Source organism: Streptomyces sp. bgisy100, from assembly GCF_057709105.1.
Genome location: NZ_JBYITE010000026.1, coordinates 1 through 56,870 on the forward strand (window position 1 = coordinate 1; position 56,870 = coordinate 56,870).

The 56,870-nt window shown below is 73.4% G+C and carries 45 protein-coding genes, 1 tRNA gene and 4 pseudogenes (1 of these 50 running past the window's edge); 25 read left to right on the plus strand and 25 right to left on the minus strand.

Features of this window, described 5'->3' with window-relative positions:
* Positions 1–5: 5 nt before the first annotated feature.
* The 4 genes from AC3EQ1_RS18375 to AC3EQ1_RS18390 form a co-directional block, all read right to left on the minus strand.
* Positions 6–1,412 carry a Cys-Gln thioester bond-forming surface protein gene (locus AC3EQ1_RS18375; protein ID WP_432095399.1) on the minus strand — a complete coding sequence of 469 codons (1,407 nt, stop codon included), beginning with the start codon at positions 1,410–1,412 and terminating at the stop codon, positions 6–8.
* 388 nt (positions 1,413–1,800) lie between these two features.
* A complete protein-coding gene (locus tag AC3EQ1_RS18380; protein ID WP_432095400.1) occupies positions 1,801–2,211 on the minus strand; it encodes a single-stranded DNA-binding protein in 411 nt (136 codons plus the stop codon).
* A 533-nt stretch (positions 2,212–2,744) separates the two neighbouring features.
* Entirely contained in the window at positions 2,745–5,252 is a 2,508-nt protein-coding gene (locus AC3EQ1_RS18385) for a GTPase (RefSeq protein ID WP_432095401.1), read from the minus strand.
* A gap of 465 nt (positions 5,253–5,717) precedes the next feature.
* On the minus strand, positions 5,718–7,376 hold the full coding sequence (locus AC3EQ1_RS18390; protein WP_432095402.1) for a dynamin family protein: 1,659 nt from the start codon (positions 7,374–7,376) through the stop codon (positions 5,718–5,720).
* Between the two features lie 276 nt (positions 7,377–7,652).
* Here AC3EQ1_RS18390 and AC3EQ1_RS18395 point away from each other — a divergent pair.
* The 5 genes from AC3EQ1_RS18395 (at position 7,653) to AC3EQ1_RS18415 (ending at position 9,148) form a co-directional block, all read left to right on the plus strand.
* Positions 7,653–7,725, plus strand: a tRNA-Arg gene (locus AC3EQ1_RS18395).
* 403 nt (positions 7,726–8,128) lie between these two features.
* Entirely contained in the window at positions 8,129–8,452 is a 324-nt protein-coding gene (locus AC3EQ1_RS18400; protein ID WP_432095403.1) for a hypothetical protein, read from the plus strand.
* A 29-nt stretch (positions 8,453–8,481) separates the two neighbouring features.
* On the plus strand, positions 8,482–8,829 hold the full coding sequence (locus tag AC3EQ1_RS18405; protein WP_432095404.1) for a DUF6247 family protein: 348 nt from the start codon (positions 8,482–8,484) through the stop codon (positions 8,827–8,829).
* Complete coding sequence (locus AC3EQ1_RS18410; protein ID WP_432095405.1) at positions 8,826–8,948, plus strand: hypothetical protein; 123 nt, start codon at positions 8,826–8,828, stop codon at positions 8,946–8,948. Before AC3EQ1_RS18405 ends, AC3EQ1_RS18410 begins: the two co-directional genes overlap by 4 nt.
* A 56-nt stretch (positions 8,949–9,004) precedes the next feature.
* Positions 9,005–9,148, plus strand: a complete 144-nt coding sequence (locus AC3EQ1_RS18415) for a hypothetical protein (protein ID WP_432095406.1) — start codon at positions 9,005–9,007, stop codon at positions 9,146–9,148.
* A gap of 309 nt (positions 9,149–9,457) precedes the next feature.
* Here AC3EQ1_RS18415 and AC3EQ1_RS18420 read toward each other — a convergent pair whose 3' ends face one another.
* A complete protein-coding gene (locus AC3EQ1_RS18420) occupies positions 9,458–9,886 on the minus strand; it encodes an ATP-binding protein (RefSeq protein WP_432095407.1) in 429 nt (142 codons plus the stop codon).
* A 293-nt stretch (positions 9,887–10,179) separates the two neighbouring features.
* Here AC3EQ1_RS18420 and AC3EQ1_RS18425 point away from each other — a divergent pair, with 293 nt between their 5' ends.
* Positions 10,180–10,452 (plus strand): GlsB/YeaQ/YmgE family stress response membrane protein, encoded by a 273-nt coding sequence (locus AC3EQ1_RS18425; RefSeq protein ID WP_432095408.1) that lies wholly within the window; start codon positions 10,180–10,182, stop codon positions 10,450–10,452.
* A 322-nt stretch (positions 10,453–10,774) separates the two neighbouring features.
* Here the strand turns inward: AC3EQ1_RS18425 and AC3EQ1_RS18430 are convergent, their stop codons facing one another.
* The 8 genes from AC3EQ1_RS18430 to iolC all read right to left on the minus strand — a co-directional run bounded on the left by AC3EQ1_RS18430 (position 10,775) and on the right by iolC (position 22,152).
* Positions 10,775–11,650 (minus strand): ABC transporter permease, encoded by an 876-nt coding sequence (locus tag AC3EQ1_RS18430; protein WP_432095409.1) that lies wholly within the window; start codon positions 11,648–11,650, stop codon positions 10,775–10,777.
* A complete protein-coding gene (locus tag AC3EQ1_RS18435; RefSeq protein WP_432095410.1) occupies positions 11,647–14,484 on the minus strand; it encodes an alpha/beta fold hydrolase in 2,838 nt (945 codons plus the stop codon). The genes AC3EQ1_RS18430 and AC3EQ1_RS18435 overlap by 4 nt, the downstream gene beginning before the upstream one ends.
* A gap of 466 nt (positions 14,485–14,950) precedes the next feature.
* Positions 14,951–15,691 carry a flavodoxin family protein gene (locus AC3EQ1_RS18440; protein WP_432095411.1) on the minus strand — a complete coding sequence of 247 codons (741 nt, stop codon included), beginning with the start codon at positions 15,689–15,691 and terminating at the stop codon, positions 14,951–14,953.
* Positions 15,692–15,875: 184 nt separating this feature from the next.
* Complete coding sequence (gene mmsA / locus AC3EQ1_RS18445) at positions 15,876–17,369, minus strand: CoA-acylating methylmalonate-semialdehyde dehydrogenase (RefSeq protein WP_432095412.1); 1,494 nt, start codon at positions 17,367–17,369, stop codon at positions 15,876–15,878.
* 25 nt (positions 17,370–17,394) lie between these two features.
* Complete coding sequence (gene iolD, locus AC3EQ1_RS18450) at positions 17,395–19,281, minus strand: 3D-(3,5/4)-trihydroxycyclohexane-1,2-dione acylhydrolase (decyclizing) (RefSeq protein WP_432095413.1); 1,887 nt, start codon at positions 19,279–19,281, stop codon at positions 17,395–17,397.
* A 79-nt stretch (positions 19,282–19,360) separates the two neighbouring features.
* Entirely contained in the window at positions 19,361–20,269 is a 909-nt protein-coding gene (iolB, locus tag AC3EQ1_RS18455) for a 5-deoxy-glucuronate isomerase (RefSeq protein WP_432095414.1), read from the minus strand.
* A 28-nt stretch (positions 20,270–20,297) separates the two neighbouring features.
* A complete protein-coding gene (locus AC3EQ1_RS18460) occupies positions 20,298–21,185 on the minus strand; it encodes a Cgl0159 family (beta/alpha)8-fold protein (RefSeq protein WP_432095415.1) in 888 nt (295 codons plus the stop codon).
* Positions 21,186–21,222: 37 nt separating this feature from the next.
* Positions 21,223–22,152, minus strand: a complete 930-nt coding sequence (iolC, locus tag AC3EQ1_RS18465) for a 5-dehydro-2-deoxygluconokinase (protein ID WP_432095468.1) — start codon at positions 22,150–22,152, stop codon at positions 21,223–21,225.
* 297 nt (positions 22,153–22,449) lie between these two features.
* Here iolC and AC3EQ1_RS18470 point away from each other — a divergent pair, with 297 nt between their 5' ends.
* From AC3EQ1_RS18470 to AC3EQ1_RS18485, 4 genes are all read left to right on the plus strand, one after another.
* Positions 22,450–23,376: a sugar phosphate isomerase/epimerase family protein gene (locus AC3EQ1_RS18470; protein WP_432095416.1), complete on the plus strand. Its 927-nt coding sequence runs from the start codon at positions 22,450–22,452 to the stop codon at positions 23,374–23,376.
* A gap of 207 nt (positions 23,377–23,583) precedes the next feature.
* A complete protein-coding gene (locus AC3EQ1_RS18475) occupies positions 23,584–24,603 on the plus strand; it encodes a Gfo/Idh/MocA family protein (protein ID WP_432095417.1) in 1,020 nt (339 codons plus the stop codon).
* Between the two features lie 210 nt (positions 24,604–24,813).
* Entirely contained in the window at positions 24,814–25,833 is a 1,020-nt protein-coding gene (locus AC3EQ1_RS18480) for a Gfo/Idh/MocA family protein (protein ID WP_432095418.1), read from the plus strand.
* 365 nt (positions 25,834–26,198) lie between these two features.
* Positions 26,199–26,396, plus strand: coding sequence for a helix-turn-helix transcriptional regulator (locus tag AC3EQ1_RS18485; RefSeq protein ID WP_432095419.1), 198 nt, complete (start codon positions 26,199–26,201; stop codon positions 26,394–26,396).
* Positions 26,397–26,589: 193 nt separating this feature from the next.
* Here the strand turns inward: AC3EQ1_RS18485 and AC3EQ1_RS18490 are convergent, their stop codons facing one another.
* Entirely contained in the window at positions 26,590–27,846 is a 1,257-nt protein-coding gene (locus AC3EQ1_RS18490) for a DedA family protein (protein ID WP_432095420.1), read from the minus strand.
* Positions 27,847–28,367: 521 nt separating this feature from the next.
* Here AC3EQ1_RS18490 and AC3EQ1_RS18495 point away from each other — a divergent pair.
* Entirely contained in the window at positions 28,368–28,604 is a 237-nt protein-coding gene (locus tag AC3EQ1_RS18495; RefSeq protein WP_432095421.1) for a heavy-metal-associated domain-containing protein, read from the plus strand.
* Between the two features lie 303 nt (positions 28,605–28,907).
* A complete protein-coding gene (locus AC3EQ1_RS18500; RefSeq protein WP_432095422.1) occupies positions 28,908–31,256 on the plus strand; it encodes a heavy metal translocating P-type ATPase in 2,349 nt (782 codons plus the stop codon).
* An 808-nt stretch (positions 31,257–32,064) separates the two neighbouring features.
* Here AC3EQ1_RS18500 and AC3EQ1_RS18505 read toward each other — a convergent pair.
* On the minus strand, positions 32,065–33,354 hold the full coding sequence (locus tag AC3EQ1_RS18505; RefSeq protein WP_432095423.1) for a citrate synthase: 1,290 nt from the start codon (positions 33,352–33,354) through the stop codon (positions 32,065–32,067).
* 159 nt (positions 33,355–33,513) lie between these two features.
* Entirely contained in the window at positions 33,514–35,754 is a 2,241-nt protein-coding gene (gene recD2, locus AC3EQ1_RS18510) for an SF1B family DNA helicase RecD2 (RefSeq protein ID WP_432095424.1), read from the minus strand.
* 196 nt (positions 35,755–35,950) lie between these two features.
* Between recD2 and AC3EQ1_RS18515 the strand changes: the two genes are divergently transcribed.
* From AC3EQ1_RS18515 to AC3EQ1_RS18540, 6 genes and pseudogenes are all read left to right on the plus strand, one after another.
* Entirely contained in the window at positions 35,951–36,964 is a 1,014-nt protein-coding gene (locus AC3EQ1_RS18515) for a LacI family DNA-binding transcriptional regulator (RefSeq protein ID WP_432095425.1), read from the plus strand.
* A 41-nt stretch (positions 36,965–37,005) separates the two neighbouring features.
* Positions 37,006–38,483: pseudogene (locus AC3EQ1_RS18520) on the plus strand (sugar ABC transporter ATP-binding protein); the annotation flags it as partial.
* A gap of 285 nt (positions 38,484–38,768) precedes the next feature.
* A pseudogene (locus AC3EQ1_RS18525) lies at positions 38,769–40,753 on the plus strand (ABC transporter permease/substrate-binding protein).
* Positions 40,754–40,829: 76 nt separating this feature from the next.
* A complete protein-coding gene (locus AC3EQ1_RS18530) occupies positions 40,830–41,861 on the plus strand; it encodes a ribokinase (RefSeq protein WP_432095426.1) in 1,032 nt (343 codons plus the stop codon).
* Entirely contained in the window at positions 41,858–42,253 is a 396-nt protein-coding gene (rbsD, locus tag AC3EQ1_RS18535) for a D-ribose pyranase (protein WP_432095427.1), read from the plus strand. The genes AC3EQ1_RS18530 and rbsD overlap by 4 nt, the downstream gene beginning before the upstream one ends.
* A gap of 509 nt (positions 42,254–42,762) precedes the next feature.
* Positions 42,763–43,089 (plus strand): DUF937 domain-containing protein, encoded by a 327-nt coding sequence (locus tag AC3EQ1_RS18540; protein ID WP_432095428.1) that lies wholly within the window; start codon positions 42,763–42,765, stop codon positions 43,087–43,089.
* 37 nt (positions 43,090–43,126) lie between these two features.
* Here the strand turns inward: AC3EQ1_RS18540 and AC3EQ1_RS18545 are convergent, their stop codons facing one another.
* The 5 genes from AC3EQ1_RS18545 to AC3EQ1_RS18565 all read right to left on the minus strand — a co-directional run bounded on the left by AC3EQ1_RS18545 (position 43,127) and on the right by AC3EQ1_RS18565 (position 47,435).
* The gene (locus tag AC3EQ1_RS18545) at positions 43,127–43,711 is read right to left on the minus strand and encodes a TetR/AcrR family transcriptional regulator (protein WP_432095429.1); all 585 of its coding nucleotides are present in this window, start codon (positions 43,709–43,711) and stop codon (positions 43,127–43,129) included.
* Complete coding sequence (locus AC3EQ1_RS18550) at positions 43,711–44,031, minus strand: DMT family transporter (protein WP_432095430.1); 321 nt, start codon at positions 44,029–44,031, stop codon at positions 43,711–43,713. The genes AC3EQ1_RS18545 and AC3EQ1_RS18550 overlap by 1 nt, the downstream gene beginning before the upstream one ends.
* A gap of 218 nt (positions 44,032–44,249) precedes the next feature.
* Positions 44,250–45,080: a sugar phosphate isomerase/epimerase family protein gene (locus AC3EQ1_RS18555; protein WP_432095431.1), complete on the minus strand. Its 831-nt coding sequence runs from the start codon at positions 45,078–45,080 to the stop codon at positions 44,250–44,252.
* 22 nt (positions 45,081–45,102) lie between these two features.
* The gene (locus tag AC3EQ1_RS18560; protein ID WP_432095432.1) at positions 45,103–46,314 is read right to left on the minus strand and encodes a dihydrodipicolinate synthase family protein; all 1,212 of its coding nucleotides are present in this window, start codon (positions 46,312–46,314) and stop codon (positions 45,103–45,105) included.
* Positions 46,311–47,435, minus strand: a complete 1,125-nt coding sequence (locus tag AC3EQ1_RS18565) for a Gfo/Idh/MocA family protein (RefSeq protein ID WP_432095433.1) — start codon at positions 47,433–47,435, stop codon at positions 46,311–46,313. Before AC3EQ1_RS18565 ends, AC3EQ1_RS18560 begins: the two co-directional genes overlap by 4 nt.
* A gap of 211 nt (positions 47,436–47,646) precedes the next feature.
* Here AC3EQ1_RS18565 and AC3EQ1_RS18570 point away from each other — a divergent pair, with 211 nt between their 5' ends.
* Positions 47,647–48,741: a LacI family DNA-binding transcriptional regulator gene (locus tag AC3EQ1_RS18570; protein ID WP_432095434.1), complete on the plus strand. Its 1,095-nt coding sequence runs from the start codon at positions 47,647–47,649 to the stop codon at positions 48,739–48,741.
* A gap of 110 nt (positions 48,742–48,851) precedes the next feature.
* On the opposite strand, the gene AC3EQ1_RS18575 is transcribed toward AC3EQ1_RS18570, so the two are convergent.
* The gene (locus AC3EQ1_RS18575) at positions 48,852–49,262 is read right to left on the minus strand and encodes a DUF6463 family protein (RefSeq protein ID WP_432095435.1); all 411 of its coding nucleotides are present in this window, start codon (positions 49,260–49,262) and stop codon (positions 48,852–48,854) included.
* Between the two features lie 177 nt (positions 49,263–49,439).
* On the opposite strand from AC3EQ1_RS18575, the gene AC3EQ1_RS18580 reads away from it, so the two are divergent.
* The 3 genes and pseudogenes from AC3EQ1_RS18580 to AC3EQ1_RS18590 all read left to right on the plus strand — a co-directional run.
* Entirely contained in the window at positions 49,440–50,027 is a 588-nt protein-coding gene (locus tag AC3EQ1_RS18580) for a TetR/AcrR family transcriptional regulator (RefSeq protein WP_432095436.1), read from the plus strand.
* A gap of 165 nt (positions 50,028–50,192) precedes the next feature.
* Positions 50,193–50,666: pseudogene (locus AC3EQ1_RS18585) on the plus strand (GNAT family N-acetyltransferase); the annotation flags it as partial.
* A 415-nt stretch (positions 50,667–51,081) separates the two neighbouring features.
* Positions 51,082–51,762 (plus strand): annotated as a pseudogene (locus AC3EQ1_RS18590) (sugar phosphate isomerase/epimerase family protein); the annotation flags it as partial.
* Here AC3EQ1_RS18590 and AC3EQ1_RS18595 read toward each other — a convergent pair.
* A complete protein-coding gene (locus AC3EQ1_RS18595) occupies positions 51,710–52,714 on the minus strand; it encodes an EamA family transporter (protein WP_432095437.1) in 1,005 nt (334 codons plus the stop codon). The pseudogene AC3EQ1_RS18590 and the gene AC3EQ1_RS18595 sit on opposite strands and share 53 nt — an antisense overlap.
* 128 nt (positions 52,715–52,842) lie before the next feature.
* Here AC3EQ1_RS18595 and AC3EQ1_RS18600 point away from each other — a divergent pair, with 128 nt between their 5' ends.
* The 3 genes from AC3EQ1_RS18600 to AC3EQ1_RS18610 all read left to right on the plus strand — a co-directional run bounded on the left by AC3EQ1_RS18600 (position 52,843) and on the right by AC3EQ1_RS18610 (position 55,009).
* On the plus strand, positions 52,843–53,748 hold the full coding sequence (locus AC3EQ1_RS18600) for a LysR family transcriptional regulator (protein WP_432095438.1): 906 nt from the start codon (positions 52,843–52,845) through the stop codon (positions 53,746–53,748).
* 221 nt (positions 53,749–53,969) lie between these two features.
* Positions 53,970–54,818, plus strand: coding sequence for a helix-turn-helix domain-containing protein (locus tag AC3EQ1_RS18605; protein WP_432095439.1), 849 nt, complete (start codon positions 53,970–53,972; stop codon positions 54,816–54,818).
* The gene (locus tag AC3EQ1_RS18610; RefSeq protein ID WP_432095440.1) at positions 54,797–55,009 is read left to right on the plus strand and encodes a DUF397 domain-containing protein; all 213 of its coding nucleotides are present in this window, start codon (positions 54,797–54,799) and stop codon (positions 55,007–55,009) included. The genes AC3EQ1_RS18605 and AC3EQ1_RS18610 overlap by 22 nt, the downstream gene beginning before the upstream one ends.
* 69 nt (positions 55,010–55,078) lie before the next feature.
* On the opposite strand, the gene AC3EQ1_RS18615 is transcribed toward AC3EQ1_RS18610, so the two are convergent.
* Both AC3EQ1_RS18615 and AC3EQ1_RS18620 read right to left on the minus strand, forming a co-directional pair.
* Positions 55,079–55,606 carry a DUF6879 family protein gene (locus AC3EQ1_RS18615; protein ID WP_432095441.1) on the minus strand — a complete coding sequence of 176 codons (528 nt, stop codon included), beginning with the start codon at positions 55,604–55,606 and terminating at the stop codon, positions 55,079–55,081.
* 105 nt (positions 55,607–55,711) lie between these two features.
* A protein-coding gene (locus AC3EQ1_RS18620) for a methyltransferase family protein (protein ID WP_432095442.1) crosses the window boundary here: on the minus strand, positions 55,712–56,870 show its 3' portion. It continues 134 nt past the right edge of the window; the window shows 1,159 of its 1,293 coding nt (coding positions 135–1,293); its start codon lies off the right edge, out of view; it ends in the stop codon at positions 55,712–55,714.

The following is a 56,870-nucleotide window of genomic DNA, read 5'->3' on the forward strand; positions in this document are numbered from 1 at the left end:
GCGGGCTACTCCGCGGCGCCGCCGGCCTTCTTCTTGCGGAGGAAGAAGACGGTGCCGCCGCCGACGGCGACGAGCGCGATCGCGATGCCCGCGATCATCGGGGTGGCGTCGCTGCTGCCGGTCTCGGCGAGGTCGCCGCCACCGGTGGAGCCACCCGTGGTGCCGCCGGCCGTGGCCGGGCTGGGCTCCGAGGAGGGCTTGTCGGTGTCGTCACCGGGGGTGGGTCCGGCGGTCTTGCAGTCGAGGACCCCGGAGAAGGTCTTCTCGAAGCCGTTCGGCCCCTTGACGGTGAAGTCGTACGCCTGGTCCTCCTTCACCGGGATCGTGACGGTCTCGGACTTGCCCGCCTCGACGGTGTGCTTCGCGCCCGCCAGTTCGAAGGTGAACGGCTCGTCGCCCTGGTTGGCGGCGGTGATGTCCACGCCGCCCTTGGCACAGTTCTTCTCCGCGGACAGGGCCGGGATCGCGCCCTTCTTCGCCCAGTTGGCGGTGGCGGTCGCGGAGACGGTGCTCTCGCTGGAGCCGGCCAGGATCTGGGTCTGGCTCTTGGTCTGGCTGGAGAACGCGCGGCCGACCGGCACCGTGGTGGTGGCCTGGACGGTCAGCGAGGTCGAGCCGTCGGGGGTACCGCTGGGCACGTCGAAGAACAGCTCGCTGCCGTTCGTCGCGCTCGTGACCGGCCGGCCGTCCTTGCCGACGACCTTGACGCCGCTGGCCGCGGCCGCGGGGGACGGGGTCACGGTGACCGTCTCGGCGTCGGTGTTGACCCCGATCGGGCCCAGCCGGTCACCGGACTTGCCGGAGACGGCGGGCGGGTCGAGCGTCAGGGAGGCCCGGGGCTCCTCGAGGTCCTTCGCGTTCTTCTCGAGGTAGTCGGCGAGCTTCTCCGCCTCCGGGTCCACCGCGTCGACCTCGGCGTGGTCGGAGTAACGCCAGATCGCGACCTGGGTGCCCGCGGCAGCGGTCTTCTCGGTCAGGGTGCCGGTGTTGGCAGCCTGAGCCAACTTGCTCAGGTCGTTCACCTGCGGGTAGGAGTTCTGCAGGATCCAGCGGATCTTGCCCGCGTCGGCGTTGTCGTGCAGCGACGAGGCGCTCCACGGCACTTCCTGGTACTGCGCCTGACGCTGCGTCGGGTTGTGAATGTCGATGCAGTACGTCTGGAGCGTGCCACCGCCGTCGACGGTCATCTCGAACAGGCCGGCGCCGACCTGCTGGTCCTCGCCGTCCTCCTGGTGGATGACCGCCTGGTCGGCGGTCTTCAGGCCGCCGAGCGTGGCAGTCGCTCCGCCCTGGTTCGGAACGGCGTCATCGGCAACGGCCGGTCCCGCACCGGCTATCGCACCCGTCGCGACGAGGCCGGAGGCCAGCACCGCGACGGCCAAGCGGGCAGCCCGCCTGCGTACAGAAATCATGGACTTCCCTCCGGGCGAGGCAGTCGTGGTGAGACGCCCCGCATGAAATCTCAAGAGCCCCCGTGAGTACGCACGGATCTTAGGAAGAAAGCTCAACAGGGTCCCCACGATTCACAGCCGACAACCGATCCGAATCGGAATCGTTATCGGTGAGTTGACCTCTGACCTGGAGTGACTGCCAAACGCCCAGTTCAAACTACCTCGTTTGGGCGAGGAAACAGCAACGCACTCATTGAGGTCGGAGCGCACCAGAAGCGACGAACCGGGCGGCGAGGTGCGACGCGGCGGAACCGGAGCCCGGTCACGGCACCGGGGCACCGGGCCCCGCCCCCGCACCGCATCAGGAACAGGCGTCACCCCGAGGGGGAGGTACCTGGATCGACCCCGCTCAGGGAGGCATCCCGTCGGAACTCGGCGCCGTCAGCGCCGGGTTGGCCCGCGCCACGCGCCGGAACGCCGCGGTGCCACGTGCCAGATCATGCCCCACGGCCATCGCGTCGATATCCGCCGAGAAGCGCGGTGGCTCGCCGTCCCGCACCTCTTCCCGCACCCGCAACCGGCCATGGACGACGAGCGGCTCGCCCACGGACACCGACGCCGCGATATTCGTGGCCAAGGACCGGCGGGCCCATACCGTGTAGAAGCTGGTGGGCCCGTCGGTCCAGCCGTCTCCGTGCCGGTCCCGGCGCCGCGCGGTGACCGCCAGCCGGAACCGCGCCACCGGTACGCCCTCCCCCGTCTCCCGGTACTGCACCTGAGTCGCGGTGTTGCCCACCACCGTCACCGTGGTCTCACTCATCTGCGCTGCCTCCCCCGAACTTCCTTTGCGGGAGCCTGACTTCCCGGACTCCCCGGCCGCCCCTGACTTCCCCGGACTCCCCAGACTCCCCAGCTCCTCCGACTCCTCCGACTCCTCCGACTCCTCCGACTGTCCCGAACGTGCGCGGCTGTCCCGGCGCACCCCGAACCGTCCCGCGGCTTCGAGCACATGGCCCGGACGGCCCCCCGGCACGGCCCCCGGGACGGTGCGCGCGCCGTGCTGTGATCTCATGCTGCCTCGGGACGCCGACGGCCGCTGAGCCCTGTGGACAACCCACCGGTTGTGGAGAACTCGGCCACCCTTGTGAGCCACCGCGCCGCGCCCGGCCGCCGCTCACCACCCCGGCGCCCCCTCACCACCCCGGCGACCGGGCCCCGCCGACGTCCCACCCAGCAGGTCCCACGTCGACAGGTCCCGCGTCGACAGGTCCCACGTCGACAGGTCCCACGTCGGCAGGTCCGTGTCGGCAGGCCCCGCGTGGGCAGACCCGCGAAGCCGCCCCGGTCAGGGCCCTACAGGAGCGTGGTGTGGCTGGGGCCGCCGGCCGCGACCAGGTACTGGTCCCGCACCTCCCGGTAGCGCAGCAGCTCCGCGGCGACCGGTTCCAGCACCCGCGCCCGGCCGCAGGCCGCCGCGGCGCTCCGCAGCCGCCACTCCGTTTCCTGCCCGTAGCGCCGCGCCGGGCCGCTCGCCGCCGCCCGGCAGCCCCACGCCAGGACGGGGCAGCCCGCGACACCGAACGCCATCAGCAGCGCCGGCAGCAGCCATGCGTCACCGGGCCCGCGGACCACCGTCCAGGCCAGCCAGAGCGCCCCGATGACCTGCACCACGAACAGCAGGCCCTGCAGGGCGGACGCCACGGACCACCATCCCGGCCCCGTCGGCCGTGCGGTGTCGGCCGCCTGCGGAGCGACGGTCCCGTCCAGCGCCTCGGGCAGTTCCTCCGCACCGCGCGCCGCGACGTCCCGCACGGCCTGGGCCCAGGCGTTCGGCAGGCCCGCCGACGCGTCGTCGACCACCGCCCGTACGGCCTGCTCGACGATCGCCCGGGCGGTGCCGGGCAGGTGCTCCCCCGGCGTTCCCGGCCCCGCCGGGCCACCCGGCTCCGCTGTCGCACCCGTTCGCCCGTCGAGGGGCACCGCGGCGGGCGAAAGTGCGGCGGCTGAGGCCACGGCCGGGACCGTTCCGGTTCCGCGGGGCTCCCGTGCCGCCCGGGCGCTCACCGTCACGCCCGCCATGCCCGGGCCGCCCGTCGCGTCCGTCAGACCCGTGCCGCCCGTCAGACCCGTGCCGCCCGTCATGCCCGTGCCGCCCGTCATGCCCTTGCCGCCCGTCGCTTCCGTCACGCCCGCACCGCCGTCGTCCCGGGACCCCCGAGAGCCCCGGGCCGCCCGGGCGGGCGAGGTGCGCCCCGTCACGGCCGGACGGGCCGACGGGCCCCTGCCCCCGGGCCGCCGGCGCAGTCGGACCCACGGCGCGCCGCAGGCCAGTTCCGCGTACCGGAGCCACTCCCGCTCGGCCGCCTGCCCCGCGGCCACCGCGCCCACGGCGTCCGCCAGCCGGTCCTCGAAGGAGGCGCGGGCGTGTTCGGTCAGCCCGGTCCGGCCCTCCGCCAGGCAGGCGGAACGCAGCCGTTCCGTCGCGCCGTCCATGTCGGCCGCCAGCCGCCGCTCCGCGGCCCGGCCCTCCTGGCAGAACCGGCCCAGCCGGCGCCGGAGTTCGGGCACCCCCTCCCCGGTGAGGGCCGACAGGGAGAGCACCGTGGCACCCGGCTCGCCGTGCTCGCCCAGCGCGAGCCCGTCCTCGTCCAGCAGCCGCCGCAGGTCGTCCAGCACCTGGTCGGTGGCGTCGCCCGGCAGCCGGTCGGTCTGGTTGAGCACGACGTAGGTGACCTCGGCGTAGTCGGCCAGCGGGCGCAGGTAGCGCTCGTGCAGCACGGCGTCCGCGTACTTCTCCGGATCCACCACCCACACCACCGCGTCCACGAGTCCGAGCAGCCGGTCGACCTGCTCCCGCCGCCCCGCGACGGCCGAGTCGTGGTCGGGCAGGTCGAGGAGGACGAGGCCGCGCAGTGCCACGTCGTGCAGCCGGTGCGGCCGGCGGCGGTGCCGGGGCTGGACGCCGATCCGGTCCAGCAGGCCGTCCGCGCCTTCGGACCAGGTGCAGGCGACCGGGGCCGAGGTGGTCGGACGGCGTACTCCGGCCTCCGAGAGCTGGGCTCCCGCGAGGGCGTTGAACAGGCTGGACTTCCCGCTTCCGGATGCCCCTGCCAGGGCGATGACGGTGTGGTCGAGGGAGAGCCGGTGCCGGGCGGCCGCCTCGTCCAGGACCCGTCCGGCGCCGGCGAGCGTCTCGGTGTCCAGGCGGGTGCGGGACAGCCCGACGAGCTCGCGCATGGCCTCCAGCCGGACGCGCAGCCCGCGGCTGTAGCTCCGGCGGCGCGGCGCGGCGGAGCCGGTCCGGGCGGAGGGCTCGGCGCTGTACCCGGGGGTGCCGGGCCGGTCCGCGGCGTGCGTCGATGCGGCCTCGGGCCGGTCGCCCGCGGTACGGCGGTGCGCCGCGGCCCGTCCGGTGTCGGGCGCGCCGCCGGTCCCGGTGGCGCGACGGGCGATCAGACCGTCGTCCCAGACCTGGCGGGTGCCCGTGTCGTGGGGAGCGTCTGCCTCCCGGGGGGTGCCTGCGTCGTGGGGAGCGCCTGCGTCGTGGGGAGCGCCTGCCTCCCGGGGAACGCCTGCCTCCCGGGGAACGCCTGCGTGCCGGGGACTGCCCGCGTCGCGAGGACTGGCCTCGTCCCTGGGAGTGCCCGCGTGGTGTGGACTGCCCTCGTCCCGGGGGCTGACCGCGTCGTAGAGACCCTCCTCCCGGGGCCTGGCCGCGTCGTAGACCGGTGGGGGCGCGGAGCCGTCGGTGTGCGGCGCGGGAGCGCGCCGCACCGCCGCGGATGCCTCGGCTCCCGAGTTCCCGACCTCCGCACCGGTCCGCACAGCGCCGGCCCGCACCGCACCGGACGCCCCCGCCACGGACGAGCCTGCCCCGGACGGTCCCGCCCCGGACCGGCCTGCCCCGGACGCCTCCCCGTGGGTCCGCGCCGCGGCGCCCCCCGGGAGGGCGTCCCCTCGCTGCGGGTCCCGCCGTACCGCGTCCGCCCGAACCACGTCCTCCCGTACCGCGTCCGCCCGCGCCGCACCGCCCGGCCGCCCGGCCGCGTCCGCCCGCGCCGGATCCGGACCGCCCGGCGGCCGTCCCGGGCCTGTCCTGCCCGGACCGTCCGGGCCGCGGGACACCTCCCCCGTCCGCGCGAACTCGTCCAGCCAGTGCTCCGGCCACCCGGAACCGGCGGCTCCATCAGTGAATCCGCCGCCGTCCCCGTCACCGGTTCGGGCAGTGACTCCGTCACCGGGCCGGCCGGCGAGCCGGTCCCCGGGCACGTCCTCGGCATGTCCGGACTCGCCGGGCCGGTGCGTGTCGGCCGATGTCACCGCCGGTCACCTCTCCTTCTGCAGTACGGACAGCGCGGAAATGAGCTCGGCCTGAAGCTCCGGGGTGACGCCGAGGCCGTCCAGCGGAGCGAGGCGCCGGTCGCGTTCGCCTCTCAGCACCCGCTCCAGGCACTCGGTGAGCAGCTGCGCCCCGCGGTCCCGGAGGCGTACGGCCGCCTGGGCACCCAGCGTCTCGGCGAGCGCCTCGCCCGCCGTCCGCCCCTTGGGCCCGCCGAGCAGGACCGCGGCCAGCTGGGCGGCAAGGCGGTCGGCGTCCGCGCCGGACGACCGGTCGCGGCCGATCACCGCGTCGTCGGCCAGCTCCTCGACGCAGCGGCGCCACCGGCGTACGGCGATCCCGACCCGGTCCACGGCGCAGGCCGCCCCCGGCACGCTGCCGGGCACGTACGCGGCCGATGCGGCGCGGTCCAGGCGCCAGTCGGCCTCGGTGCGCTCGTCGGCGTCCGCGACCGCGCAGCACAGCAGCGCGGTCAGGCTGTCGACCAGCGCGTCGAGGAATTCCCCGGCCCCGCTGTCGTGCGGATAGCCGCGCCACCGGGTCAGGGCGTTGCCCGCGAGCACCCCGCCGGAGGCGATCTCCTCGCGCACCCGGTGGGCGGCGGTGGTGTAGGCGTGCTCCACGCAGTTCGCCAGCCGGAGCGTGGCGGCGTGCTGGGCCGCGGCGGCGGCGGCCAGTGCGGGCATCCGGGAGTTGAGCGAGGCGAGGGCCCCGCTCGCCGTCCGGGCGACGGCGTCGGCGCGGGCCGCGGGGTCCTGGGCGTGGTGGACGAGCCAGTCGCGCAGTCCGGCGACCGCGCTGGCGGGCAGCAGACCGCTGCCCGCGCCGGTGGACTCGGGGAGCTCGGGGATGGTGAACCGGGGCACATGCCGGAACCCGGCCTTGTCCAGCAGCGCCCCGTACTGCCGGGAGACGTCGAGCACGACCTGGTGCGGTACCCGGTCGAGGACGGTGACCAGGGTGGCGTTGTACTCCTTGGCCGTGCGCAGCAGATGCCAGGGGACGGCGTCGGCGTAGCGGGTCGCGGTGGTGACCAGGACCCAGATGTCGGCGGCGCAGATCAGCTGGGCGGCGAGGTCGCGGTTGCGGGCGACCAGGGAGTCGATGTCGGGGGCGTCGAGGAGGGCGAGGCCGGGCGTGAGGCTGTCGACGGTCTCGACGCGCAGCGTGGGCGGCTCGTCCTCCGGCGCGTCGTCCTCGTAGTCGAACGGGTCGTACGCGGCACCGGTGAACCGCCGGCCGATCCGGTAGTGCGCGTCGTGCTGCCACGGCATCCAGACCCGGGTGAGGTCCGGCAGCACCCGGTGGCCGGAGAACCAGTGGCGGTCGTCGGGGTGGCAGACGAGGACCGGCGTACGCGTCGTGGGGCGCAGCACGCCAGCGGCGCTGACCTGGCGGCCGGCGAGCGAATTGACCAGCGTGGACTTCCCGGAACCGGTGGAGCCGCCGATCACGGCGAGCAGCGGGGCGTCCGGGGAACGGAGCCGGGGGACGAGATAGTCGTCGAGCTGCGCGAGGAGTTCGGAACGGTTGCGGCGCGCGCGGTCCGCCCCCGGCAGCGCCAGCGGAAACCGCGCGGAGGCGACGCGGTCGCGCAGTGCGGACAGTGCATCGAGCAGTTGGGGCCGTACGTCCAAGGTCGCCACATGCGAAGAATGCCCAATTTTAGAGCTCTTTTGAAGCGTATGGCGGTCTCTGCGCGCCGACCGGCGCAACCCGGCACCCTTGCGACAACTGGGGCTCAGGCATAACGAGTGCACAACAGCCGACGCCCGAGGCGCAAAAATCGGTGCATGATCCGTGCCTGCCTGCGATTATCAGGATCGCTTCACGGAACCTCCACAAGGTGTCACGGAGGTGAAGCCATCGGGGCCGGGCTTGCTGAGCCCTATCCTTGTCCCGGTCGCCGCGGCCACCACCCGGCCCCCGTAGCTCAGTGGATAGAGCAGGTGCCTTCTAAGCACTTGGCCGCAGGTTCGAGTCCTGCCGGGGGCGCAGATCCTTCCTCACCTGCACAAACGCCGGTGAGGCTCTCTTACGTCCGGAAGCACATCGGTCATGGACCAAGCGCTTTGACTGCCCACGGCCTCGGGCTCGGAGCCGACACTGTGGGCCCGGGCCGGCGACGTGGATCGCCAGCAGGTCAGTACGCGCAGTCGCCGTTCCCTCCCGCCAGTCCTTCGCCGCGGCGGGGGACGGCAGTCGCGTCGTGAGATCGCACCGAGCCTCGGTCATCCGGGCCGCCGGGCGGGCCGCCCGGCGGGCAACGGCCGGAGGAGTTCCCTCAGCCGGAGGCCGGAATGCCGACGATACCTGCCGCGCGTGGGCAGCGTTCCGAAGAATGCATTCTCGAGGGATTGATTGTTGGGCGTGAGGCCCATGTGCCATCCTCGGGCACGTGAGTGCCGAGGATCTGCGATACGAACGAGATCTGAAGACGTCGGCGCTGACGGCCGTCGCCCGTCAGCAACAGCTGGTCCGACGGCGGGAGGAGGACGTGCGCCGCGAGCGGAGAAAGCTCGCCGAACTCGTGTGCGCGGCCACCACCGGGACACCCGGCAGCCCCACCCCCTACGGCCGCGTCGAACATGTCGCACGGCTTCTCGGCGTCAAGCGCGACCGCATCGCCAAGATCCGCGCCGCGGTCCGCAGGAGCCGGACGGGGCCACAGAGACCCGAGCGGGCAACCACCGTGCCGTCCTCACTCCACACCGCTGCCTGACCGGCGAGCCGAAGGGAATTTCACCGCTCATGTCCACCGCACCCCTCGAAGGCGGGATGCCGGTCCCGCCCATGCCCGAGCGGACTCCGAAGTCGCTGCGCACCGCCATCGCCGAGCACGCACCGCAGCTCCTCGTGGACTTCGACCGGCACTGGCGCCGTGACATCGCCGACGCCTACGACCTTGCCCCCGTCCCCGCCTTCATGGCCCGCTGGTGGGGCGAGTACGCCCTCGCCCGTAACCCCGAACTTGCAGCCCGGGTCCACCGCATGGAGGACGAGGCCGCGCAGGAGAGCGACTACGCACGCGCCAAGGCGATGATCGAGGAAGCCGGGCGCATCCGCCGGGCAGCTGCGAAGGCGGAGCCCGGCCAGTGACGGACGGCTTCATGGGGCCGCCCTGGCAGGCCGACTGGACCAACGGAGCCGAGGAGAACAGGAACGCCCTTCCCGACCGGGCCGCGCCCTGGTGGATGCCGCCCGCGCAGAACTCGTGACCGCTCCGGACCCGTATTTCCGGGGCATCGACACCGACCGGGACCTGCCTCCTGGGATGAGTGTCGAACCCGTTCAGTCGACCCGGCCCAGCGGCGAACACGTCCTGTACTTCCATCACGGCCGCGGCTGGCTGCGGTACCACTTCACACCGCGCACCACCGATCCGCAGATTGTGATCGACGAATGTTTCTGGCAGTGATGCTGCCGCACCGGGGTCTTCGGGTCGGAGTAGGAGACGGACAGTCGGTCGAAGTTTCAGCATGAGCATGGCCCGTGCCTTCGGGCAGTTCGGTGACGCGAGAGCCTCGTAGCGATGCCGTGAGCCCCGGCCCGCCCCCAGGGGGCCGTGCGGAGGGCGCGGCGGCGTCCGGCTGTGTCACGGGGGTCGAGCGGGCTCCTGCGGTGCCTGCGCGGGGGACGTTCTCCGGCGGTCGGCGATGCCGCCCGAGGCTTCCGCGGACGGCTCCCCGGGGGTGCCCGGCATGCCGGGCGACGGGCCGCCCCCGCGTCAACTCAGGGCGATCACCAGGGTCACGACGGCGCCCACCGCGCCCGCGGCGATCTCCAGGCGGTCCGTCAGCTGGCGGGTGAGCCACAGGCCTCGGCCGCCCTCGCCGCTGAGGAGGCCCGGCGGGTCGGGCGGGATGACCTCCTCGGTGAAGCCCGGCCCGTCGTCCGTCACCCGGCAGCGCAGGGCGCCGTCCTGATGGTGCAGCAGCAGGCGGCCCCGGCCGCCGCCGTGCTCGACGGCGTTGCAGGCGACCTCGTGGACGGCGAGGACGAAGTCGCCCAGGCGCGGCTCGTCCAGGCCCGCGAGGGCCGCGCACTGCGTCACACGGAGCCGGAGGCCGGGCAGGTCCTCGCCTCCGAACAGCAGCTCCAGCAAACGCTCCTGCGGCAACCGCTTCCGCGGCAGATCCGCCACGTTCGCGTCCATGGCTTCGTCACCTCGACCTCCGTCAGGCCGGCCGCCGGGCGGACCCGGCTCCGCCTGCGCGGCCCCGAGTGGCGTCCGGTAGCCGTGCAGCGCAGCACAGGAACCCGATCCGGGCGACGAAGCTACTCCCCGTCATGACCGAACACCACGCGTCACCAGAATTGCGGCCCCCGCGTTGAGAAGTTGATCGAAAGAACCAAAAAGGCGATCACAAGCGTCTGAGTAGTGACCGGACCTGATATCCGGGCCACCGGCACGAGCGTGGCCCGCGCGATCCTGGGGAGGACCCCGACATGAGCATCGTGAGCTGGATCATCCTCGGCCTCGTCGCCGGAGCACTCGCCAAGTTCCTGCTGCCGGGCCGCGACCCCGGCGGGCTGATCGTCACCACCCTCATCGGGGTCGCCGGGGCGTTCGTCGGCGGCTGGCTCTCGGCGGAGTACCTCGACCGGCCGGTCGTCCAGGACTTCTACGACCCGGCGACGTGGGTCGCCGCCGTCGGGGGGTCGCTGGTGCTGCTCATCGCCTACCGGCTGCTGTTCGGGCACTCGCGCGAGCGCCGTTAGGGGAGGCTCCCCGGTCCGGGGCGCGGGCCCGAGGGCACCGGCCGGCCCGGCTCCGGGTCACCGGGACGCCGCCCCGGTCCGGCCCCGGGCGCCTCCCCGGTCCCTGCCCGAGGGCACCGGCCGGCCCCGCCCCGGCGGGCCCGAGAGCCCCGGCCCCGCCCCGGTGGGCCCGAGAGCCCCGGCCCGGCCCACCGGTCGGCCCCGCCCCGGCCTCGGGCCCGGCCGTTCGCGCCGGGCCGTTCGCGCCGGGCCGTTCGCGCCGGGCCCGTGGGCCGTCCCTGGAAAAAGGAGAGGACCGCCCGGGAGGGGTCCCGCAGGGCGCTCAGGACACGATGTCCTTGGTGCGGAAGCCGCGGAACGCCAGGGCGAACAGCACCAGGGCGTAGGCCACCGACACCGCCGCGCCCTTGGTCATGCCGCCCGTCTCCAGATGGGGCTGGAGCGCGTCGATCCAGGCGAACTGCCAGTGCGCGGGCAGGAAGTCGCGCCAGGAGCCGAGGGCCGTGACCGCGTCCAGCACATTGCCGACGATGGTCAGGCCGATCGCGCCGCCCACCGCGCCCAGCGGGGCGTCGGTCACCGTGGAGAGCCAGAAGGCCAGGGCCGCGGTGACCAGTTGACTCACGAAGATGTACGCCACGACGAGGCCGAGCCGCGGCAGCGCGGTGCTCGTGGGCAGCGCGCCACCGGTGGGGAGTTGCAGGTCGCCCCAGCCGTAGGCGGCCGTGCCCGCGGCCAGCGCGACCACCGGAAGCAGCAGCATCGCGGCGGCGCTGAAGGCCAGGCCCACCGTCAGTTTGCTGAGCAGCAGCCGGGTGCGGGGCACCGGGGCGGCCAGCAGATAGCGCAGCGAGGACCAGCCGGCCTCGGAGGCGACGGTGTCGCCGCAGAACAGCGCCACCGGCACCACCAGCAGGAAGCCCGCGGAGACGAAGAGGCAGGTGGCGGCGAAGTTGGCGCCGGAGGTGGTGGCCGTGTCGATGAGCGACACCCGGCCGTTGTCCCGGCCCGGTTCGCCGCCGATGGCGAACGCGGCGATCAGGACGAAGGGCAGCGCGGCCAGGACACCGCCCATCACCAGGGTCCGGCGGCGGCGCAGTTGCCGCATGGCCTCCACGCGCAGCGGCAGGGTGCGGCGGGCCCGGAAGCCCGGCGCCGATGCGGCGTCGGTCAGGGGAGCGGTCACGGGCGCGGTCACGACGTGCCTCCGATCAGGGTGAGGAAGGCGTCCTCCAGGCGGCGGTGCGGGCCCATGCGCTCGACCGGGATCTCCAGCCGGACCAGTTCCGCCAGGAGTTCGGCGGGGGTGGCGCCGTCCAGCCGCACCAGCAGGCCCTCGGGGGTGCCGACCGCCGAGCCGACGCCCGGCAGCGCGGCGACCTTGTCGGCCACGACGTCGGAGGGCGCGCCGCCCTCCACGCCGACCAGCAGGGTGTCGCCGCTGCCGGTGATCTCGGCCACGGGGCCGGCGCTGACCAGCAGGCCGTGGTCCATCACGACCAGATGCGTGCAGCTCTGCTCGACCTCGGCCAGCAGGTGGCTGGAGACGATGACGGTGCGTCCGCCGGCCGCGTAGCGGACCAGCACCTCGCGCATCTCGCGGATCTGTGGCGGGTCGAGGCCGTTGGTCGGCTCGTCCAGGATGAGCAGGTCCGGCAGGCCGAGCATGGCCTGGGCGATGGCGAGCCGCTGGCGCATGCCCTGGGAGTACGTCCGGACGGCGCGGTCCAGGGCGTCGCCGAGGCCGGCGATCTCCAGGGCCTCCGCGACGTGGGCGTCCTCGGCGGGCCGGCCGGTGGCCTGCCAGTACAGATCGAGGTTGGCCCGGCCGGTGAGGTGCGGCAGGAAGCCCGCGCCCTCGACGAACGCGCCCACCCGGGACAGCACCGGGGCGCCGGGCCGGACGGCGTGGCCGAAGATGCGGATCTCGCCGCCGTCGGGGCGGATGAGGCCCATGAGCATGCGGAGGGTGGTGGTCTTGCCGGCGCCGTTGGGGCCGAGCAGCCCCAGCACCTGGCCGCGTTCGACGCGGAAGGAGAGGTCGCGGACGGCGTACCGCTCCGCGGACCTGGCGTACCGCTTGCTGAGCTCCGTGATCTGCAGGGGGACATCCGCCAGCTCCGGATCCGGTGCCGGTGCGGTGGTGCGGCGGCGGCCGGTCAGCAGCAGCGCGGCGGCCACGGCGGCGCCGCCGGCGGGCAGGCCCCAGACCCACCAGGGAAGGGAGGCCGAGGCAGTGTGCACGGCCGGGGTGGTGGGGACGGTCAGCCCGTTCCCGGCCAGCGAGACGGTGTAGGCGGCGGGCTTCACCGGGGAGGCGAAGGAGAGGTCGGTCGCGGCCAGGACCAGCCGCATCCGGTGCCCGGCCTCGAAGTTGTGGTCGACCGCGGGCAGCCGCACCTCGACGGTTCTTCCCTTTTTGGCGTCCTCGACCCGGACGGGCGCGACCAGCTGCGAGGGCAGCAGCTGGCTGCCGCTTCTGCTGACGTCGTAGACCTTGGCGAAGAGCACCGCGTCGTCGGAGTCGGACCGGACCTTGAGCTTGACGGTCGGGGAGCCGGTGACGCGGGTCCCGGAGCGCAGCGGGGCGGAGTCGAACCGGGCGTACTGGCCGGGGAAGTCGATGGAGACGCCGGTGCCGAAGCCGGAGAGCTGGGAGAGGCCGGACAGGCCCGGGACGTTGGAGATGGCGGGCGGGCCGGCCCCGGCGGGGTTGGCGAACTGCTGGTCGCGGCCCATGAGCGGGATCCGGCGCGGGTCGGTGCCGTCCAGCCCCGGATAGCGGGTGCCGGTGGCGCCGCTCAGCCGGGCCTGCCCGTCGGTGGAGTCCACGCCGCCGGTGCGGCTGACGCGGAAGGCGGGGCCGGTGTCGGCGCCCTTGTCGCCCTTGAGGTAGCGGTCGAACCAGCCGGTGACGCGCTTCCGGACCCGTTCGGTCTCCTGGTCGCCGCCGTCGTGCCCGCCCGCGAGCCAGTCGACGGAGACCGGGGCGCCGTTCCCGCGGATCCGCTGGGCCATGGCGTCGGCGTGGCCGAGCGGGAAGAGGGAGTCGGACTGGCCCTGGAGGATCAGGGTGGGCACCTTGATGCGGTCGCCGACGGCCGAGGGGCTGCGTCCGGTGAGCAGCCGGCGCGCGTCGGCGTCGGGCTTCCCGGCGACCGCCACCCGCTCGTACATGTCGCACAGCGGCTTCTCGAAGCGGCCGCAGCCCGGCTCGCGGGCGGGTGCGGGGCCGGTGGGCACCCGGGAGGGGGCGCCTGCGGCAGCGTCACCGCCCGCGGCGGCGTCGCCCCCGGTGTCGCCGCCGGCGGGGGCGGCGCCCATGGCGGAGCCCGTGCCGGCGGCCGCCTCGCCGCCTCCGGCGAGCCCGGCGCCGGCCGGGAAGGAGCCGGTGGTGAAGAAGATCCCGGCCCACAGCTTCTTGAAGACGCCGTTCGGGAAGAGGGCCTCGGAGAGGTTCCAGTAGGTGTTCTGCGGGGCGATGGCGTCGACCCGGCGGTCGTGCCCGGCGGCGAGCAGCGAGATCGCGCCGCCGTACGAGGCGCCGGCGACGCCGACGCGCGGGTCGCCGTCCCCGTCGAGCCGCACCTCGGGGCGCTTCGCCAGCCAGTCGATGAGGTGCCGGACGTCGGCGACCTCGCGCTCCGGGTCGTTGACGCCGATCCGGCCGGTGGACCGGCCGAAGCCGCGGGCCGACCAGGTCATGACGGCGTAGCCGTCGCGGGCCAGCTGTTCGGCCTGCCGCTGGAGGTCGTACTTGCTGCCGCCGAAGCCGTGCCCGAGGAGCACGGCGGGGCGGCGCTCCGAGGCGGGCCCGGAGGTGAAGTAGGAGGTGTCGATCCGCACCTCCTGCTTGCTGCCGGGGGTGACGGGCTGGCTGAGGATGCGGTCCTGGCGGTGCACGGCGGGCTTGCCCTCGCCCGCGACGGCGGACCAGGTGCCACCCCCGGCGAGGACGGCCACGGCGGCGACGCCGGCGACCAGCCGCCCGCGTCGCCGGGGCATCCTGGGCCGGAGCTTGACGAGATCCATGCCCCGGATCCTACGTATGTCCGAGGGCTGCCCCCGCGGCCCCCCGGAGTGAATCCGGACGTCTCCCCCGGTAGTACGAAAGCTGGGTGCATACCGCGACCGCGGTAGGGCCGGACGGCACTCCGCCCGCCCGTTCGCGAGCCGTCGCGGGGCCCGCGAGTGCGGCTTGGAGCCCGGGGCGCCGCGGCGGAGGGGCCTGGGACCGGGGCGGGCCCGGGGGCCGGTGGCACGCCCCGGCGACGTCGCGCCCGGTGTCGTCCTGCCCGGCGCTGTCCTCGGCTCCGTCCGTCCCCGGCGCCGCCCTCCCCGGCGCCGCCCTCCCCGACGTCGACCGTCCCCGGCGTCGTCCTCGGCTCCGTCCGCCCCCGGCGCCGCCCTCCCCTGCGTCCCGGCGTCGTGCGTCCCGGCCCTCGTCCCTCCCCTTCGCGCCTGACCCGCCCTGGCACCCGGCCCGGCCCGGCCGCCGTCAGCGGTGCTCGGGGTTCTCGAAGTCGAAGCGGCAGCCCGCGTCCCACTCCGAGCGCTGGTTGCCGTGGGCCGGGAAGCCTCCGGCGTCCTTGAGGAAGCGGGCGAGGTGGAGGAGGTTCCAGGTCATGAAGGTGGTGTTGCGGTTGGTGAACTCGTTCTCCGGGCCGCCCGACCCGGTGTCCAGGTAGGACGGGCCGGGCCCGGCCTCGCCGATCCAGCCCGCGTCGGCCTGCGGCGGGATGGCGTAGCCGATGTGCTGCAGGCTGTAGAGGAGATTCATCGCACAGTGCTTGATGCCGTCCTCGTTGCCGGTGATCAGGCAGCCGCCGACGCGCCCGTAGTAGGCGTACTGACCGGCCTCGTTGAGCAGCGAGGAGCAGCTGTAGAGGCGTTCCACGACCCGCTTGGTGACGGAGCTGTTGTCGCCGAGCCAGATGGGGCCGGCCAGCACCAGGATGTCCGCGGCGAGCACCCGCTCGTAGAGCTGGGGCCACGCGTCGCTCGCCGCCCCGTGCTCGGTCATGTCCGGCCAGGTGCCGGTGGCGATGTCATGGTCGACCGCCCGGATCTCGTCGACCCGGACGCCCTCCCGCTCCATGATCGAACGGCTGATGTCGATGAGCCCCTGGGTGTTGCTCACCTGCGGTGACGGCTTCAGGGTGCCGTTGATGAACAGGGCGTGCAGGTCGTCGTAGATCCGGGGCCTCTTGGTCGGTCCGGGGTCGACGGGTCCGGTCACGGTCTCCTCCTCCTTCTCGACGGCCCCCGGCGAGAAGCCCACCACGGAACGCCCGCGCCCGGAACGCGACACGGCCCGGCGTTGCGCCGGGCCGTGCTGCCGCTGTGCCGTTCGGGTGGCCGCGCCGCGTCCGGTGGTCCGGGGTGCGGCGCGGCCGGGCCCGCGCGGCGGTGGTGCGGGAGGGTCAGTGGTTCTTCGGGAAACCGAGGTCCACGCCGCCGTCGGAGGGGTCCGGCCAGCGGGTGGTGACGACCTTGCCGCGGGTGTAGAAGTGCACGCCGTCGTTGCCGTAGATGTGGTGGTCGCCGAAGATCGAGTCCTTCCAGCCGCCGAAGGAGTGGTAGCCGACGGGGACCGGGATCGGCACGTTCACGCCGACCATGCCCGCCTGCACCTCCAGCTGGAAGCGGCGGGCCGCGCCGCCGTCGCGGGTGAAGACGGCGGTGCCGTTGCCGAACGGCGAGGCGTTGATGAGGGCGATGCCCTCCTCGTAGGTCTCGGCGCGCAGCACGCAGAGCACCGGGCCGAAGATCTCGTCCCGGTAGGCGTCCGAGTCGGTGGAGACCTTGTCGAGCAGCGAGAGGCCGATCCAGTGGCCGTCCTCGAAGCCCTCGACGGTGAAGCCGGTGCCGTCGAGCACCACCTCGGCGCCCTGGGCGGCGGCGCCGGTGACGTACGAGGCGACCTTGTCGCGGTGGGCCTTGGTGATCAGCGGGCCCATCTCGGAGGCCGGGTCGTTCCCGGGGCCGATCTTGATCTTCTCGGCGCGGTCCCGGATCTTTGCCACCAGCTCGTCGCCGGTGGCGCCGACCGCGACGACCGCGGAGATCGCCATGCAGCGCTCGCCCGCCGAGCCGTACGCGGCGGAGACGGCGGCGTCGGCGGCGGCGTCCAGGTCGGCGTCGGGGAGGACCAGCATGTGGTTCTTCGCGCCGCCCAGCGCCTGCACCCGCTTGCCGTTGGCGGTGGCGGTGGTGTGGATGTGGCGGGCGATGGGGGTGGAGCCGACGAAGGAGACGGCGGCCACGTCCGGGTGCTCCAGCAGCCGGTCGACGGCGACCTTGTCACCGTTGACGACGTTGAGGACGCCGTCCGGCAGCCCGGCTTCGGCGGCCAGTTCGGCGAGCCGCAGCGCGGCCGAGGGGTCCTTCTCGCTCGGCTTGAGGACGAAGGTGTTGCCGCAGGCGATGGCCAGCGGGAACATCCACATCGGCACCATGGCCGGGAAGTTGAACGGGGTGATGCCCGCGACGACCCCCAGCGGCTGCCGGATCGAGGAGACGTCCACCCGGCTGGAGACCTGGGTGGACAGCTCGCCCTTGAGCTGGGTGGTGATCCCGCAGGCCAGCTCGACGATCTCCAGGCCGCGGGCGACCTCGCCGAGCGCGTCGGAGTGGACCTTGCCGTGCTCGGCGGTGATCAGCTCGGCGATCTCGTCGCGGTGCGCGTCCAGCAGCTCGCGGTACTTGAACAGGACGGCGGTGCGCGCGGCGAGCGAGGAGGTGCCCCAGGTGCCGTACGCGGCGGTGGCCGCGGCGACGGCGGCGTCGACCTCGTCGACGGAGGCGAGGGCGACCCGGGTGGTCTGCGCGCCCGTCGCGGGGTCGGTGACCGGACCGTAGTTCCCGGACGCACCCTCGACGCTCTTACCGCCGATCCAGTGGTCGATGGTCTTCATGAGATCGGGACCTTTCCCTCGGGGTTCACAGATGACGGCGCCGGTCGGCCGTGTGGCGCTCGTACTCCTCCCGGGCTTTGACGGCTGCCGGGCGGGTGGCGGTCTGGGCTACCGGCACATCCCACCACGCCTGTGCTCCCGGCGCGCCGGACACTGTGTCGGCTGTTTCGGTCTCCACATAGACACATGTGGGGAGGTCCGACGCACGGGCCTCGGCCAGGGCTTCACGCAGCTCACGGACGGTGCGGGCGCTGATCACGGCCATGCCGAGGCTGGCGGCGTTGGCGGCCAGGTCGACCGGCAGCGGGTCGCCGGTGTAGCTGCCGTCCGCGGCCCGGAAGCGGTAGGCGGTGCCGAAGCGCTCGCCGCCGGTCTGCTCGGAGAGCCCGCCGATGGAGGCGTAGCCGTGGTTCTGGATCAGCACCACGTTGATGTTGATCCCCTCCTGCACGGCGGTGACGATCTCGGTGGGCATCATCAGGTACGTACCGTCGCCGACCAGGGCCCACACCGGCCGGTCGGGGGCGGCCAGCCGGACGCCGATGGCGCCGGGGATCTCGTAGCCCATGCAGGAGTAGCCGTACTCCAGGTGGTACTGGCGCGGGGAGCGGGCCCGCCACAGCTTGTGGAGATCGCCGGGGAGCGAGCCGGCCGCGTTGACGATCACGTCCTCGTCGCCGACGACGCCGTCCAGGGCGCCCAGGACCTGGGTCTGGCTGGGGCGGGCCCCGTCGTCCTCCGCGGCGAAGGCCCGCTCGACGCTCTGCTCCCAGCGGTCCCGTCCGGTGCGGTACTCCGCCTCGTACGCCGCGTCGACCCGGTGGCCGGCGAGGGCCCCGGTGAGCGCCTCCAGGCCCGCCCGGGCGTCGCCGACCAGGGTGGCGGCGGCCATCTTGTGGGCGTCGAAGGGCGCGATGTTGAGGTTGACGAAGCGGACATCGGGCGCGGCGAAGAGGGTGTTGGAGGCGGTGGTGAAGTCGCTGTAGCGGGTGCCGATCCCGATGACCAGATCGGCGGTGCGGGCCAGGTCGTCGGCGACGGCCGTGCCGGTGTGGCCGATGCCGCCGAGGTCGGCGGGGTGGTCGTGGCGCAGCGAGCCCTTGCCCGCCTGGGTGGAGGCGACGGGGATGCCGGTGGCGTCGGCCAGCGCCCGCAGGGCGTCCTCGGCCTCGCTGTGGTGGATGCCGCCGCCCGCGACGATCAGGGGGCGGGCGGCGTTCCGGACGGCGCGGGCGGCCTCGGCGACGGCGTCGGCGTCCGGCGCGGGGCGGCGGACGTGCCAGACCCGCTCGGCGAAGAACTCCTCGGGCCAGTCGTACGCCTCGGCCTGGACGTCCTGCGGCAGGGCCAGGGTGACGGCCCCGGTGTCGACCGGGTCGGCCAGCACCCGCACGGCCTGGAGGGCGGCCGGGATCAGCGCCTCGGGCCGGGTGACCCGGTCGAAGTACTTCGAGACCGGCCGCAGGCAGTCGTTGACCGACACATCGCCCGCGGAGGGGACTTCGAGCTGCTGGAGGACGGGGTCGGCGGGGCGGGTGGCGAAGGTGTCGCCGGGGAGCAGCAGCACCGGGAGCCGGTTGACGGTGGCCAGCGCGGCGCCGGTGACGAGGTTGGTGGCGCCGGGGCCGATGGAGGTGGTGACGGCCTGCGCGGACAGTCGGCCGGACTGCCGGGCGTAGCCGACGGCGGCATGGACCATGGCCTGTTCGTTGCGGCCCTGGAGGTACGGCATCCGCTCCGGTCCGGACTCCAGCAGCGCCTGGCCCAGGCCCGCGACGTTGCCGTGGCCGAAGATGCCCCAGCAGGCGCCGATCAGCCGGTGCCGCCGCCCGTCCCGCTCGGTGTACTGGCGGCCGAGGAACTCCACCAGGGCCTGGGCGACGGTGAGTCGGCGGGTGGGCGAGGGGGTCATCGGGTCTCCTCCGGCGCTGACGGGCTTCCCTGGGGCACTGCGCGGGCCTCCTCCGGCACCGCGCGGGCGGGCGGTCGGCTCATCGGGTCTCCTCCGGCGCTTCGTAGAGCGGCAGCCGCGGGTCGACGGGCTGCTCGGGCCAGGTTCCGCGGATCCAGGTGTGGTCGGGGTGGTCGCAGATCAGCCACGCCCGTTCCGCTCCGGGGCCCGCCATGACGTTCAGGTAGTACATGGCGTGGCCGGGCGCGGCCATGGACGGGCCGTGCCAGCCGTCCGGGATGACGACCGCGTCACCGGTGCGCACCTCGGCGAGGACGTCGGTGTCCTTCCCGGGCCCCGAGGGCGTCACGCGCTGGTAGCCGAGCCCTTCGGTGCCGTGGGCGGGGGCGATCTCGAAGTAGTAGATCTCCTCGAGTTCGGACTCCACGCCCGGGCGGCACTCGTCGTGCTTGTGCGGCGGGTAGGAGGACCAGTTGCCGCCGGGGGTGAGGACCTCGACCGCGATGAGCCGGTCGGCCTCGAAGACCCCGGCCGCGGCGAAGTTGTTGACCTGGCGGGAGCAGGTTCCGGCGCCGCGCAGTTCGACGGGGACGCCGGAGGCGGGGCCGTAGCGGGCGGGCAGCCGGCGGTCGCAGCGGGCGCCGGTGAGGGCGAAGCGGCCGCCCGCGGCGGAGACGATCTCCGCCTCGGCGTCGCGCGGCAGGTAGGCGAAGTCGGTGACGCCGCTGAAGACGTCGGCCCGGCCGTGGAGTTCGAAGGTCTCGCCGTCGGCGCGGACCGTGCAGCCGCCGCCGAGCGGCAGCACGATCCACTCGCTGTCTCCGGTGGCGAAGGAGTGACCGCCGCCGGGCGGCAGTTGAAGGATCCGCAGGGCGGAGTGGTCCCAGCCGGCCCGCTCCGGGTCGATGTGCAGGGCGTACGGTCCGTCGGCCGTGCTGCCGGCCCGGAGGTGGTGGCGGTCGCCGGTGCGGGGATCGGGGAAGGTCATGAGGGGGTCTCCTGCGGGAGGGGCCGGTTCAGAGCAGTCCGACGGCGGTGTCGACGGCGGCGGTGACGTCGCCGTCGGCCGGGTAGAGCAGCGAGCGGCCGACGACCAGACCCTGCACGGTCGGCAGCCGCAGCGCCTTGCGCCACGTCTCGAACCGTCCGGCCTGTTCCTCCGCGGTGTCGCCCGCCTCGCCGCCGAGCAGCACCACCGGGAGGGTGGAGGCCTCCAGCGCGGCGGCCATGTCGTCCGGATTCTCGGTGACCGGCACCTTCAGCCAGGTGTACGCGGAGGTGCCGGCGAGTCCGGAGGCTATGGCGATGGACTTGGTCACCGCCTCAGCGCTCAGGTCGTTCCGCACGCGGCCGGCGACCCGGCGGGAGAGGAAGGGTTCGACGAAGACGGGCAGCCGGTGCGCGGCCATGTCGTCGATGGCGCGGGCGGTGGAGAGCAGGGTGGTGAGCGAGCCGGGGTCGTCGTAGTCGATGCGCAGCAGCAGCTTGCCCGCGTCGAAGCCGGAGCGGGCCAGGTCCTCGGCGCGGTGGCCGGTGAAGCGGTCGTCCATCTCGAAGGCGGCGCCGGCGAGTCCGCCGCGGTTCATCGAGCCGATGACGACCTTGTGGTCCAGGGCGCCGAGCAGCAGCAGGTCGTCGAGGATGTCGGCGGTGGCCAGGACACCGTCGACGCCGGGCCGGGACAGCGCCCGGCAGAGCCGTTCGAGGAGGTCGGCGCGGTTGGCCATGGCCAGTTCGCGGTCGCCCACGGCGAGGGCGCCGCGCGCCGGGTGGTCGGCCGCGATGATCATCAGTCGGCCGCTGTCGCCGATCAGGGGCCGGCGGGGCCTTCGGGCGGCGGCCTCCGCGATGGCCTCGGGGTGGCGGGTCCGCACCTTGACGATGTCGGAGATACGGAGGGTCACAGGAGCGCTCTCTCTCGGATGGGGTGGGCCGCGGCGGTCAGCCGCGGCCGAGGAGTTCCACGACCTCGGCCTCGGTGGGCATGGCGGAGGAGCAGGCGAGGCGGGAGGCGACGATGGCACCGGCGGCGTTGGCGTGCCGCATGGTGCGTTCCAGGTCCCAGCCGGCCAGCAGTCCGTGGCACAGCGCGCCGCCGAACGCGTCGCCCGCGCCGAGCCCGTTGACCACCTCGACGGGGACGGGCGGCACCTCGGCGCGGCTGCCGTCGCGGTGCAGGGCGAGGACGCCCTTGGGGCCCTGTTTGACGACGGCGAGCTCCACGCCCGCGTCGAGCAGCGCCTCGGCGCACGCCTCGGGCTCCCGGACGCCGGTGGCGACCTGGCACTCGTCGAGGTTGCCGACGGCGACGGTGGCGTGGGCGAGGGCCTCGGCGTAGACCGGGCGGGCGGCGGCCATGGGGTCCTCGTCCGGCCAGAACATGGGCCGCCAGTCGAGGTCGAAGACGGTGGTGCCGGATTTCGCGCGGGTGGCGAGCGCGGCGAGGGTCGCCCCGCGGCTGGGCTCCTCGCACAGCCCGGTGCCGGTCATCCAGAAGATCCGGGCGTCCCGGATCGCGGTCAGGTCCAGCTCACCGGCGGCGATCTCCAGATCGGGGGCCTTGGGCCGGCGGTAGAAGTAGAGGGGGAAGTCGTCGGGCGGGAAGATCTCGCAGAAGGTGACCGGGGTGGGGTAGGCGTCCACCGGCGTCACCCAGCGGTCGTCCACGCCGAACTCCCGCAGCGCCCGGTGGATGTAGTCGCCGAACGGGTCGGCGCCGGTGCGGCTGACGACGGCGGCGCGCCGGCCCAGCCGGGCGGCGGCGACGGCGACATTGGTGGGTGAGCCGCCGAGGAACTTGCCGAACGTGTCGACCTCCGCGAGCGACATCCCGGTCTGCAGCGGATAGATGTCCACCCCGATCCTGCCCATGGTGATCAGGTCATGGGGGTGGTCGGCATGGGGGGAGGGGGGTGGTGCGGAGGGCTCCCTCCCGGGAGAGTGCGGCATGTGCGCCCCTTCGTTGTCGCTCGGCCGGGCCGGTTCCCGGTGACAGGTCTAACCGTGCCCCTCGCACGCTGTCAATAGTTTGTCCTGACATTCGGACGTGGTGGAGCGCAGGCCGGGTGACACGCCCGCGGAGCAGGGGCGTTGCCCCGTATTGACGTTAAGTCCTTATGTCAGGACGAAGTCTTGACACTCGCCGGAGCGAGGTGGAGGCTACGCGGCATGACAGCCACCCAGCCCCTGGCCAGCACCCCTGCCCTCGACCGGATCCGGGTCGGCTCCGCCCCCGACTCCTGGGGGGTGTGGTTCCCGGACGACCCCCAGCAGGTGCCCTGGCAGCGCTTCCTCGACGAGGTCGCGCAGGCGGGCTACTCCTGGATCGAGCTGGGACCGTACGGCTACCTCCCCACCGACCCCGCACGCCTCACCGAGGAGATCACCCGGCGCGCGCTGAAGGTCTCGGCCGGCACCGTCTTCACCGCCCTGCACCGCGGCCCCGCCGTCTGGGACGCCACCTGGGACCACGTCGCGCAGGTCGCCCGGCTGACACAGGCCATGGGCGCCCGCCATCTCGTCGTCATCCCGGCCTTCTGGCGCGACGACAAGACCGCCGAGGTGCTGGAGAGCCCGGTCCTGACGCCGGAACAGTGGCGCGATCTGGCCGGTGGCATGGAGCGGCTGGGGCGGCGGGTGCGGGAGGAGTTCGGGCTGGAGATCGTGGTCCACCCGCACGCCGACACCCATATCGACGGCGAGGAGAACGTCGCCCGCTTCCTCGACGCGACCGACCCCGACGCGGTCGGGCTCTGCCTGGACACCGGGCACTACGCCTACTGCGGCGGCGACAGCGTCAAGCTCATCGAGACCTACGGCGAGCGGATCGGCTATCTCCACCTCAAGCAGGTGGACCCGGAGATCCTGGCCGAGGTGGTCCGGGACGGGGTGCCGTTCGGGCCGGCCGTCCAGCGGGGCGTGATGTGCGAGCCGCCGGGCGGGGTACCCGAGCTGGAGCCGGTGCTGACGGCCGCGCAGGGCCTGGGCATCGACCTCTTCGCCATCGTCGAGCAGGACATGTACCCGTGCCCGCCGGACCGGCCGTTCCCCATCGCCGAACGGACCCGCCGCTTCCTCCGCAGCTGCGGCGCCTGAGGCCGTCCCGGCGGGATGCGCCCCCGACCGGGACCGGACACCGCGGCGCGCACCGGGTAGGCATGGGAGGTGCGGGCGCCCCGCGCCGGAACCGGCTCCGTCACCGGGGCGGCCCCGCGACCGGGTGAACCGGCCGTCCCGGGGCCCGTCCGCTTCAGCCGGACGCCGGCCCGGCCGATCATGCAGACACGACTGACGAGGGACACCATGACGAAGCACGGAACACTCGGCGTAGCGGTCATCGGCACCGGCCGGATGGGCGCGGACCACGTCCGCCGGATCACCGAGGTGACCAGCGGCGCCCGGGTCGCGGCCGTCGTCGACATCGACGCCGAGCGGGCCAAGCAGCTCGCCGGCCGGATCGACGGCTGCACCGCCTACAGCGACACCGCCGCCGCGATGGCCGACCCCGACGTCGACGCGGTGCTGATCGCCTCGCCCGGCCCGGCCCACGAGGCGGCGCTGCTCCAGGCGTTCGCCCACGATCTGCCGGTGCTCTGCGAGAAGCCGCTCACCCCGGACGCCGCCTCGGCGCTGCGGGTGCTGGAGGCCGAACAGCGGCTGGGCCACCGGCGGGTCTCGGTCGGCTTCATGCGCCGCTACGACGCGGAGTATCTGAAGCTCAAGGAGCTGCTGGACAGCGGGCGGTTCGGCCGGACGCTGATGCTGCACTGCAAGCACCGGAACGTCGCCACCCCGCCCGGTTTCACCAACCAGATGATGATCAACGACTCGGTGGTGCACGAGATCGACACCACCCGCTGGCTGCTGGACCAGGAGATCACGGCCGTGACGGTGCTCCGGCCCACGCCGTCCGCCGCCGCCCCGGACGCGCTCAGCGACCCGCAGCTGGTCCTCTTCGAGACCTCCGGCGGCGCGGTCGTGGATGTGGAGATCTTCGTCAACTGCGGCTTCGGCTACCAGGTGCAGTGCGAGGCGGTGGGCGAGTCCGGCAGCGCGCGGATCGGCGACGGCCACGCCATGGTCACCAACTCCGCCGGGCGCTGGGGCGGCGAGATCGACCAGGACTTCGTCACCCGCTTCGAGGAGGCGTACGACCGGGAGGTGCAGCGCTGGGTGGACGCGACCCGCCGCGGCGAGGTCGAGGGCCCGAGCGCCTGGGACGGCTACGCGGCGGCCGCGGTCTGCGAGGCGGGCGTTCGGGCGCAGGCCACCGGCGAGCGGACGGCGACCGGCCTGGCCGAACGGCCGGCGCTCTACCGCTGACGGGCGGGCGGCCCATGCCGTGGCCCCGTCCGGCACCGCTGAGCCGGGCGGGCCGGGCGGGCCGGGCTACGGACGGTCGTCGCGCTCGCCGTCCCCCGGCCCCGCGACGGGGCACCACGGCGGAACCGGAACCGGAACCGGTCGGCGCTTGCACGGGACGGACAGGACGGGACGGCACCGGACGGGAAACCGACAGGAGAAGGGGAACCCATGCGCATCGGCTTTCTCGGCGCCGGCCGGATCGGCGCCTTCCACGCGGAGGCCCTGCTCGCCACGCCCGGTGTCGACGAACTCGTCATCGGGGACGTGGACCGCGGCCGGGCCGCCGCGCTGGCCGGGCGGACCGGGGCGACGGCGGCCGAGTCGGTGGACGCCGTCTTCGCCGCGGGCGTCGACGCGGTCGTGATCGCCACCGCGACCGCCTCGCACGCCGCGCTGATCACCCGCGCGGCCCGCGCCGGGCTGCCCGCGTACTGCGAGAAGCCCGTCGCCACGGACCTGGCCGGAACGGTGACCGCCCTGCGGGAGGTCGAACGCGCCGGGACCCTGCTCCAGATGGGGTTCCAGCGGCGGTTCGACGCCGGCTACCTGGCGGCCCGCGAGGCGCTGCGCACCGGCCGGCTCGGACGGCTGCACACCGTACGGGCCGTCACCTCCGACCCCGCACCGCCGCCGCCCGCCTTCCTGCCGCTGTCCGGCGGGCTGATCCGGGACTGTCTGGTGCACGACTTCGACGCCGTGCGGTGGCTGACGGGCCGTGAGGTGGTCGAGGCGTTCGCGACCGGGACGAACGGCGGGGCCGCCTTCTTCCGCGAGGCCGGCGACGTCGACACGGCCGCCGCGCTGCTCACCCTGGACGACGGCACGCTGGTCACCGCGACCGCCACCCGCTACAACGGCGCCGGCTACGACGTGCGGATGGAACTCTCCGGCGAGCGGGACCAGTTCGTAGTCGGCCTGGACGACCGGACGCCGTTCACCTCCGCCGAGCCCGGCGGGCCGCCCGCCCCCGAGCGCCCCTGGACGGGCTTCCTGGAGCGCTTCGCCCCCGCCTACCGCGCCGAGCTGGCCGCCTTCGTCCGCGCGGCCCGCGGGGAGGCCCCGAACCCCTGCTCCGGCGAGGAGGCGCTGCACGCGCTGCTGGTCGCCGAGGCCTGCGAACTCTCCCGCGCCGAGCACCGGCCGGTGCGGCCCGCGGAGCTGGTCGAACGGATCGCCGGTCCGGCCTGAGGGCGGAGAGCCGCGGGCTGAGGGCTGAGAGCGGAGGGCTGAGAGCCGCGGACCACGGGCCGGGGGGCTCCGGGCACCGGGCACCGGGCACCGAGGTCCGAGGTCCGAGGTCCGAGGTCCGAGGTCCGAGGTCCGAAGACGGCGAATCCAGACGGCCGGACATGGTTCCGTCCGGGCTGTCCGGCTCTCGCGACAGTTGTCACCGGTTCGCTGATGTCGTGTCACAGCCGGTCGACAGAGCTCCACCCCGGTCACGGGGTGTCGTTGACCGGACACAGGCGAACTGATCATCAGCGGTGCGCCGCAGTCCCCCGACGGCTCTCCCCCGGGCCCGTTGCTGCGGTCCCGCGAGGAAGGTGCGTTGGATGACCGACCGCAGGCTGTGGTCCTACAAGGAGATCGCCGCACACATCAGCGTGCAGACCGACACCGTCCGCTCGTACCGGAAGCACGGACTGCTGCCGCCGCCGGACCATGTGGAGAGCGGCAAGCCCTACTGGTACGCGGACACGATCCGCGGCTGGGTCAGCAGACGGCCGAGCAACCGGCGCTCACGGGACTGAGGCACGCAGGCACGGACGTGCGGCCGCACCCCCACCCCCGCCGGCCGCACCACGCCGCACCGTTCGCACCACGGATCGCACCACGCCGTTCCCTCCACGCGGTCCGGCCGTTCACCTCGCGGCCCGGGCGTTCGCTAACACGGTCCGGTCGTCCACCTCGCGGCCCGGGCGCTCGCCTTCGTGGCCCGGCCGTTCACCTCCGCGGGGAGCCCCGCCGCGAGCCCGTCCCGTCGATGCCCCGGGGCCGGTCGGGGTGACCCGATGCCGGCCGCTCTCGTGCCGCAGGCGCGGCGAGTGACGCGCAGACGCACGCCCCGGCCGCCACCGCGCCGCCCCCGCACACCGCTTCGGGGCGAGCCGGACCGAGGGCACGAGCGGATCCGGAACCGGGTTCATCGACCCGGCCAGGGGCGGCACCCAGGCCAGGGCCGGATTCGGGACCGGGACCGGGACCGAAGGCTGCCCGCCCCTCGGACTGCGTCCGGCCGGAACGCCCCTGACCACCACCCGCCCCGACCGGGTCCGTGCCGTCGGCCGAACGATTCCCGCCGCTCCCCGGGGGGCTCCCCGCCGCGCCGCGCAGCCCGCCGTACCCAGCGGCGCCCGCCACCGGACCGCCCGAGGCCACCTCGGACCCGGGAGCCGCACCATCGGCGACCGCACCACCTGCCACCGGCTCGTCCGCAGCCGCCCCACCGGCCGAGCCGTCAGCCGTCCCAGCGTCGGGCCCTGAGGCACGCCCGACGGCAGGCCCGGCGGCTGACCCAGTGGCCGATCCGGCGGTGGGCCCGGCGGCGGGCCCGGCGGTGGGCCCGGCAACCGGCCCGTCAGCCGGCCCGTCAGCCGGCCCGTCAGCCGGCCCGGCGACCGGCTCCTCACCACGGCGGGACCGCCCCCGCCAGAGGTACCCCCGGCTGCCCGCCGACTGCACCAGCGCGCCCACCCCGGCCACCAGTGCGGACAGCCCGATCCCGAGGAGGGCGGCGTAGAACGGGTCGCCCGCCGCCGCGCTGCCCACGTAGCCCAGGCCCACGGAGTACGTCGCCCAGACGACCTCGGCGATACCCGCGCCGAGGAGATAGCGGCGGACGGGGTACCGGACGACACCCGCGGCCAGCGCGCCGACCAGGCGCCCGCTCGGCAGGAAGCGGGCGGCGATGACGAACGGCACACCGTGCCGCTGGATCTGCAGCGTGGTCCAGTCCAGGAGTGCCCGCCGCCGGCGGCTGCGCTCCGCCCAGCGCTGCACCGGACCGCTGAAGCGGCGGCCCGCCAGGTTCATCAGCAGATCCCCGAGGAGTGCGCTGCCGGCGACGACCAGCAGGACCAGCGCGAGGTTCAGGCTGCCCTGCGACGCCAGTACGCCCGCGGCCACCAGCAGCCCGGAGTTCGGCACCAGGGGCGGGAGCGTCGTCAGCGCCAGCAGCGCGTACGCCCACAGCACGTCCATGCCGACCGCCCCTCGCCCGGACCGCCGCCCTCCGCCCCGCTTCGCACCGAAGCGCGGATCACGTACCGACGGCCGTCACCGGTCTCGACGTCGACTCCGATGACGATGTCGGCTTCCCGGCCTGCTTCGGGCCTGCATCGGAGCCGAACAGGTGCTGACCCCGGCCACCCGAAACGCGCATCTCGGTCAAAGCGCACGAATAGCGGCTATTGAGACACCAGCGTACCCGCGGGAACCCGGCGGGACCTGCGGGCGACCCCTGAGAGGGACAGCCACGACGAAGGACCGGCCCCCGGGCCCCATCGAGTCCGAGCAACCCCACAACCCAGCAGACCCGCGGCTTCCCGAGCGGCCACCGATCCACCACCGATCCACCACCGGCCCACCACCGCCACCCCGAACGCGACCCCGGAGGAGAAATACCCCCTGGGGGTATAGTGGACAGCGTTCAGGGCGCACCGGGGGCATCCCGAGGCACCCTGGTGGACAACGACCTCGTAGTACCGGACAGGAGAAGCACCATGACCGCCGAGACCGCGACCGGCACCGTCACCACCACCTACCGGGTCACCGGAATGACCTGCGGCCACTGCGAGGGCGCGGTGACCGAGGAGGTCTCCGCGCTCGACGGGGTCCGCTCCGTCGAGGCCGTGGCCGCCACCGGGCTCGTCACGGTCACCTCCGCGGCCGCGCTGGACGAGGCGGCCGTACGGGCCGCGGTGGACGAGGCCGGCTTCGAGCTCGCCGGGCAGGCCTGACCCGGAGGCGGCCCGTGAGGTGGAACGGGCCCGCGGGGACGGGCTTTTCGGAAGCACCGCCTCCGGCCCGCACCAACCGCCCCCGCCACACGGCCCGCCCCGCACCGGCCGCCTCCCCCTCACAGCCCGTCCCGCGCCGGCCGCCTCCCGGCCCGCTCCGCCCGGCCGCACCCCACTCGGCCCCAGAGCACCTCGCCGGACGGCACTCGGCCACCGCACCCCGCTCCGCACCATCCAGCGACTGCACGGCCCGGCCCGCGCCCACCAGCCGCAGAGCCCGGCCCTCCTCCTGAGGAGACCCGCATGACCAGCACGGCACCGGAGACCCCCGTCACGGACGGCTCGGCAGCCCCGGACGCCTCGGCGGCCCCGGACACCCCGGACGCCTCGCACGTCGAACTGACCATCGGCGGCATGACGTGCGCGTCCTGCGCCGCGCGCGTCGAGAAGAAGCTCAACCGGATGGAGGGCGTCACCGCCACCGTCAACTTCGCCACCGAGAAGGCCAAGGTCGCGTACGGGTCCGGGGTCGGGATCGCCGATCTCATCGCCACGGTGGAGCGCACCGGTTACACGGCCGAGCAGCCCCCGCCCCCGGAACCCGAGGAGCCGCAGCGGTCCGCGGCGGACGCCACCACGGCCGAGGACGGCGGCGCGAGCGGCGGGGGCACCCCGCAGGACGCCGAGCTCGCCGCGCTCCGGCAGCGGCTGCTGGTCTCACTCGTCCTGTCCGTGCCGGTGGTGCTCCTGGCGATGGTGCCGGCGCTGCAGTTCGACAACTGGCAGTGGCTCTCGCTGACGCTGGCCGCCCCCGTCGTGGTGTGGGGCGCGCTGCCGTTCCACCGGGCCGCCTGGACCAACGCCCGGCACGGCGCGGCCACCATGGACACCCTGGTCTCGGTGGGCACGCTGGCCGCCTTCGGCTGGTCCCTGTGGGCGCTGTTCCTCGGCGACGCGGGGATGACGGGCATGCGGCACGGCTTCGACGTCGCCGGCTCCCGCGCGGACGCCGCGTCGACGATCTATCTGGAGGTCGCGGCCGGGGTGACGACGTTCATCCTGCTCGGCCGCTATCTGGAGGCGAAGGCCAAGCGCCGGGCGGGCGCGGCGCTGCGGGCCCTGCTGGAGCTGGGCGCCAAGGACGTGGCCGTGCTGCGTCCCGACGGCCGGGAGGAGCGCATCCCCGCCGCCCGGCTCGCCGTCGGCGACCGGTTCGTGGTCCGTCCCGGCGAGAAGATCGCCACGGACGGCACGGTGGTTGAGGGCAGCTCCGCCGTGGACGCCGCCCTGCTGACCGGGGAGTCCGTACCGGCGGACGTGACCGTCGGCGACGGGGTGACCGGCGCGACGGTGAACGCCGGCGGCCGGCTGGTCGTGGAGGCCACCCGGGTCGGCGCGGACACCCAGCTGGCCCGGATGGCGAAGCTCGTCGAGGACGCGCAGAACGGCAAGGCCGAGGTGCAGCGGCTCGCCGACCGGATCTCCGGGATCTTCGTGCCTGTGGTGCTGCTGATCTCGGTCGGCACCCTGGTGGCGTGGCTGCTGGCGACCAACGACATCACCGCGGCGTTCACCGCGGCCGTGGCCGTACTGATCATCGCCTGCCCCTGCGCCCTGGGGCTGGCCACCCCGACCGCGCTCATGGTCGGCACCGGACGCGGCGCGCAGCTCGGCATCCTCATCAAGGGCCCCGAGGTGCTGGAGTCGACCCGGCGGGTGGACACCGTCGTCCTGGACAAGACGGGCACGGTGACCACCGGGCGGATGGCCTTCCAGGGTGTGATCACCGCCGAGGGGACGACGGAGGCGGAGCTGCTGCGGCTCGCCGGCCCGCTGGAGCACGCCTCTGAGCATCCGGTGGCCCGCGCGATCGCCGCCGGAGCGGCCGAGCGCACCGGTCCGCTGCTCGTGCCGGAGAGCTTCGAGAACGTCCCCGGCCTGGGGGTGCGGGGCGTCGTGGACGGCCATGAGGTCGTCGTCGGCCGCGAGAAGCTCCTGGCGGAGCACTCCGTGACCGTGCCGGAGCGGCTGGCGGAGGCGAAGGCCGCGGCGGAGGCCGAGGGCCGGACCACGGTCCTGGTCGCCTGGGACGGCGCGGCGCGCGGGGTGCTGACCGTCGCGGACACCGTCAAGGAGTCGAGTGCCGCCGCCGTGGCGGAGCTGCGCCGGCTGGGGCTGACGCCGGTGCTGCTCACGGGCGACAACCGGGCCGTGGCCGAGGCGGTGGCCCGCGCCGTCGGCATCGACGAGGTGGTGGCCGAGGTGCTGCCGGAGGACAAGGTGGACGCGGTGCGCCGGCTCCAGGGCGAGGGCCGGACGGTCGCGATGGTGGGCGACGGCGTCAATGACGCGGCCGCGCTGGCCACCGCCGATCTGGGCCTGGCCATGGGCACGGGCACGGACGCCGCGATCGAGGCGGGCGACCTGACGCTGGTCCGGGGCGACCTCCGGGTGGCGGCGGACGCCATCCGGCTCGCCCGCCGGACGCTGGCCACCATCAAGGGCAATCTGGGCTGGGCCTTCGGCTACAACCTGGCGGCCCTGCCGCTGGCCGCGGCCGGGCTGCTCAACCCGATGATCGCGGGGGCGGCGATGGCGTTCTCCTCGGTCTTCGTGGTGACCAACAGCCTCCGCCTGAGGCGTTTCAACTGATCCCGACAGGAGCGCACCCGCGGCCCAACCGATCTGGACACGATCACTACGGCCGAAGCCCTTCCCATCAGGCCGGGACTTTTACATAATCCCCACATGGCCCACAACACGTCTACGCGAGGGCCTCGATCTCCTAATCGAGGCTCTTGCCCGTGTTGGTGCGCATATGGCAAGAGACCTAGATCACAGGGGTTGGAACGTAACCATTCCAGGGGGTCGTGAGTCTAACCGTGCGATGCCAGCACTCCCGGCGGAGTGACGGCATCGGCCAGACCGGGTGCGTCTTGGGGGACGGACCGGGTTGTGCGTGGCCGGGACCCGTGCCCGGGGAGCTTTGAGCGGCCCTCCCGAACGTACGCGTCCCGGCAGATCGCACGGGCACGCAGAGAGCACCACTGCGGCCAGCAGACGCCCGGCCGGATCCCGTGGGGGGAATCCGATCCGGGGAAGGGGAAGCGCTCCGCCGATCGACCCGTGGGGGGATCGATCGCGGGGCGCTTCTTCGTTTCCGCGCCGCCGTTCCGTTTCCGCGCCGCCGTTCCGTTTCCGCGCCGCTTCTTCGTTCCCGCGCAGCGTTTCGTTCTCCGCGCCGCCTCTTCGTTCTCCGCGCCGCTTCTTCGTTTTCCCCCGCCGCGTTCTCGCTTCGCCCGGCACTCCCGCCCCGCACAGCGCCCGCTCCGGGCCCCTGCACGCCCTCAGCGGCACCCCCCGGAGCGCTCTGCCATGGGCTCGGCCCGCCCCGGACACACGTCCGCGCCCCGGCCCCCTACGAGGCCGGAGCGCGGACACATGACGCGGCGGAGGCGGCTCAGCGCTCCTCGACGGGGACGAAGTCCCGCTCGACGACGCCGGTGTAGATCTGGCGCGGGCGGCCGATGCGGGAGCCCGGCTCCTTGATCATCTCGTGCCACTGGGCGATCCAGCCGGGGAGCCGGCCGAGCGCGAACAGCACGGTGAACATCTCGGTCGGGAAGCCCATGGCCCGGTAGATCAGGCCGGTGTAGAAGTCGACGTTCGGGTAGAGCTTGCGCTCCACGAAGTAGTCGTCGGCGAGGGCGTGCTCCTCGAGCTTCAGCGCGATGTCGAGCAGCTCGTCGGACTTGCCGAGGGCCGAGAGGACGTCGTGCGCCGCCGCCTTGATGATCTTCGCCCGGGGGTCGAAGTTCTTGTAGACGCGGTGCCCGAAGCCCATGAGCTTCACGCCGTCTTCCTTGTCCTTCACCTTGCGGATGAAGGTGTCGACGTCGCCGCCGGCGTTCTTGATGCCCTCGAGCATCTCCAGCACCGACTGGTTGGCGCCACCGTGCAGGGGGCCCCACAGCGCGCTGATGCCCGCGGAGATCGAGGCGAACATGTTCGCCTGCGAGGAGCCGACGAGACGCACGGTCGAGGTGGAGCAGTTCTGCTCGTGGTCGGCGTGCAGGATGAGGAGCTTGTCCAGGGCGCTGACCACGACCGGGTCCAGGTCGTACTCGGCCGCGGGCACGGAGAACGTCATGCGCAGGAAGTTCTCGACGTAGCCCAGGTCGTTGCGCGGGTAGACGATCGGGTGGCCGACCGACTTCTTGAACGCGTACGCCGCGATCGTCGGGAGCTTGGCCAGCAGCCGGACGGTCGACAGGTGGCGCTGCTGCTCGTCGAACGGGTTGTGGCTGTCCTGGTAGAACGTGGACAGCGCGCTGACCACGGAGGACAGCATCGCCATCGGGTGCGCGTCCCGCGGGAAGCCGTCGTAGAAGCGCTTGACGTCCTCGTGCAGCAGTGTGTGCTGGGTGATCTCGGTGCGGAACGCCGCCAGCTCGTCGACGGTCGGCAGCTCACCGTTGATCAGCAGGAACGCGGTCTCGAGGAAGGTGCTGCGCTCGGCGAGCTGCTCGATCGGGTAACCGCGGTACCGGAGGATGCCCTGCTCGCCGTCGAGGTAGGTGATCCCCGATTTGTACGCGGCGGTGTTGCCGTAGCCGCTGTCCAGGGTCACCAGACCGGTCTGGGCTCGGAGCTTCCCGATGTCGAAGCCCTTGTCGCCGACCGTGCTGCCGACGACCGGGTAGCTGTATTCGCCGTCCCCGTACCGCAGTACTACAGAGTTGTCGCTCACGTCATCCCTCACCGACGTTGTGCCTCTTCTACGAGGTGCCCTGACTGTCTCCAGCTTCCCCCATTTGGTGCGAGAGCGTGCACTCGGGGTCGGCCACGAAGCCTGTTTATGGCACGCAGTGCCGCGCGTGCGGTGACATCCTGCTCCCCTTCGCCCCGATTAGGAAACGCGGGCGACACGAGAACCTGCCCCGACGGCCCCGCTGAGCCGGTGGTCCAGCGCCGTGAAGCGCCGCCCCGCGGAGACCGTCCGCACCGCCTGGCCGAGCGCCCGGCGCGAGCCCACCAGCACGACCAGCCGTTTTGCTCGGGTGACGGCCGTGTAGAGCAGATTCCGCTGGAGCATCATCCAGGCTCCGGTGGTGACGGGTATCACCACGGCCGGATACTCGCTGCCCTGCGAGCGGTGGATCGTCACCGCGTAGGCGTGGGCGAGCTCGTCCAGCTCGTCGAAGTCGTAGGGCACCTCCTCGTCCTCGTCCGTGAGCACGGTGAGCCGCTGGTCCACGGTGTTCAGCGAGGTCACCACGCCCACGGTGCCATTGAAGACCCCGTTGGCACCTTTGTCATAGTTGTTTCGGATCTGTGTGACCTTATCGCCGACCCGGAAGATCCGGCCGCCGAAGCGCCGCTCCGGAAGGTCCGGGCGCGCCGGGGTGACGGCCTGCTGGAGCAGCCCGTTGAGCGTCCCCGCGCCGGCCGGACCGCGGTGCATCGGCGTCAGCACCTGGACGTCCCGGCGCGGGTCGAGCCCGAACTTCGCGGGGATGCGGCGGGCCACCACGTCGACCGTCAGCCGCCCGGCCTCCTCGGTGTCCTCCTCGGCGAACAGGAAGAAGTCCGGCAACCCCTGAGTGATGGGCGGCACCCCGGAGTTGATGCGGTGGGCGTTGGTCACCACGCCCGACTGCTGCGCCTGCCGGAAGATGCGGGTGAGGCGCACGGCCGGCACCGGGCTGTCGGGCGCCAGCAGGTCCCGCAGCACCTCCCCCGCGCCGACGGACGGGAGTTGGTCCACATCCCCGACCAGCAGCAGATGGGCGCCCGGCGGCACCGCCTTCACCAGCTTGTTGGCGAGCAGCAGATCGAGCATCGACGCCTCGTCGACCACGACCAGGTCGGCGTCGAGGGGCCGGTCCGCGTCGTACGCCGCGTCCCCGCCGGGCTTCAGCTCCAGGAGCCGGTGAACGGTGGAGGCCTCCGCGCCGGTCAGCTCGGACAGCCGCTTGGCCGCCCGGCCGGTCGGGGCCGCCAGGATCACCTTGGCCTGCTTGGCGCGGGCCAGCTCCACCACGGAGCGCACCGTGAAGGACTTGCCGCAGCCCGGGCCGCCGGTCAGCACCGCGACCTTCTCGGTCAGCGCCAGCCGCACCGCCTGCTGCTGCTCGGGCGCCAGGTCCGCGCCGGTCCGGCCGGCGAGCCAGCCGAGCGCGGCGTCCCAGTCCACGGCACGGAAGGCGGGCAGCCGGTCCTCCTCGGTGCGCAGCAGCCGGTGCAGCCTGCCGGTCAGCGAGAGTTCGGCGCGGTGGAACGGCACCAGATAGACCGCGGAGACCGGCTCCCCGCCGTCGGGGCCGGGCACCGGCTCGCGGACCACGCCCTCCTCCTCGGCGGCGAGTTCACCCAGACAGTCGATGACCAGCCCGGTGTCCACCTGGAGGAGCTTCACGGCGTCGGCGATCAGCTGCTCCTCGGGGAGGTAGCAGTGGCCGTTGTCGGCGGACTGCGACAGGGCGTACTGCAGGCCCGCCTTGACCCGCTCGGGGCTGTCGTGCGGGATGCCGACGGCCTGGGCGATCCGGTCGGCGGTGAGGAAGCCGATGCCCCAGACGTCGGCGGCCAGCCGGTACGGCTCGTTCTTCACCACCGCGATGGAGGCGTCGCCGTACTTCTTGTAGATGCGGACGGCGATGGAGGTGGAGACCCCGACCCCCTGAAGGAAGACCATGACCTCCTTGATGGCCTTCTGCTCCTCCCACGCCGCGCCGATCAGCTTCGTGCGCTTGGGGCCGAGGCCCGGGACCTCGATGAGCCGCTCGGTGTCCTGTTCGATGACGTCCAGGGTGTCGATGCCGAAGTGGTCGACGATCCGCTCGGCGATGCGCGGTCCGATGCCCTTGATCAGGCCGGAGCCGAGATAGCGGCGGATGCCCTGGACGGTGGCGGGCAGGACGGTCGTGTAGTTCTCGACGGTGAACTGCTTGCCGTACTGCGGGTGGGAGCCCCAGCGGCCCTCCATGCGCAGCGACTCGCCCGGCTGCGCGCCGAGCAGGGAGCCGACGACGGTCAGAAGGTCCCCGCTGCCGCGGCCGGTGTCGACCCGGGCGACCGTGTAGCCGTTCTCCTCGTTGGCGTAGGTGATCCGCTCCAGGACCCCTTCGAGCACCGCCAGTTGCACCATGCGGCGACGGTACCGCCCGGCACCGACACCGGGGAGGCCCCCTGGGGAGCCGCCGCCCTGCGCACGGACGGGAGGGGCGGCGCGGGTGTGGACGACCTGTGGGGAGAGGTCACGATCCGGTGTCGGGGTCTTGCGGGCGCTCCGTGTAATCGATTCCAATCGGGCGCTGTAATCGATTCCACGAAGGAGTGCGTCGATGGCGGGCATCAAGGATGTGGCCTCCCGTGCGGGGGTCTCCGTCGCGACGGTGTCGCGGGTCCTCAACGACCACCCGGCCGTCCGGGCCGACACCCGTGCCCGGGTGCTGGCCGCCGTCGCCGACCTGGGCTACCGCCCCAACACCCTGGCCCGCTCCCTGCGCACCGACCAGACCCGCACCCTCGGGCTGGTGATCAGCGACGTGCTGAACCCGTTCTTCACCCTGCTGGCGCGCTCCGTGGAGGACGAGGCGCGGGCGCTCGGCTACAGCGTCATCATCGGCAACGCCGACGAGCAGCCGGACCTCCAGGACCACCATGTGCGCACCCTGCTGGACCGGCGGATCGACGGTCTGCTGGTCAGCCCCACCGACGGCGGCTCCCCGCTGATGCTGGACGCGGCCCGCTCCGGCACCCCGATGGTCTTCGTGGACCGCTGGATCCCCGGTGTGGACGTCCCCGTCGTCCGCACCGACGGCCGGACCGCCGTCCGGGAGCTGGTCGCCCACCTGTACGCCCTCGGCCACCGGCGGCTCGCCATCATCGCCGGGCCCGCCGCGACCACCACCGGCAGCGAGCGGGTCGACGCCTTCCGCGAGGCGCTGAGCGAGCACGGTCTGGAGCTGCCCGAGGAGTACGTGGGACAGGGCGACTTCCAGGCGGACAGCGGGCGCCGCGCCACCGCCCGGTTCCTCGCCCTGCCCCGTCCGCCCGAGGTGATCTTCGCCGCGGACAACCTGATGGCGCTGGGCGCTATGGACGAGATCCGGGCCCGCGGCCTGCGGGTCCCGGACGACGTGGCGCTGGCCGCCTTCGACGACATCGCGTGGTTCGTGCACACCGACCCGCCGATCACCGCCATCGCCCAGCCCACCGGAGAGCTCGGCACCCGGGCCGTCCGCGCCCTGGTCGAACGGCTGGAGGGACGCACCCCGCCGTCCGTCACCCTGTCCGCCCGTCTCATGGTCCGCCGCTCCTGCGGCGCGTCCGCCCCCGAAGGGAGCACCCGTTGACAGACGTCGAGAAGACCGCGGCGCAGGCCGAACTGCTGCGCATGGAGGGGGGTGCGCAAGACGTTCCCCGGGGTGGTGGCGCTGGACGGCGTCGACTTCGACCTGCGCGCCGGGGAGGTGCACGTCCTCCTCGGGGAGAACGGCGCGGGCAAGAGCACCCTGATCAAGGCCCTCTCGGGGGCGCACCGGCCGGACGACGGGCGCATTCTGGTCGACGGGCGCCCGGTCCGGATCCAGGGCGCCCAGGACGCCGAGCGGTTCGGGATCGCCACGATCCACCAGGAGTTCAACCTGGTCCCGGACCTGAGCGTCGCCGAGAACATCTTCCTGGGCCGCCAGCCGCGCCGGTTCGGGTTCGTCGACCGCCGGCGGATGCACGCGGACGCCGCGGAGCTGCTGGCCCGGGTGGGCGTGGACGTCTCCCCGCAGGCCCGGGTCCGGGACCTGGGCATCGCCCGGCTCCAGATGGTCGAGATCGCCAAGGCACTCAGCCTGAACGCCCGCGTCCTGATCATGGACGAGCCGACCGCCGTGCTCACCGGCAAGGAGGTCGACAAGCTCTTCCGGATCGTCCGCGCGCTGCGGGCGGACGGCGTGGGGATCGTCTTCATCACCCACCACCTGGAGGAGATCGCCGCGCTCGGCGACCGGGTCACCGTGCTCCGGGACGGCCGCAGCGTCTCCCAGGTCCCGGCGGACACGCCGGAGGACGAGCTGGTACGGCTGATGGTGGGCCGCAGCATCGAGCAGCAGTACCCGCGGGAGCGGACGGATGCCGCTCAGCCGTCCGCCGCTGCTGAGGCGGCCCCGCTGCTGCGGGTCTCCGGGCTGACCCGGCGCGGCCACTTCCAGGACGTCGGCTTCGAGGTGCGGGCCGGTGAGGTGGTCGGGCTGGCCGGACTGGTCGGCGCGGGCCGCACCGAGGTGGCGCGGGCGGTGTTCGGCGCCGACCCGTACGACTCCGGCACCGTCGAGGTGCTGGGCGACCGCCTGCCGCGGCACGATGTGAACGCCGCGCTGGCCGCGGGCATCGGTCTGGTGCCGGAGGACCGCAAGGGCCAGGGCCTGGTGCTGGACGCCTCCGTGCAGGAGAACCTGGGTCTGGTCACGCTGCGCCGCGCCAGCCGGGCGGGCCTGGTGGACCGGTCCGGGCAGCGCGCCGCGGCGGCCCGGATCGCCGAGCAGCTGGCCGTCCGGATGGCCGGGCTCGACCAGCGGGTGCGCACCCTCTCCGGCGGCAACCAGCAGAAGGTCGTCATCGGCAAGTGGCTGCTGGCCGAGAGCCGGGTGCTGATCCTCGACGAGCCGACCCGCGGGATCGACGTGGGCGCCAAGGTCGAGATCTACCAGCTCGTCAACGAGCTGACGGCGTCCGGCCACGCGGTGCTGATGATCTCCAGCGACCTCCCCGAGGTGCTGGGCATGAGCGACCGGGTCCTGGTCATGTCCCAGGGCCGGCTCGCGGGCGAGCTGAGCCATCGGGAGGCGACCCAGGACGCCGTCATGGCGCTGGCGCTGCAGTCGGGTGACGAGGCGGCGGAGCCGGGAGCTTCGTCGGCGGCTGCTGCGGCGGCGCGGACCGGCCAGGGGCCGGGCTCCCCGGGAACGGCCGTCGGCAAGGAGGCCGGAACGCCCCCGCCCGAGGACTCCGATGCTTCCTCGGACGGTGCCTCCTCGACCGGTGCCTCCTCATCCGGCGCCTCCTCGACCGAGGCGTCCTCGTCCGACACCCCCACACCCGACGCCACGCCGTCCGCCCGGGACCACACACGGCACGACGACTCGCACGACATGGAGGGATCCCGTGGCCACTGAGACACTTCGAGGCAGCGACAACGGCCCGGGCACAGGCCTGAAGCGCAAGGACGGCGGTGCGACGGCGGTGCTCCGCCGGGTGCTGCTGGACAACGGCGCGCTCAGCGCCCTGGTGGTCCTCGTGGTCGCGATGTCGCTGCTGTCCGGCGACTTCCTGACGACGCAGAACCTCCTCAACGTCGGCGTGCAGGCCGCGGTCACCGCCATCCTGGCCTTCGGCGTCACCTTCGTCATCGTGTCGGCGGGCATCGACCTGTCCGTGGGCTCGGTGGCCGCCCTCTCGGCCACCGTGCTGGCCTGGACCTCCACGCAGCAGGGCGTTCCGGTGGTGCCGGCCGTGCTGCTGGCCGTCGGCACCGGCATCGCCTGCGGCCTGGTCAACGGCGCGCTGATCTCCTTCGGGAAGCTGCCGCCGTTCATCGCCACCCTGGCGATGCTGTCGATCGGCCGCGGTCTGGCCCTGGTCATCTCGCAGGGCAGCCCCATCGCGTTCCCGGACCCGGTGGCCGCGATCGGCGAGACGCTCGGCGGCTGGCTGCCGGTGCCGGTGCTCGTGATGATCGTCATGGGCCTGCTGACCGCAGTCATCCTGGTCCGCACCTACATCGGCCGCTCGATGTACGCGATCGGCGGCAACGAGGAGGCCGCCCGGCTCTCCGGGATCCGGGTCAAGCGGCAGAAGCTCGTCATCTACGCGCTCTCCGGCGGCTTCGCGGCCGTGGCCGGCATCGTGCTGGCGTCCCGGCTGGCCTCCGCCCAGCCCCAGGCGGCGTACGGCTACGAGCTGGACGCGATCGCCGCGGTCGTCATCGGCGGCGCCAGCCTGTCCGGCGGTGTCGGCAAGGCCTCCGGCACGTTCATCGGGGCGCTGATCCTCGCCGTCCTCCGCAACGGTCTCAACCTGCTGTCGGTGTCCGCCTTCTGGCAGCAGGTGGTCATCGGTGTCGTCATCGCGCTGGCGGTGCTCCTCGACACCCTGCGCCGCCGCAGCTCCTGATCTCCCCCCACTGAAGTCCCCCGCCCCCTCCCTGCAAGGAAGCAGTCATGGGTACCAGGAAGTCCCTCACCGTCGCCGCCTCCGTCGCCGCGCTCGCCCTCACGGCCACCGCCTGCAACTCCGCCTCCGGCGGCTCGGGCGGCACCAAGGTCGGCCTGTCGGTCTCCACCCTCAACAACCCCTTCTTCGTGCAACTGAAGGAGGGGGCGCAGGCGGAGGCCAAGTCCTCGGGTGTCGAGCTCAATGTCACCGACGCGCAGAACGACGCCTCCCAGCAGGCCAACCAGCTGATGAACTTCACCAGCCAGAACGTGAAGTCGATCATCGTGAACCCGGTGGACTCCGACGCCGCGGGCCCGTCCGTCAAGGCCGCGAACAACGCCGACATCCCGGTGGTGGCCGCCGACCGCGGGGTGAACAAGGCCGACATCGCCACCACCGTCGCCTCCGACAACGTCGCGGGCGGCCGGCTCGCCGCCAAGCAGCTGGCCGACCAGCTGGGCGGCAAGGGGACGATCGTCGTCCTCCAGGGCACCGCGGGCACCTCGGCCTCCCGGGAGCGCGGCAAGGGCTTCCTGGAGGGCATCAAGAAGTTCCCGGACATCAAGGTGGCGGCCAAGCAGCCCGCCGACTTCGACCGAGCCAAGGGCCTGGACGTCATGACCAACCTGCTCCAGTCCCACTCCAAGGTCGCCGGAGTCTTCGCGGAGAACGACGAGATGGCGCTCGGCGCGATCAAGGCGCTGGGCGGCAAGGCGGGCAAGAGCGTGAAGGTCGTGGGCTTCGACGGCACGCCGGACGGCCTGAAGGCGGTCAAGGGCGGCACGCTGGCCGCGACCGTCGCGCAGCAGCCGAAGGAACTCGGCAAGCTGGCAGTGCGCAACGCCGTCAAGCTCGCCCAGGGCAAGAAGGTGACCGGCACGGTCAAGGTGCCGGTCAAGATCGTCACCGAGAAGAACGTCTCCGACTTCTCCTGACCCTCACCCCCGCGGGACGGGAACACGTCCCGCGGGGGACGGCCCGAAGTACCGGCGGAAGAAAGAAGGACAACGGATGCACGGCTGCGACCTGCTGGTCGTGGGCTCGGCCAATGCCGATCTGGTGGTCGGGGTCGACCGCCGCCCGGAGCCGGGAGAGACCGTCCTCGGCTCGGACCTGGCCGTCCACGCGGGTGGCAAGGGCGCCAACCAGGCGGTCGCCGCCGCCCGGCTCGGCGCCCGTACGGCGCTCCTCGCCCGGGTCGGCGACGACCCGCACGGCCGGCTGCTGCTCGGCTCGCTGGAGTCGGCCGGTGTCGACACGGCCGGGGTGCTGACCGGTGAGGCGCCGACCGGGGTCGCGCTCATCACCGTGGACCCGTCCGGCGACAACAGCATCGTCGTCTCCCCCGGTGCCAACGCCCGGCTCACCCCCGACGACGTGCGGGACGCCGGTGAGCTGCTCGCCGCCGCCCGGGTGGTCTCCCTCCAGCTGGAGATCCCGCCGGCCACGGTCGCCGCGGCGGTACGCGCCGCGGCGGAGGCGGGAACCCGCGTGGTGCTCAACCCGTCGCCGCCCGCCCCGGTGCCCGGCGACGTCCTGGCCGCCTGCGACCCGCTGGTGGTCAACGAACACGAGGCGCGCTTCCTGCTGCGGGGCCACCCGGCGGCAGGCGAGGGAGCCACTCCCGAGGCCTCCGCCCCCGAGGCCTCCGCCCCCGAGGCCTCCGCTCCCGAGGAGTGGGCGGCGGCGCTGCTGGACCGCGGCCCGCGCTCGGTCGTGGTGACCCTCGGCCCGGAGGGCGCTCTCGTCGCCCGCCCGGAGGGCACGATTCGGGTGCCCAGCCTCTCCGTCGACCCGGTGGACACCACCGGCGCGGGCGACGCCTTCACCGGCGCGCTCGCCTGGCGGCTCGGAGTGGGCGACGACCTGGAGACGGCCGTGCGGTTCGCCGTACGGGTCGGTGCGGCGGCCGTCACCCGGCCGGGGGCACAGGAGTCGTTTCCCACCGTGTCCGAGGTGGCGGAGGTGGTCCGGGCGCTCGACGACGAGGCCGAGGGGCAGCAGGGCGACGCGTCCGGTCCGGCGGGAGGGGAACGCCGGTGAAGAAGGCCGGAATACTCAACCGTCATCTCAGCGGGGCGCTGGCCCTGCTGGGGCACACGGATCTGGTGGCGGTCTGCGACGCCGGGCTGCCGATCCCCGAGGGCCCGGTCGTGGTCGACCTGGCCTTCCGGGCCGGGGTGCCGTCGTTCGCCGCGGTGCTGGAGGGACTGCTCGACGAGCTGGTGGTGGAGGCGGCAACCGCGGCCGCCGAGGTGCGGCAGGCCAATCCGGAGGTGTCCGCGCTGCTCGACGGCTTCTTCCCGGCCCCGGGACTGGAGCTGGTGCCGCACGAGGAGTTCAAGACCCGCACCCGCGGGGCGCGACTGGTGGTCCGTACGGGCGAGTCCCGTCCGTACGCGAACGTGCTGCTGCGCTGCGGGGTGCCGTTCTGACCTTGCGGGCTGTTCCGGCCCGCGGACTGTTCCGGCCCGCGGACTGTTCAGGCCCGCGGACTGTTCAGACCGCGTGCCGTTCTGACTCTGCGGGCTGTTCCGGCAGGCGTGCTGTTCCGGTCCGCGTGCCGTTCGGCTCCGCGGTGCGCTCCGGGTCCGTTGTCGATTCCCGGCCCACTGCTGATTCCGGTTCGCTGCTGATGGTGCCGGGCCCGGAGAGGCCGGGGTCCTGCACGCTGTCGGCTCCGGTCCTTGGCGCGGCCCGCGGTGCGGCGGGGTCCGGCTTCCAGGCGGCAGGCGGGTGACCTCATCGAGGGGGCCCGGTCGCAACCGGGCCCCCTCGTGGTCCCCCGCCCCCAGGCCCTTCCGGATCCCCCCGGGCTCCCCCCGACAGAGGGCCTGATGCTGACTACGACCCACAGGGGGCCGGAAGGGTTGCACGATTTCCGGCAGTTATCCATCCGTTACCCGACGTGCCGACATCTGCCGCGAGTCGTAGCGTTTGACGCATGAGCGACGAATCACTTCAAGGGGAAGTGCTGGCCGAGCTGGGTGACGACCGGATCCAGGAGCTCGCGGGCGAGCTCGGCACGGATGCCGAGGGGGCCCGCACGGTGGTCGGCACCACCGTCGCCGCTCTGCCGGGCACCCTGGGCGACGGCACACTGGCCGGGGTCCTCGGCCGGCTCACGGAGCCCACCGCGGAGACCGTCTCCCGGCAGACCGGCCTGCCGCTCGCCTCCGTCACCCGGGCCCTGGAACTGCTGCTCCCCGTGGTGCTGTCGGTGATAGCCAAACGCCGCGGAAGCCCGTCACCGAGCACGCACCGGGGCTGAGTCCCCGGATCCGGGGAGCCGGCACCGCTGACGGGTCCTAGCCGGGGTCTGCCGCTCGGGTCAGGCCCGGGCCGCCAGTCCCGATCACCCGGTTGAGCGCGTCCCGGGCGTACTCCTCGTCGTACGCCGCACCCGTCAGCAGCACTTGCAGACAGATCCCGTCGAGCAGCGCCACCAGGGCGCGTGCGGTACGCGGGTCGGTGCGCCGGGCGATCAGCTCGGTGACCTCCTCGCACCACTCGGCCGCGACGGCGCGCAGGGCGGGCCGTCGCAGCGCGGCGAGGTAGAGCTCGTACTCCAGCTCCACGCCGGCCCGGTCGCCGCCCAGCCAGTCGCCGTTCATCCGGGCCAGTTCGGCCGCGAGGTCGCAGTCGGGATCGGCGAGACAGTCGCGGTGTTCGCGCACGACCTTGGCGAAGCCCTCATTGGCCTGCCGCAACGCCGCCACCAGGAGGTCGTCGAGGGTCTTGAAGTGATAGGTGGTGGAGCCGAGCGGCACATCCGCCTCGGCCGCGACGCTGCGATGGCTGAGCCCCGCGATTCCGGCCCGGCCCACCACCCGGATCGCGGCGTCGATGATCCGCTGGCGCCGCTCGGGGTCATACCGCCGCGCCGCCGCCATCAGTGCGCACCGCCGAGACTGAGCAGCACGACACCGACGATCACGAAGGCGATCCCGGCGAGCTTGGCCGGCCCGGCCGACTCACCGAGGAAGAGGACCCCGATCGCGGCGACAGCCGCGGTGCCCACCCCGGCCCAGATCGCGTACGCGGTACCGACCTGCATCACCTTCAGGGTCTGCGCGAGCAGCGCGAAGGCGAGCAGATACCCGGCCACCGTGCCGACGGACGGCCACAGCTTGCTGAACCCCTCGCTGTACTTCATGGCCGTCGTCCCGGCCACCTCCGCCGCGATGGCCGCGGCCAGCATTCCGTATCCCATGTGTACGAGTGTACGCATCGTTGTGTACGGGCGTACGCAACTTGGGGAAACACATCTACGGATGAGGCTTCGGCCGTCCCGAACCACCAGGGACCCACCGGTCGTCCCTTACGGCCACCAGTCAGGACCGGACCACGGTCGCCACAGGTCAGGACCGGGCCACGGTCGCCACAGGTCAGGACCGGACCGCGGCCCCCGGCCGTGAGCGAACGCCCCGCCTACAGCACATGCGCCCGGTACCCCGCCACGATCTCCGCCAGCGCCTCAGCCCCGTCCCGGGCCCAGAGTTCCGGGTGGAATATCTCGACCTCGATCGGGCCGTGGTAGCCCGCCGCGTCGACTCGTTCGCGGAACCACCGCAGGTCCACGCAGCCCTCCCCCAGCAAGCCGCGGCCCAGCAGCGCGCCCTCCGGCAGGGGCGTGACCCAGTCGGCCAGCTGGAACGCGGCGATCCGGCCGCCGGCCCCGGCGCGGGCGATCTGTGCGGCCACCGTGTCGTCCCACCACAGGTGGTAGGTGTCCACCACCACGCCCACCCGGTCGGCCGGGAAGCGTTCGGCGAGGTCGAGGGCCTGGGTGAGCGTCGAGACGACACAGCGGTCGGCGGCGTACATCGGGTGCAGCGGTTCGACCGCCAGCCGCACCCCCCGCTCGGCGGCGTACGGCGCCAGCTCCCCGAGGGCGTCGGCGATGCGCTCCCGCGCTCCGGCCAGGTCCCGGCTGCCGGGCGGCAGACCGCCGGAGACCAGGACGAGGGTGCCGGTGCCGAGGGCGGCGGCCTCGTCGACGGCCGCCCGGTTGTCGTCCAGGGCCGCGGTGCGGGCCGCCGGGTCGACGGCGGTGAGGAAGCCGCCGCGGCACAGGCTGGAGGCGGCCAGCCCGGCCGCCCGCAGCAACCGGGCCGTGCGGGCCACCCCGTACGCCCGGACCGGCGCCCGCCACAGGCCGACGCCCGGCACGCCCGCCGCGGCGCATCCCCGCGCGAGTTCGGGGAGGGACCACTGGCGGAGCGTCTCCTGGTTGAGGCTCAGCCGGTCGAGGCCGGTCATCCTCCGCTCCTGGCGGGGCCCGTCATCCGTCCACCCCGTGCACCCGGAGCAGCGCCCGCATCCGGGCCTCGGCGAGGGCAGGGTCGGGGAAGAGGCCGAGCCTGTCGGCCAGTTCGTACGCGCGGGCCAGGTGGGGCAGCGAACGGGCCGACTGGGCGCCGCCGACCATGGTGAAGTGCCGCTGGTGCCCGGCGAGCCAGGCGAGAAGGACAACTCCCGTCTTGTAGTGGCGCGTAGGAGGCCGGAAGAGGTGCCGGGCCAGTGCGACGGTCGGGCCGAGCAGGGCACGGAACCCCGCGGTGTCGCTGGTGTCGAGACGGCGCACGGCCTCGGCGGCGAACGGCCCGAGCGGATCGAGGACGCCGAGCAGCGCATGGCTGAACATCTGCCCGTCGCCCTCGATGAGGCTCGGGTAGTGGAAGTCGTCCCCGGTGTAGCAGCGCACCCCGTCGGGCAGCCGGCGGCGGAGGGCGGCCTCGCGGTCCGCGTCGAGCAGCGAGATCTTGATGCCCTCGACCCGGTCCGGGTGGGCGTGGACGAGGCCGAGCAGGGTCTCGGCGGCCGTGTCGAGGTCCTCGCTGCCCCAGTAGCCGGTGAGCGCCGGGTCGAACGCCGGGCCCAGCCAGTGCAGCACGACGGGCCGGGAGACCTGCCGCAGCAGCGCGCCGTAGACGTCGAGATAGTCCTCCGGTCCGCGGGCGCCGGCGGCCAGCGCCCGGGACGCCAGCAGTACGGCCTGCGCCCCCGCGTCCTCCACCACTGCGAGCTGCTCCTCGTAGGCGGCGCGCACGGCAGCGAGGGCATGCCCGCCCCCGCTCAACTGGCCGGTCCCGCGCAGCTGGTCGGTCCCGCTCAGCTGGTCGGTCCCGGCGCCGCACACGATCCGGCCGCCGGCCGCCCGCGCCTCGGCGGCGGAGCGCCGGATCAGCTCGGCCGCGGCGGCCCAGTCCAGGCCCGCGCCGCGCTGCGCGGTGTCCATGGCCTCGGCCACCCCGAGGCCGTGCGACCAGAGATGTCGGCGGAACGCGAGGGTGGCGTCCCAGTCGAGGGCGGCGGGGCCGTCGGGGGTGGTGTCCGCGAACGGGTCGGCCACGACATGGGCGGCCGCCAGGAGCCGACGGGAGACCGGCGGCCGTCCCGGGCCGGGCAGCGCGCAGTCCCGCCGCGGTACGTGGTTCCGCAGCCCGCCTCCGGCCTCGGGCAGCCGGATCACCGCGCACCCTCTGCCCGTCAAAGCGTCAGCTCCGGTACGTCCAGCCGGCGGCCCTGTGCGGAGGAGCGCAGCGCCAGTTCGGCGAGCTGCACCCCGCGGGCGCCCGCCAGCAGGTCCGCGCTCCACGGCTCCCCCAGCGCCACATGCCGGAGGAACAGCTCCCACTGCGCCTTGAACGCGTTGCCGAAGTCCCCGTTGTCCGGGATCTCCTGCCACTGGTCGCGGAACCGGTCGGCGGGCGGTCCGTCCGGATCCCAGACCGGACGGGGCGTCACCGACCGGTGCTGGACCCGGCAGCCGCGCAGCCCGGCGACCGCCGAGCCCTCGGTGCCGTCCACCTGGAACTCGACCAGCTCGTCGCGGTGCACCCGCACCTGCCAGGAGGAGTTGATCTGCGCCACCGCGCCGCCGTCGAGCCCGAGGATGCCGTATGCGGCGTCGTCGGCCGTCGCGTCGTAGGCCAGACCCCGCTCGTCCCAGCGGTGCGGTACGTGGGTGACGGCGTGCGCCTGCACGGTGCGCACCGGCCCGAACAGCTCGCGCAGCACGTACTCCCAGTGCGGGAACATGTCCGCCACGATGCCGCCGCCCTCCTCGGCCCGGTAGTTCCAGGACGGGCGCTGGGCCGGCTGCCAGTCGCCCTCGAAGACCCAGTAACCGAACTCCCCGCGCACCGACAGGATCCGGCCGAAGAAGCCGCCGTCGACCAGCCGTCGCAGCTTCCGCAGGCCGGGGAGGAACAGCTTGTCCTGGACGACGCCGTGCCGGATCCCCGCGTCCCGCGCGAGCCGCGCGAGTTCCACCGCTCCCGCCAGGGACGTGGCCGTCGGTTTCTCGCAGTAGACGTGGACTCCGGCGGCGATGGCCCTGCGCACCGCGGCCTCGCGCGCGGAGGTCACCTGGGCGTCGAAGTAGACGTCGGTCGCCGGGTCGCCGAGCACCGTGTCGAGGTCGGTGGACCAGTGCTCCAGCCCGTAGGCCTCGGTAAGCGCCTGCAACGCCTGTGACCTGCGGCCCACCAGGACCGGTTCGGGCCACAGCACGGTGCCGTCACCCAGGTCGAGGCCGCCCTGCTCCCGGAGGGCGAGGACGGAGCGTACGAGGTGCTGGCGGTGGCCCATCCGGCCGGTCACGCCGTTCATGGCGATGCGCACCGTCCGCCGGCCCGCACCGCCTCTCCCCACGGTGGCCCCCACAACACCCCCACAGCAAGCGGCAGTAAGCGCTTTCCCCGTCCGGAGGCTAACGGCCCGGACCGCTCCGTTCAATAGGTCCCCCACCGAAGAAGCGTTTACCCTCAGTGAGGCCCTGACTCGGGCCGGTACACGGAACGGTGAACCGGAGGCGGCAGCGATGGCAGTGACCCTGGCGGATGTGGCGTCCCGCGCGAAGGTCTCCTCGGCCACGGTCTCGCGGGTGCTCAGCGGCAACTACCCGGTCGCCGACGCCACGCGGTCCCGGGTGCTGCGCGCCGTGGACGAGCTCGACTACGTGCTGAACGGGCCCGCCAGTTCCCTGGCCGGCGCCACGTCGCACCTGGTCGGCATCCTCGTCAACGACATCGCCGACCCGTTCTTCGGCATCATCGCCGGGGCCGTCCAGTCCGAGATCGGCGGCGGGCTCCACGGAGCGGGCGACCCGGAGAAGCTGGCCGTGGTGTGCAACACCGGCGGCTCCCCGGAGCGCGAACTCACCTATCTGACCCTGCTCCAGCGCCAGCGCGCCGCCGCGGTCGTGATCACCGGCGGGGCCGTCGAACGGCCGGACCACCTGGCGGCCGTCGCCGCCAAGCTCGGCCGGCTCGCCGCCAACGGCACCCGGATCGTCCTCTGCGGCCGCCCGCCGCTGCCGGAGCGGACCCCCGGCACCGGCTCCGCACCGGCCGGGCCGGACACCGCCGTCACCCTCGCCTTCGACAACCGCGGCGGCGCCCGGCGGCTCACCGAACACCTGCTGGCCCTCGGCCACCGCCGCATCGGCTACGTCGCCGGGCACGCGGACCTCAGCACCACCCGGCACCGGCTGGAGGGCCACCGCGCCGCGCTCGCCGCCGCGGGCCTCGCGGAGGGCGCGGACCGGCTGACCGTCCACGGCCCGTACGACCGCGCCTCCGGCTACGACGCCACGCTCGAACTCCTGCGAAGACAGCCGGACCTGACCGCCGTCGTGGCGGCCAACGACACCATCGCGCTGGGCGCCTGCGCCGCGCTGCGCGACCGGGACCTGCGCATTCCCCAGGACGTCTCGGTCGCCGGATTCGACGATCTGCCGTTCAGCGCGGACGCGGTGCCCGCGCTCACGACGGTCCGCCTGCCGCTGCACGAGGCCGGGGCGCGGGCCGGGAGGCTGGCCATCGGCCGTGAGGAGCCGCCGCCGGGCGGCGTGGCGACGGTCCGCGCCGATCTGATGGCCCGCGCGTCCACCGCGCCCCCGCCGGACCGCCGCTGAGTCACTGCCCGGCCGGGCCCCTGCTCGCGCTTTTCATGCCGAACCGGTGGCCTCGTGCCGAACCAGTGGCCTCATGCCGGCATGCCGCCCGTCACCGGCACGGCCCACGCTCACGCGCGCGGAAGCCCGGCCTCGGGTGCGGGGTCGTCGCGGCGGGCACGGCGGGCTCCGATGAACAGCAGGGCGCACGCGAGCGCGAAGAGCGGCCAGGGCGTGAACGGGAGGACCACGGCGTCGACGACGGTCCAGGCGCTCAGCGTCCAGACGATGAAGGCCGGCGGGGCGATGCCGCGGCGGTCCAGCCACAGCACCGTCAGGCCGACCAGGGTCAGCGGTATGCCGAAGCTTTCCAGGCTCAGCCAGTACGCGCTGCCCGCCGGGCTCATGTCGGCAAGGTCCTCGTTCCATAGTCCGCCGCTGAACCATGTCCCGGCGTGGCGCCCGGCCTTCTGCACCGTCAGGGCGCCGACGGTGTGGGCGATTCCGCTCAACGTGATGATCCAGCCGGCCCACTTGATCACCTGAGTTCTCCGTTCTGTCGCGAAGCCGCGCGGTGCGACTTCCTCGCGGCCGTCTCCGCGCAGCGGGGCCCGGCCCGAGACCCGAGTTCCGATACCGCGGTTTCGATACTAACGTTCCGTATCATGCAGGGCATGACAGCGAGAAGGCAACGGGGTGGACGCCCCCGAGACAGTCGCGTGGATCACAACATCCTGCAGACCACCCGTGAGCTGATCGACGAAGTCGGCTACCCGGCCCTGACCGTCGACCAGGTCGCGGCGCGCGCCGGGGTGGGCAAGGCGGCGATCTACCGCCGCTACGCCTCCAAGGCCGAGATGGCATTCGTCGCCACCGTGCACGAGCAGGAGCTGCCGCCGCCGGTCGGCACCGGCTCCCTGCACGGGGACCTGCTGGCGCTGGTCCGCACCTTCCACGTCCGCATGGCCGCCCCGGCGGCCCGGCAGCTGGCACCGGCCCTGATCAGTGAACTGGCCGGCAATCCCGAACTGAACACCCGGTTCCAGGACACCTTCCTGGCCGCCGAGCAGGTCGGCTTCGCCGAGATCATCGACCAGGCCGTGGCCCGCGGCGAGCTGGCCGGGCCCGTCGATCCCGCCATGGCCCACCTGCTGCTGCTCGGCTCCCTGGCGTCCGCCCTCTACATCCTCAACCTGCCCGTCGACGACGTGATGGTCACCGACCTCGCCGCCGCTGCCGCGGCAGGCATCACCGCCCTGGCCGCCCGGCACCACGGCGGCTCCGGTGGAGCCGCCGAGCCGCGCTGACAGGGCCGTTCACGGGATCTCGCCGGCCCTTCCCGAGCCACCTCAGGAAGGGCCTACCGTGAGGCCGGGGGCGGATGCCCCCGGCCCCGGTCCCGGCGCTACGGAGAACCCATGACCCCCGCACCCCCGCACGGCCGACCCGGCGACGACACCTCCCCGCAGGCCGTGCTGCGCGGGCCCGAACCGGGCGACCTCGGCTGGATCGTGGAGCGGCACGGCGCCCTCTACGCCGCCGAGTACGGCTGGAACGCCGCCTTCGAGGGCCTGGTCGCCCGGATCGTCGCGGACTTCGCCGAGGACCACGACCCGCTGCTGGAACGCGTGTGGATCGCCGAACTGGACGGGCGCCCGGTGGGCTCCGTGATGTGTGTCCGGGACGCGGCGCCGGGGACCGCCCGGCTGCGGCTGCTGCTCGTCGACCCGTCGGCGCGGGGGCACGGGCTCGGGGAGCGGCTCGTCGACGCCTGTGTCCGGTTCGCCCGCGACGCGGGCTACCGCGAGCTGGTGCTCTGGACCAACGACGTCCTGGCCGCGGCCCGGACGCTCTACCTCCGGGCCGGCTTCGTCCTCGTCGCCGAGGAGCCGCACCACAGCTACGGCGCCGACCTCGTGGGCCAGGACTGGCGGCTGACGCTGTAGTCCGCGGGCTCGGTCCACTCGGTCCGCTCGGTCCACTCGGTCCGCTCGGTGCAACGCTCCCTGGGGCCCGCGTGGCGCCTGGGCACTCCGCCGTCGAAGCGTCCGGTACGCTCGCGCCGGCCGCCGTCACGCGCCCAGCCGCCGTCACGCCGCCCCGGCCGCGATCCGCCGCGCGCCGGGCGTCAGCCACAACGCGCGGCCACGGTCCGCAGGGCCCCGGCGGACGCCCGGCGGCCCTCCCCTCCCCCGGCCGCATACCGTTCCGCATTTCCTGCGCGCGGCGGGGATGCGCCGGGAGCGGGGGCCCGGCAGGGTTGACCCGTGCGGCCGCGGCCCGGCCGCACGCCCGCCGTCCCGTCCCCGCCCACCTGGAGCAGCCGTGAAACTCGCCTTCTCGACCCTCGGTGTGCCCGGAATGCCCCTGGCCGAGGTGGCCGGGCTCGCCGCCCGCACCGGCTACCACGGTGTGGAGCTGCGCGCCCATCCCGAGGAGCCCGTCAACCCGGGGATGGAGCTGAGCGAACGGGTCGACGCCGCCGAGCAGTTCAAGGACGCGGGGGTGGAGATCCTCGCGGTGGCCGGGTACACCGAGGCCGCCGCGCCCGGCGCCGACGAGCCCGTCCTGGAGGAGCTGCGCGAGCTGCTCACCCTCGCCCGGGACCTCGGCGCCCCCTGTGTGCGGGTCTTCCCCGGCGGCGGCGACCAGCCGTCGGAGGAGACGGACACGGTCGCCGCCCGACGCCTCGCCGCCGTCGCCCCGAACGCCTCCGACCTCGGCGTACGGCTGCTGCTGGAGACGCATGACTCGCATCCGCGGGGCGTGGACGTGGCCCGGGTCCTCGGTCTGGTGGGCCATATCGCCGTGGGCGCGGTCTGGGACGTGCTGCATCCGTGGCGGGGCGGCGAGGAGCCGGTGGCCACCCACGCCGTCCTCGCGCCGCACCTCGGCTACGTCCAGGTGAAGGACATCGCCTCCGCCGAGGAGCCCGCCCCACTGCCGCTCGGCGAGGGGGTGCTGCCGCTCGCCGAGTGCGTGGAGGCGCTCAGCCGCGCGGGCTGGGACGGCTGGCTGTCGTGGGAGTACGAGAAGCGCTGGTTCCCGCAGGCACCGGAGCTTCCGGGGCTGCTGGAAGCGGCCCGGGACCATCTGTCCTGGCTGCTCGCCCAGTCCGCCTGATCCGGCCCCGCCCGGAGGCCGGTCCGCCCAGCGAGGTGACGGCGACGCCGGTGACCAGCAGCACCGCGGCGCACCACCGCAGCGGACCGATCTCCTCGCCCAGCACCAGCGCCGCGGCGGACATCCCGAAGACGGGCACCAGCAGGGAGAACGGCGCAACGGACGAGGCGGGGTAGCTGCGGAGCAGGAAACTCCAGGCGCCGAAGCCGAAGAGTGTGGTGACCCAGGCGACGTAGACCACGGTCGCGCCGCCGCTCCAGTCCAGCGAACGCAGCGCGTCGAGGTCGGCCCGCGGCCCCTCCACGAGCAGGGAGAGTCCGAGCAGCGGCAGGATGGGGACGACGCTCGTCCAGACCATGAAGCCCATCGCGTTCTCCGGTGCGGCCATCCGGGTGAGGACGTTCGACACCCCCCAGAAGGCCGCCGCCGCGATGAGCAGCGCGAAGGCCAGGAGCGGCCCCGAGGTGCCCTCGTCGATCCCGGCCACGGTGATACCGGCGAGCGCCACACACATGCCGGCCACCCGCACGCGGCCCGGCCGCTCCCCCAGCACCACGGCCGCGACGACGGCCGTGAACACCGCCTGGATCTGCAGCACGAGCGAGGAGAGTCCGGCCGGCATGCCCAGGTGCATCCCGGTGAAGAGCAGCCCGAACTTGGCGACGCCCAGCACCAGTCCGACGGCAATGATCCACTTCCAGCCGGTCTTCGGGCGGCGGACGAAGAACACCGCGGGCAGGGCTGCCGCGAGGAAGCGCAGGGCGCTGAAGAGCAGGGGCGGGAAGTGGCCGAGCCCGATCTCGATGACGACGAAGTTGACGCCCCAGACGGCGGCGACGAGAACGGCGAGAGCTATGTGTTGCGGTCGCATGGAGCGAGCATCGCGGCCGTCGACCGTGAAGCACCAGCGCCGATCTCTTCATGATTGGATGAAGCAATCGTGAATCGGGGCCGGACGGGTGGAGGGTCCGTCGGGGCTGTCGGAGAGACGGGGGAACGATGCTGGATCTGTCCCGGCTGCGGGCGCTCCACGCGGTGTCGGTGCACGGCTCGGTGGGCGCCGCCGCCATCGCCCTGGGCTACACCCCGTCCGCGGTGTCCCAGCAGGTCGCCAAGTTGGAGCGGGAGACCCGGACCCGGCTGCTGGAACGGCAGGGCCGGGGCGTCGTGCTCACCGACGCGGCCCAGCAGTTGGCCGCCACGGCCGAACAGCTGCTGGCCCTCGTCGAACAGGCGGAGACCACCCTGGAGGAGCGCCGCGGGCAGCCCACGGGCCGGCTGCTGGTGGCCGCGTTCGCCTCGGCCGGCCGCGGCCTGCTGCCGAGCGTGCTGGCCGAACTCGCCGCCCGTCACACCTCCCTGGACACCCGGCTCACCGAACTGGACCCGCACATCTCCCCCGGACTGGTCGCCCAGGGCGTGGTCGACCTGGCGGTGACGCACGACTGGGACATCTCACCGCGGCCCGTCCCGGACGGCGTCGAGCAGGCCGTCATCGGCGACGACCCGTCGGAAGTGATCGTCCCGACCGGCCACCCGCTGGCGGCACGGGACACCTTGCAGCGCACGGACCTGGTGGGCCAACGCTGGATCTGCCAGCCGGCGGGCTCGGTGTGCCACGACTGGCTGGTCCGCACCCTGCGCACCACCGGCCACGAGCCCGACCTCGCCTACCAGGTGGCCGAGTACGCGACCCAGCTCGAACTGGTCGCGGCCGGACTCGGCATCGCCCTCGTCCCCCGCCTGGGCCGCGGCCCCCTCCCGGCCGGCGCGGTCGCCGTCCCCCTCGAACCGACCCCGATCCGCCGCCTCTACGCCCTCTGGCGCCCGGGCGCGGCCCGCCGCCCGGCCATCACGGAGGCGGTCCGGGTACTGCGGGAGCACTATGGGCGGTTGGTGGCTTGAGGGCCATCGGGACCCGGGGAGCGGACCTCCGGGGCTTCCGCGGGCCGGACGCGCGATCCGCGGGGACGGCGGACGACGTCGGTCACAGGCCGTACGCTGCCTGCGGCGTCCCCCATTGAGCGTCAATCGCCCTGAGCAGCCACGGCGTTTGGGGTAGCTGACTACGCTCGGGCGCGGCGATACCGACCCACGGCGCCCCATGGTGTGGCAAAGGACAACCGATGCCGTTCGAAGCGCGTGATCTCTCCCCCGACCGCTCAGCCCGCGACCTCTTCGGCGCGGAAATCCGCCGCCACCGCGAGAAAGCCGACCTGTCCTTACGGCGGCTCGCGCAGGTGCTCAACTACAGCAAATCCCATCTCGCCCGCATCGAGACCGCCGAAACCCTGCCCTACGACGATCTCCCGGCCAAGCTGGACGCCTGCTTCGGCACGGACGGACTGTTCGCCCGTCTCTATGCCTTGGCGCGGAAGGAGCCGTTTCCCGGCAAGTTCCGCCGTGTCATCGAGATCGAACGGCAAGCGACGACCATCGAGCAGTACGCGAGCGCCACCGTCCCCGGTCTGCTCCAGACGGCAGAGCTCGCCGAACGATCACTGCGCTGCGGTCACCCCCACGCCCCCGAGGCGGAAGTCGAAGCCTTGGTGGAAGCGCGTCTCACCCGTCAGGCTCGGCTCAACGACCCCAAACCGCCCCGCTGTTGGTACATCCTCGACGAGGCGGTTCTGCGCCGAAGAGTCGGCACCGCCATCACGATGCACCGCCAGATGGCGGCCCTGCTCGAGAGGGCCGCTCAGGCCAATCTCACCATCCAAGTGCTGCCGTTCGACGCCGGCGAGCACGCCGAAGCAGGTGGCTCATTGACGCTCTATACCCTGCCTGACCAGCCGATGGTCGCCTATGAGGAAGGTAGCCGTTCCGGAACAATCATCGATGACCGGGACGTGGTTGGGGAGCGTCGTGAGTCCTACGATCTGCTCAGGGCCATGGCCCTCTCGCCTCATGACTCCGAGGTGTTGATCCGAGCGGCAATGGAGGACTGGACACGATGCCCCCCATCCCGGACCTGAGCACGGCTGGATGGCGTAAGAGCAGCTACAGCAACAACGCCGGTGGCGAGTGCGTCGAGGTGGCCCCCGGCCTCCCCGGCATCGTCCCCGTCCGCGACAGCAAGGACCCGCAGGGACCCGCACTTGTCTTCCCCGCCGAAGCATGGACCGCGTTCGTCACAGCCGTGAAGGCAGGCGGAATCACTGGCTGATCCATGAAAATCGCCCTTTGGCCCCGGCGCATTCAGCCGGGGCCCGCGATGCGCAAAAGGCGCCTCACGTCACCGAAGTTCGTATTCCTCGTGCGGAACGGCCCTGGCCCAGACAGCCTCGAATGCCTGCGAGCACAGCTTGGCAACAGCCGGATCGTCGTTCATTTCTCCACCCCCCGAGGCACCTTCTCCCGTGAAGTGGTTCCACCTGACGATGTGGTCGTCGATCAGCCAGAAGTCATTGCCGGGGAGCGCGATGTCCGAAGCACGCCTGCGCGGCAGCCAGCGCACCTGCTCACCGGCCCCGATGTTGACCCGGGTACCGGCATGCTCGAACCTGACGTAGTCGCTGACCGGCTCCGACACAATGCGAGCCCGGCGGACAGCCACGCCCCGGCACACCGTCCGACGGATCAGCTCCACCCATGGAGACCAGCCTGCGGAACCGGGATCGACATCGCACTCTCCCGTGCGCTTCCATCGCGCGAATTCCTCGACTTCGTTCGCCACTCCATAGGCATCGCGCATCTCCAAATGCACGGCCGAGGACTGCGCCCCGTCCAGTAATTCAGCGAAACTCGGAACGCTCGGTTGCATTGACATGCCTCCACGACGATGTGCACCATCCGGACCGGAGTTCGAACGACGACACCGCGGCCCGATATCGCTTACAGCGTGCCACCACGCCCGTCGGCGTACCCCTCATTCGGCATGCATGCCGACAGGTTGACGTGAAGCCCCCGGCGCATGCGGAATATCCCGAGGCCCCGCCCCCAGCGCGTCCGCGCACAGTTGGGCGAACCAGCGCACGCCCGGCAGGATCAGGAGCCAGCCCAGCAGGGCCCAGCCCAGGTGCAGGTGGCCGAGGAGCCGTGCCAGTGCGGCGATGCCGTCGGCCCGGACCGTGCCGTCGGCCGACTCGTAGGTCATGCGGCGCAGGCGGCGGGGGTGGTGTTCGGCGGGGACGAGGTCCAGGGCGACGGGGCGGCGGGCGGCGACCCAGCGGCCGAAGCCGCTGCACGGGCCGCAGCTCTCGGCGACGTAGAGCCGGGCCGGGGCGGTGCCGGACCAGGGCCGCAGGCGGGGCAGCCAGGGACGGACCGCGGCCCGGTAGCGGGTCCATGCCTCGCCGTGGAGTGCGCGCAGTCCGGCGTTCTCGTGCCAGTCGGCGAGGCCCGCGGAGTAGGCGAAGCCGATGACCGCCGCGGCCAGGAACCGCCAGTCCCGGGTGACCAGGGCGAGCACGGTGTGGACGAGGACGATGGCGAGCTGCATCGGGTTGCGGACGTACGCGTACGGGCCGCTGGTGACGATCCTGTTCGGCGGGTCGTACGGCACCGGGGTGCCGCCCCCGCGCTGGACGAACTCCCGTAGCGCGACGACGCCCAGCAGCACGGGCGGCGCGAGGAGTTGCAGGGCGAGCGCGATCCCGGCGTCGGTGTCCGGCAGGTCGGGCCGGACGAGGACGAGCGGGAACCCCACCATCAGCGCGGCGCAGAGCACCAGCTGCAGGCCGGCGCGGGCGACGAGCCGTCGGCGGCGCAGCGTCCAGCGGGCGAACAGCAGGCCCGGGACGAGGACGACGGCCACGCAGAGCGCCTCGCCCAGCAGCCAGTCGCCGCCGAGCCGGACGACGGGGGCGGCGAGCGGCATCGCGACGAGGTCGAACCAGGCCAGTCCGGCCACGACCAACGGCAGCGGCAGGCGGTCGGCGCCCGCCAGGACGGGCAGGACGCCCCACAGCAGGACCCAGCCGAGGAGCAGGTCTAGGGGAAGCCCGGCGGCGGTGCCGCCCTCGGCGCGGAAGGTCCACCAACCGGCGTGCACGGCGAGGAGGTTGACGACGGGCAGCCAGACGGCG

Excerpts from the sequence above, each read along its gene's own strand:
- AC3EQ1_RS18375 (WP_432095399.1), bottom strand. The coding sequence starts at position 1,412 with ATGATTTCTGTACGCAGGCGGGCTGCCCGCTTGGCCGTCGCGGTGCTG.
- AC3EQ1_RS18380 (WP_432095400.1), bottom strand. The coding sequence starts at position 2,211 with ATGAGTGAGACCACGGTGACGGTGGTGGGCAACACCGCGACTCAGGTG.
- AC3EQ1_RS18405 (WP_432095404.1), top strand. The coding sequence starts at position 8,482 with ATGTCCACCGCACCCCTCGAAGGCGGGATGCCGGTCCCGCCCATGCCC.
- AC3EQ1_RS18415 (WP_432095406.1), top strand. The coding sequence starts at position 9,005 with ATGAGTGTCGAACCCGTTCAGTCGACCCGGCCCAGCGGCGAACACGTC.
- AC3EQ1_RS18420 (WP_432095407.1), bottom strand. The coding sequence starts at position 9,886 with ATGGACGCGAACGTGGCGGATCTGCCGCGGAAGCGGTTGCCGCAGGAG.
- AC3EQ1_RS18425 (WP_432095408.1), top strand. The coding sequence starts at position 10,180 with ATGAGCATCGTGAGCTGGATCATCCTCGGCCTCGTCGCCGGAGCACTC.
- AC3EQ1_RS18435 (WP_432095410.1), bottom strand. The coding sequence starts at position 14,484 with ATGGATCTCGTCAAGCTCCGGCCCAGGATGCCCCGGCGACGCGGGCGG.
- mmsA (WP_432095412.1), bottom strand. The coding sequence starts at position 17,369 with ATGAAGACCATCGACCACTGGATCGGCGGTAAGAGCGTCGAGGGTGCG.
- iolD (WP_432095413.1), bottom strand. The coding sequence starts at position 19,281 with ATGACCCCCTCGCCCACCCGCCGACTCACCGTCGCCCAGGCCCTGGTG.
- iolB (WP_432095414.1), bottom strand. The coding sequence starts at position 20,269 with ATGACCTTCCCCGATCCCCGCACCGGCGACCGCCACCACCTCCGGGCC.
- iolC (WP_432095468.1), bottom strand. The coding sequence starts at position 22,152 with ATGGGCAGGATCGGGGTGGACATCTATCCGCTGCAGACCGGGATGTCG.
- AC3EQ1_RS18470 (WP_432095416.1), top strand. The coding sequence starts at position 22,450 with ATGACAGCCACCCAGCCCCTGGCCAGCACCCCTGCCCTCGACCGGATC.
- AC3EQ1_RS18475 (WP_432095417.1), top strand. The coding sequence starts at position 23,584 with ATGACGAAGCACGGAACACTCGGCGTAGCGGTCATCGGCACCGGCCGG.
- AC3EQ1_RS18480 (WP_432095418.1), top strand. The coding sequence starts at position 24,814 with ATGCGCATCGGCTTTCTCGGCGCCGGCCGGATCGGCGCCTTCCACGCG.
- AC3EQ1_RS18485 (WP_432095419.1), top strand. The coding sequence starts at position 26,199 with ATGACCGACCGCAGGCTGTGGTCCTACAAGGAGATCGCCGCACACATC.
- AC3EQ1_RS18490 (WP_432095420.1), bottom strand. The coding sequence starts at position 27,846 with ATGGACGTGCTGTGGGCGTACGCGCTGCTGGCGCTGACGACGCTCCCG.
- AC3EQ1_RS18495 (WP_432095421.1), top strand. The coding sequence starts at position 28,368 with ATGACCGCCGAGACCGCGACCGGCACCGTCACCACCACCTACCGGGTC.
- AC3EQ1_RS18500 (WP_432095422.1), top strand. The coding sequence starts at position 28,908 with ATGACCAGCACGGCACCGGAGACCCCCGTCACGGACGGCTCGGCAGCC.
- recD2 (WP_432095424.1), bottom strand. The coding sequence starts at position 35,754 with ATGGTGCAACTGGCGGTGCTCGAAGGGGTCCTGGAGCGGATCACCTAC.
- AC3EQ1_RS18515 (WP_432095425.1), top strand. The coding sequence starts at position 35,951 with ATGGCGGGCATCAAGGATGTGGCCTCCCGTGCGGGGGTCTCCGTCGCG.
- AC3EQ1_RS18530 (WP_432095426.1), top strand. The coding sequence starts at position 40,830 with ATGCACGGCTGCGACCTGCTGGTCGTGGGCTCGGCCAATGCCGATCTG.
- AC3EQ1_RS18540 (WP_432095428.1), top strand. The coding sequence starts at position 42,763 with ATGAGCGACGAATCACTTCAAGGGGAAGTGCTGGCCGAGCTGGGTGAC.
- AC3EQ1_RS18545 (WP_432095429.1), bottom strand. The coding sequence starts at position 43,711 with ATGGCGGCGGCGCGGCGGTATGACCCCGAGCGGCGCCAGCGGATCATC.
- AC3EQ1_RS18550 (WP_432095430.1), bottom strand. The coding sequence starts at position 44,031 with ATGGGATACGGAATGCTGGCCGCGGCCATCGCGGCGGAGGTGGCCGGG.
- AC3EQ1_RS18555 (WP_432095431.1), bottom strand. The coding sequence starts at position 45,080 with ATGACCGGCCTCGACCGGCTGAGCCTCAACCAGGAGACGCTCCGCCAG.
- AC3EQ1_RS18565 (WP_432095433.1), bottom strand. The coding sequence starts at position 47,435 with ATGAACGGCGTGACCGGCCGGATGGGCCACCGCCAGCACCTCGTACGC.
- AC3EQ1_RS18570 (WP_432095434.1), top strand. The coding sequence starts at position 47,647 with ATGGCAGTGACCCTGGCGGATGTGGCGTCCCGCGCGAAGGTCTCCTCG.
- AC3EQ1_RS18595 (WP_432095437.1), bottom strand. The coding sequence starts at position 52,714 with ATGCGACCGCAACACATAGCTCTCGCCGTTCTCGTCGCCGCCGTCTGG.
- AC3EQ1_RS18600 (WP_432095438.1), top strand. The coding sequence starts at position 52,843 with ATGCTGGATCTGTCCCGGCTGCGGGCGCTCCACGCGGTGTCGGTGCAC.
- AC3EQ1_RS18605 (WP_432095439.1), top strand. The coding sequence starts at position 53,970 with ATGCCGTTCGAAGCGCGTGATCTCTCCCCCGACCGCTCAGCCCGCGAC.
- AC3EQ1_RS18610 (WP_432095440.1), top strand. The coding sequence starts at position 54,797 with ATGCCCCCCATCCCGGACCTGAGCACGGCTGGATGGCGTAAGAGCAGC.
- AC3EQ1_RS18615 (WP_432095441.1), bottom strand. The coding sequence starts at position 55,606 with ATGCAACCGAGCGTTCCGAGTTTCGCTGAATTACTGGACGGGGCGCAG.